The 57671-nt window shown below is 54.8% G+C and carries 51 protein-coding genes and 2 pseudogenes (2 of these 53 only partly in view); 31 read left to right on the top strand and 22 right to left on the bottom strand.

What is annotated here, in order from left to right; translation table 11 throughout:
• Positions 1–182, top strand: partial view of a cysteine hydrolase family protein gene (locus BKX96_RS25045; protein ID WP_179092176.1) — the end only. The gene continues 610 nt to the left of window position 1, outside the view; 182 of the gene's 792 nt are visible here — the last part of the coding sequence; its start codon lies off the left edge, out of view; it ends in the stop codon at positions 180–182.
• 348 nt (positions 183–530) lie between these two features.
• Here BKX96_RS25045 and BKX96_RS25040 read toward each other — a convergent pair whose 3' ends face one another.
• The gene (locus BKX96_RS25040) at positions 531–1424 is read right to left on the bottom strand and encodes a SphA family protein (protein WP_077185733.1); all 894 of its coding nucleotides are present in this window, start codon (positions 1422–1424) and stop codon (positions 531–533) included.
• A 714-nt stretch (positions 1425–2138) separates the two neighbouring features.
• On the opposite strand from BKX96_RS25040, the gene BKX96_RS25035 reads away from it, so the two are divergent.
• Both BKX96_RS25035 and BKX96_RS25030 read left to right on the top strand, forming a co-directional pair.
• The gene (locus tag BKX96_RS25035) at positions 2139–3257 is read left to right on the top strand and encodes an iron-containing alcohol dehydrogenase (protein ID WP_077185732.1); all 1119 of its coding nucleotides are present in this window, start codon (positions 2139–2141) and stop codon (positions 3255–3257) included.
• Positions 3254–4618, top strand: a complete 1365-nt coding sequence (locus tag BKX96_RS25030) for an amidase (RefSeq protein ID WP_077185731.1) — start codon at positions 3254–3256, stop codon at positions 4616–4618. Before BKX96_RS25035 ends, BKX96_RS25030 begins: the two co-directional genes overlap by 4 nt.
• A 4-nt stretch (positions 4619–4622) precedes the next feature.
• Here BKX96_RS25030 and BKX96_RS25025 read toward each other — a convergent pair whose 3' ends face one another.
• Positions 4623–5585 carry a LysR substrate-binding domain-containing protein gene (locus BKX96_RS25025; RefSeq protein ID WP_256721622.1) on the bottom strand — a complete coding sequence of 321 codons (963 nt, stop codon included), beginning with the start codon at positions 5583–5585 and terminating at the stop codon, positions 4623–4625.
• 279 nt (positions 5586–5864) lie between these two features.
• Between BKX96_RS25025 and BKX96_RS25020 the strand changes: the two genes are divergently transcribed.
• Positions 5865–6758: a tryptophan 2,3-dioxygenase gene (locus BKX96_RS25020; RefSeq protein WP_077185730.1), complete on the top strand. Its 894-nt coding sequence runs from the start codon at positions 5865–5867 to the stop codon at positions 6756–6758.
• 222 nt (positions 6759–6980) lie between these two features.
• On the opposite strand, the gene BKX96_RS25015 is transcribed toward BKX96_RS25020, so the two are convergent.
• A complete protein-coding gene (locus BKX96_RS25015) occupies positions 6981–8009 on the bottom strand; it encodes a glutathione S-transferase family protein (protein WP_218639282.1) in 1029 nt (342 codons plus the stop codon).
• Between the two features lie 209 nt (positions 8010–8218).
• On the opposite strand from BKX96_RS25015, the gene BKX96_RS25010 reads away from it, so the two are divergent.
• Positions 8219–8824 carry a glutathione S-transferase family protein gene (locus BKX96_RS25010; protein ID WP_077185728.1) on the top strand — a complete coding sequence of 202 codons (606 nt, stop codon included), beginning with the start codon at positions 8219–8221 and terminating at the stop codon, positions 8822–8824.
• Positions 8825–8884: 60 nt separating this feature from the next.
• On the opposite strand, the gene wrbA is transcribed toward BKX96_RS25010, so the two are convergent.
• The 3 genes from wrbA to BKX96_RS24995 form a co-directional block, all read right to left on the bottom strand.
• A complete protein-coding gene (gene wrbA, locus BKX96_RS25005) occupies positions 8885–9514 on the bottom strand; it encodes an NAD(P)H:quinone oxidoreductase (RefSeq protein ID WP_077185727.1) in 630 nt (209 codons plus the stop codon).
• Positions 9515–9594: 80 nt separating this feature from the next.
• Positions 9595–10545: a ring-cleaving dioxygenase gene (locus BKX96_RS25000; protein WP_077185726.1), complete on the bottom strand. Its 951-nt coding sequence runs from the start codon at positions 10543–10545 to the stop codon at positions 9595–9597.
• An 80-nt stretch (positions 10546–10625) separates the two neighbouring features.
• Entirely contained in the window at positions 10626–11309 is a 684-nt protein-coding gene (locus tag BKX96_RS24995) for a nitroreductase (RefSeq protein ID WP_077185725.1), read from the bottom strand.
• A 422-nt stretch (positions 11310–11731) separates the two neighbouring features.
• Here BKX96_RS24995 and BKX96_RS24990 point away from each other — a divergent pair.
• Together BKX96_RS24990 and BKX96_RS33295 are read left to right on the top strand one after the other, a co-directional pair.
• Positions 11732–12452 (top strand): annotated as a pseudogene (locus BKX96_RS24990) (SDR family oxidoreductase).
• Between the two features lie 238 nt (positions 12453–12690).
• Complete coding sequence (locus BKX96_RS33295) at positions 12691–12906, top strand: cupin domain-containing protein (RefSeq protein WP_256721621.1); 216 nt, start codon at positions 12691–12693, stop codon at positions 12904–12906.
• Positions 12907–13537: 631 nt separating this feature from the next.
• On the opposite strand, the gene BKX96_RS24980 is transcribed toward BKX96_RS33295, so the two are convergent.
• On the bottom strand, positions 13538–13927 hold the full coding sequence (locus BKX96_RS24980; protein WP_143512468.1) for a response regulator transcription factor: 390 nt from the start codon (positions 13925–13927) through the stop codon (positions 13538–13540).
• Positions 13928–14325: 398 nt separating this feature from the next.
• Between BKX96_RS24980 and BKX96_RS24975 the strand changes: the two genes are divergently transcribed.
• From BKX96_RS24975 to BKX96_RS24965, 3 genes are all read left to right on the top strand, one after another.
• The gene (locus tag BKX96_RS24975; protein ID WP_077185757.1) at positions 14326–15261 is read left to right on the top strand and encodes a LysR family transcriptional regulator; all 936 of its coding nucleotides are present in this window, start codon (positions 14326–14328) and stop codon (positions 15259–15261) included.
• A 322-nt stretch (positions 15262–15583) separates the two neighbouring features.
• On the top strand, positions 15584–16192 hold the full coding sequence (locus tag BKX96_RS24970) for a lecithin retinol acyltransferase family protein (RefSeq protein ID WP_077185724.1): 609 nt from the start codon (positions 15584–15586) through the stop codon (positions 16190–16192).
• Positions 16193–16301: 109 nt separating this feature from the next.
• On the top strand, positions 16302–16946 hold the full coding sequence (locus BKX96_RS24965) for a response regulator transcription factor (RefSeq protein WP_077185723.1): 645 nt from the start codon (positions 16302–16304) through the stop codon (positions 16944–16946).
• A gap of 158 nt (positions 16947–17104) precedes the next feature.
• On the opposite strand, the gene BKX96_RS24960 is transcribed toward BKX96_RS24965, so the two are convergent.
• On the bottom strand, positions 17105–18055 hold the full coding sequence (locus BKX96_RS24960) for an alpha/beta fold hydrolase (RefSeq protein WP_218639281.1): 951 nt from the start codon (positions 18053–18055) through the stop codon (positions 17105–17107).
• A 598-nt stretch (positions 18056–18653) separates the two neighbouring features.
• Between BKX96_RS24960 and BKX96_RS24955 the strand changes: the two genes are divergently transcribed.
• The 6 genes from BKX96_RS24955 (at position 18654) to dctM (ending at position 25643) form a co-directional block, all read left to right on the top strand.
• Complete coding sequence (locus BKX96_RS24955) at positions 18654–19673, top strand: GlxA family transcriptional regulator (protein WP_077185721.1); 1020 nt, start codon at positions 18654–18656, stop codon at positions 19671–19673.
• Between the two features lie 131 nt (positions 19674–19804).
• Positions 19805–21007 (top strand): NAD(P)/FAD-dependent oxidoreductase, encoded by a 1203-nt coding sequence (locus BKX96_RS24950; RefSeq protein ID WP_077185720.1) that lies wholly within the window; start codon positions 19805–19807, stop codon positions 21005–21007.
• 400 nt (positions 21008–21407) lie between these two features.
• Complete coding sequence (locus BKX96_RS24945; protein WP_077185719.1) at positions 21408–21842, top strand: CBS domain-containing protein; 435 nt, start codon at positions 21408–21410, stop codon at positions 21840–21842.
• A gap of 831 nt (positions 21843–22673) precedes the next feature.
• On the top strand, positions 22674–23669 hold the full coding sequence (gene dctP, locus BKX96_RS24940) for a C4-dicarboxylate TRAP substrate-binding protein DctP (RefSeq protein ID WP_077185718.1): 996 nt from the start codon (positions 22674–22676) through the stop codon (positions 23667–23669).
• Positions 23670–23730: 61 nt separating this feature from the next.
• Positions 23731–24363, top strand: a complete 633-nt coding sequence (locus tag BKX96_RS24935) for a TRAP transporter small permease (protein ID WP_077185717.1) — start codon at positions 23731–23733, stop codon at positions 24361–24363.
• The gene (gene dctM / locus BKX96_RS24930) at positions 24360–25643 is read left to right on the top strand and encodes a C4-dicarboxylate TRAP transporter large permease protein DctM (RefSeq protein WP_077185716.1); all 1284 of its coding nucleotides are present in this window, start codon (positions 24360–24362) and stop codon (positions 25641–25643) included. Before BKX96_RS24935 ends, dctM begins: the two co-directional genes overlap by 4 nt.
• Before the next feature lie 285 nt (positions 25644–25928).
• On the opposite strand, the gene BKX96_RS24925 is transcribed toward dctM, so the two are convergent.
• The gene (locus BKX96_RS24925) at positions 25929–27383 is read right to left on the bottom strand and encodes a TrkH family potassium uptake protein (protein ID WP_077185715.1); all 1455 of its coding nucleotides are present in this window, start codon (positions 27381–27383) and stop codon (positions 25929–25931) included.
• A gap of 1101 nt (positions 27384–28484) precedes the next feature.
• On the opposite strand from BKX96_RS24925, the gene BKX96_RS24920 reads away from it, so the two are divergent.
• Entirely contained in the window at positions 28485–31841 is a 3357-nt protein-coding gene (locus BKX96_RS24920; RefSeq protein ID WP_410454548.1) for an Ig-like domain-containing protein, read from the top strand.
• 130 nt (positions 31842–31971) lie between these two features.
• On the opposite strand, the gene nhaA is transcribed toward BKX96_RS24920, so the two are convergent.
• Entirely contained in the window at positions 31972–33309 is a 1338-nt protein-coding gene (gene nhaA / locus BKX96_RS24915) for a Na+/H+ antiporter NhaA (protein WP_077185713.1), read from the bottom strand.
• Between the two features lie 239 nt (positions 33310–33548).
• On the opposite strand from nhaA, the gene BKX96_RS24910 reads away from it, so the two are divergent.
• A complete protein-coding gene (locus BKX96_RS24910; RefSeq protein WP_077185712.1) occupies positions 33549–34826 on the top strand; it encodes a DUF2254 domain-containing protein in 1278 nt (425 codons plus the stop codon).
• Position 34827: 1 nt separating this feature from the next.
• Here BKX96_RS24910 and BKX96_RS24905 read toward each other — a convergent pair whose 3' ends face one another.
• The gene (locus BKX96_RS24905; protein WP_077185711.1) at positions 34828–36147 is read right to left on the bottom strand and encodes a chloride channel protein; all 1320 of its coding nucleotides are present in this window, start codon (positions 36145–36147) and stop codon (positions 34828–34830) included.
• Between the two features lie 224 nt (positions 36148–36371).
• Here BKX96_RS24905 and BKX96_RS24900 point away from each other — a divergent pair, with 224 nt between their 5' ends.
• From BKX96_RS24900 to BKX96_RS24890, 3 genes are all read left to right on the top strand, one after another.
• On the top strand, positions 36372–37325 hold the full coding sequence (locus BKX96_RS24900) for a TAXI family TRAP transporter solute-binding subunit (protein WP_077185710.1): 954 nt from the start codon (positions 36372–36374) through the stop codon (positions 37323–37325).
• Between the two features lie 79 nt (positions 37326–37404).
• Positions 37405–39432: a TRAP transporter permease gene (locus tag BKX96_RS24895; protein ID WP_077185709.1), complete on the top strand. Its 2028-nt coding sequence runs from the start codon at positions 37405–37407 to the stop codon at positions 39430–39432.
• Positions 39429–39815: a DUF1850 domain-containing protein gene (locus BKX96_RS24890; protein WP_077185708.1), complete on the top strand. Its 387-nt coding sequence runs from the start codon at positions 39429–39431 to the stop codon at positions 39813–39815. Before BKX96_RS24895 ends, BKX96_RS24890 begins: the two co-directional genes overlap by 4 nt.
• A gap of 91 nt (positions 39816–39906) precedes the next feature.
• Here BKX96_RS24890 and BKX96_RS24885 read toward each other — a convergent pair whose 3' ends face one another.
• Positions 39907–40110: a hypothetical protein gene (locus BKX96_RS24885; protein ID WP_077185707.1), complete on the bottom strand. Its 204-nt coding sequence runs from the start codon at positions 40108–40110 to the stop codon at positions 39907–39909.
• Positions 40111–40622: 512 nt separating this feature from the next.
• On the opposite strand from BKX96_RS24885, the gene BKX96_RS24880 reads away from it, so the two are divergent.
• From BKX96_RS24880 to BKX96_RS24850, 7 genes are all read left to right on the top strand, one after another.
• Complete coding sequence (locus BKX96_RS24880; RefSeq protein ID WP_077185706.1) at positions 40623–41303, top strand: response regulator transcription factor; 681 nt, start codon at positions 40623–40625, stop codon at positions 41301–41303.
• Complete coding sequence (locus BKX96_RS24875) at positions 41281–42666, top strand: sensor histidine kinase (protein ID WP_077185705.1); 1386 nt, start codon at positions 41281–41283, stop codon at positions 42664–42666. Before BKX96_RS24880 ends, BKX96_RS24875 begins: the two co-directional genes overlap by 23 nt.
• Before the next feature lie 117 nt (positions 42667–42783).
• Complete coding sequence (locus tag BKX96_RS24870) at positions 42784–43977, top strand: D-alanyl-D-alanine carboxypeptidase family protein (RefSeq protein ID WP_077185704.1); 1194 nt, start codon at positions 42784–42786, stop codon at positions 43975–43977.
• A gap of 73 nt (positions 43978–44050) precedes the next feature.
• A complete protein-coding gene (locus BKX96_RS24865) occupies positions 44051–44347 on the top strand; it encodes a DUF6388 family protein (RefSeq protein WP_077185703.1) in 297 nt (98 codons plus the stop codon).
• A gap of 25 nt (positions 44348–44372) precedes the next feature.
• Positions 44373–44903 (top strand): inorganic diphosphatase, encoded by a 531-nt coding sequence (gene ppa, locus BKX96_RS24860; protein WP_077185702.1) that lies wholly within the window; start codon positions 44373–44375, stop codon positions 44901–44903.
• A gap of 415 nt (positions 44904–45318) precedes the next feature.
• A complete protein-coding gene (locus tag BKX96_RS24855; protein WP_179092180.1) occupies positions 45319–46761 on the top strand; it encodes an ATPase domain-containing protein in 1443 nt (480 codons plus the stop codon).
• Positions 46762–46784: 23 nt separating this feature from the next.
• The gene (locus tag BKX96_RS24850) at positions 46785–47147 is read left to right on the top strand and encodes a response regulator (RefSeq protein WP_077185700.1); all 363 of its coding nucleotides are present in this window, start codon (positions 46785–46787) and stop codon (positions 47145–47147) included.
• Between the two features lie 80 nt (positions 47148–47227).
• On the opposite strand, the gene BKX96_RS24845 is transcribed toward BKX96_RS24850, so the two are convergent.
• Positions 47228–47593: a histone-like nucleoid-structuring protein, MvaT/MvaU family gene (locus BKX96_RS24845; RefSeq protein WP_077185699.1), complete on the bottom strand. Its 366-nt coding sequence runs from the start codon at positions 47591–47593 to the stop codon at positions 47228–47230.
• A gap of 452 nt (positions 47594–48045) precedes the next feature.
• Here BKX96_RS24845 and BKX96_RS24840 point away from each other — a divergent pair, with 452 nt between their 5' ends.
• Together BKX96_RS24840 and BKX96_RS24835 are read left to right on the top strand one after the other, a co-directional pair.
• The gene (locus BKX96_RS24840) at positions 48046–48720 is read left to right on the top strand and encodes a hypothetical protein (RefSeq protein WP_143512467.1); all 675 of its coding nucleotides are present in this window, start codon (positions 48046–48048) and stop codon (positions 48718–48720) included.
• 105 nt (positions 48721–48825) lie between these two features.
• Positions 48826–50285: pseudogene (locus BKX96_RS24835) on the top strand (IS1182 family transposase).
• 265 nt (positions 50286–50550) lie between these two features.
• On the opposite strand, the gene BKX96_RS24830 reads toward BKX96_RS24835, so the two are convergent.
• The 3 genes from BKX96_RS24830 to BKX96_RS24820 all read right to left on the bottom strand — a co-directional run bounded on the left by BKX96_RS24830 (position 50551) and on the right by BKX96_RS24820 (position 53043).
• Positions 50551–51408 carry a TauD/TfdA dioxygenase family protein gene (locus tag BKX96_RS24830; protein WP_077185697.1) on the bottom strand — a complete coding sequence of 286 codons (858 nt, stop codon included), beginning with the start codon at positions 51406–51408 and terminating at the stop codon, positions 50551–50553.
• 174 nt (positions 51409–51582) lie between these two features.
• A complete protein-coding gene (locus BKX96_RS24825; RefSeq protein ID WP_077185696.1) occupies positions 51583–51894 on the bottom strand; it encodes a muconolactone Delta-isomerase in 312 nt (103 codons plus the stop codon).
• A gap of 132 nt (positions 51895–52026) precedes the next feature.
• On the bottom strand, positions 52027–53043 hold the full coding sequence (locus BKX96_RS24820) for an NADP-dependent oxidoreductase (protein WP_077185695.1): 1017 nt from the start codon (positions 53041–53043) through the stop codon (positions 52027–52029).
• A gap of 231 nt (positions 53044–53274) precedes the next feature.
• On the opposite strand from BKX96_RS24820, the gene BKX96_RS24815 reads away from it, so the two are divergent.
• Positions 53275–54273, top strand: a complete 999-nt coding sequence (locus tag BKX96_RS24815; protein WP_218639280.1) for an AraC family transcriptional regulator — start codon at positions 53275–53277, stop codon at positions 54271–54273.
• Between the two features lie 346 nt (positions 54274–54619).
• Here BKX96_RS24815 and BKX96_RS33290 read toward each other — a convergent pair whose 3' ends face one another.
• The 6 genes from BKX96_RS33290 to BKX96_RS31930 all read right to left on the bottom strand — a co-directional run.
• The gene (locus tag BKX96_RS33290) at positions 54620–55078 is read right to left on the bottom strand and encodes an efflux RND transporter permease subunit (protein ID WP_410454547.1); all 459 of its coding nucleotides are present in this window, start codon (positions 55076–55078) and stop codon (positions 54620–54622) included.
• Between the two features lie 100 nt (positions 55079–55178).
• The gene (locus BKX96_RS32935; RefSeq protein WP_179092175.1) at positions 55179–55523 is read right to left on the bottom strand and encodes a hypothetical protein; all 345 of its coding nucleotides are present in this window, start codon (positions 55521–55523) and stop codon (positions 55179–55181) included.
• 3 nt (positions 55524–55526) lie between these two features.
• Entirely contained in the window at positions 55527–55688 is a 162-nt protein-coding gene (locus tag BKX96_RS32930) for a hypothetical protein (protein WP_179092174.1), read from the bottom strand.
• 180 nt (positions 55689–55868) lie between these two features.
• Positions 55869–56381 carry a hypothetical protein gene (locus tag BKX96_RS24795; RefSeq protein WP_077185693.1) on the bottom strand — a complete coding sequence of 171 codons (513 nt, stop codon included), beginning with the start codon at positions 56379–56381 and terminating at the stop codon, positions 55869–55871.
• A 207-nt stretch (positions 56382–56588) separates the two neighbouring features.
• Complete coding sequence (locus BKX96_RS24790) at positions 56589–57497, bottom strand: site-specific integrase (RefSeq protein ID WP_077185692.1); 909 nt, start codon at positions 57495–57497, stop codon at positions 56589–56591.
• A 171-nt stretch (positions 57498–57668) separates the two neighbouring features.
• Positions 57669–57671 carry the 3' end of a tyrosine-type recombinase/integrase gene (locus BKX96_RS31930; protein ID WP_082240505.1) on the bottom strand. The gene runs 285 nt beyond the window's last position, so the window shows 3 of its 288 coding nt (coding positions 286–288); its start codon lies beyond the right edge, outside the window — the gene reads right to left on this strand; the stop codon is at positions 57669–57671.

Genomic DNA, 57671 nt, shown 5'->3' with positions numbered 1-57671 from the left:
TGGAATCGCACCTTCGCGAATTTCTGGAGCGCGGTTTCGAGGTGGTCGTCGTACGTGACGCCGTCGCCGGCCCGAAGCTTCCTGACGGTGACGGATACGGTAGCGCACTTGTCAACTTCCGTTACATCGCCAACGGTCTAATGACTACTGACGATGTAGTGAAAAAGCTGGAAGGGCACTGACTGTGGGCAGATCCAACTTCCCAACCAGGCACGGGAGCCATTGTGGCTCCCGTGCTAGCCGACTGACACGGTGTCACGCATGAGCAATGCCAAGACCGTCAGGTCTGCCAGAGCGGATCGGCAAAATTTTCTGGTGCTCGAACACTCACATGTGTAGCGATGGTCTCTTCCCAGTAGGGACACAGGGAGAATATAACCCCGGCAGGGCCAACCTCCGGGGTTTTGCTTTTCTGGCAGCCAGCCCGGTTCAACGCTTTGACCGGCACCTTGTTGAAACTGGTCGGGGCTTCCATCTGTGGTGCATGACCTTTCCCTGCAAACGATTATCGCTATGCGCTCATCCTGCTTTTAGAAAGGTATGCTCAACTTAAGCCAATAAGCGTTACCGTCAGGACGGTTACGCACCTGAGTTTCATCTTGCCATTTCGCCGTCAAGAACCACCCTTTTTTACTGGTATATTTGATCGAAGGGCCGATGGCCAAACTGCGACCTTTATTATCCTCCACGGTTTGGCCATTCTGCCGGTCGTCGGTGGTCTGCCACAGCGCATAACCGCCGACGCCTACCACCCAACCGTTACCCAGCCCCCACCCCACCGCGTAATCCATGTGCAGTTCCTGGCCGGAGAGATAATCGGTGGCGTCGTTTTTGCGGTTGAAGTCGTACATGGTTTTGACATCGACATTCAGTCCTTGGGGGTCTACATAAGACAGCGCAACGACAGGCTCGAACACCCAGTAATTACGACCGGTGTTGGCAAGGTCATTGCGATCGTATCTGCCCGTGGGCGCGATCGTATCGACGGCGAAGACGGCATGCATCTTCTCACTGAAGTGGTAGCCCAATGCTGGAGCAAAGATGATGTCACCTAAACCGCTGTTGCTCTGTGATTGACCATTGAGACTGACCTTCAAATCCACCAACGGCACGATGATATGAAAGCCCAGGTTGCCGCCGAGAATTTGCTGCTCCGTAACCCAAATCAGCCGAGGGGCGATGCAGTCAACGCGTATGTCAAAGTCCATTGGCAACTTCTGACCATGATTACCACGAAACGTATCAGCTTCATAATGGCTGGCGAAAAGCTGGCCATAAACACCCGGAGGCGGCATCGCACCGGCCATGTAGTTTTCGGCGCCCATTGGATAAGACGAACCGCCCTGTTCACTGGCGTGTGTCAGGCCACCACTCAATGCAATAACAGTGAGCCCAGCCAACTTCAAGAACGAGTACTGCTTCATAATCAAGACCTTTTTTATTATTATCAAACAAACACGCGAGCAAACCGCGCGACAGTGTCACGGCGAGCCAGAGCCAGAGCCAGACTCTTGGACAAATACCGATAGCGGGACAAGGCGGAAACTTCGGCAGTTTTATAGAGCCGCTTGATACAAATGTCACGAGCAAAAAAACGACTTTCACCGACTCGGGTGCGATAGCGAGCAATGCCACTACATCTGTTCGGAGCTGCCGACTGAAGACTCTTCTCCCCTGGATGAAGAGTGTTTTCTTTGGCGCCAGGCATATTTTTCGGGGCTTTGCGATGTATCGACCGAATAGATTACCGAGGCGATAGCGGCAGGATTTACCAAGTCATCGGGTGCCAGTGGCACCTTATCGTTCGCAAACATGGAACTGTGCGTACAAACTCCACTGATCAATTAAACAATTGATGCCTATGCATGAGTCCGCCCCCAAAACTGCAATCAAGAACTGCTCTTCATGGTTAATTATCGCCTTGCATAATTCACAGTAGAACGTTTTGCCAGTGATTAGTTTGGATAGCGCCCGTCTTCCAATTGTCCAAAACTTTGGACGCTACTTCCAGCATTAACCCGCTTGTGACTGCATCGCCGGTGCACTCATGCTTTCAGTACGAACTCGTCCGAGGCTCTCACACTGGCGTCAGCGCGATGCCGCCAATCCCTATCCAATACCCGTCTAGGTTGATAAAAATGAATCAATTGAATTGCCTGCCGCAGGATTCAGTCATTTGGGGTGCAAACATCCTCGCAGATACCGTCGCCCGCCTTGGCGACCACGGCATTGCCCATCCGATCACATTCACGGTAGAGGCCCTGGATCACTTGAACAGGACTTATCTGCAACCGCATATCCAGCAAGGGGTGGGTATCTTTACCAATCTGCCTGCGCATGTGCCCGATGTCGCTGTCCAGGAGGGGTTGGCTGCCTGCATTCGCCTCGAAGCCAATTCGATCATCGCGCTTGGCGGTGGCTCGGTGCTCGACGCCGCCAAGGCGGTGTCGTATTTACACTTCCAGCAGACGGGCCGTTACCTTCCGATTGCGGCCTTGCCGACGACACTGTCCGGTTCTGAGTTTTCGCATTATTTCGGCATCACCGAGACTCACGGCCCGGAGAAATTCAAACGCAGCTATGCGATACGCGAAACGGTGCCCAAGGTGGTGGTGATTGACCCCATCCTTTTGCTAGATACGCCACGTCCTCTGTTGCTGTCTTCGGCCATCAAGGGCATGGACCATGCGGTTGAAGGGATGCGCTTGGTCGGTACGGATCATCCACATGCGGTCATGGCGGCAAGCGGATTACAGCGTTTCTTTACCGTGCTCGAGAAGTGGCCGAAAGAAATCGATACGCGTCGCGCCATTGCTAACGGACTGGTCACAACTGACGACCTACTGCAGCTTCAGCTTGCCGCCTGGCAGTGCTATTTCTCGCCAGCGTCGGTAATTTACGGTCTCAGTCACCGGATCGGCCATATTCTAGGCGGCACTTTCGGGCTGCCTCACAGTGCCACGTCGTGCATCACGCTGGCCCCCGTCATTCGTGCGTGCGCTGAGTATTACGGTGCGAAATTCGATGCATTGTTCGAGCCGAAAGGCAACGAATCCGCCGCAGAGCAACTCGCCAGCAGGATTGCCAATCTAGTGACCACCCTTGGTCTGCCGAACCGGATCAGCAGCTTCGACGTGGACAAGTCGCAACTTGCGAAAGTCGCCGGCTTGCTCAAATCGAACTACCCGAAAGAGGTCGATGATCTGGGCAACAATGCGTCTGCCAAGCTCGATATGCTACTGGAGAGTCTCTGGTGAGCGGCCTCTCTTCGGACAACCGGGCGCCGGGATTGCGCGAAGCCCGCGATGCATTGGCGGGCGGGCGCACGAGTGCCTTTAAACTCACACTCCGCGCATTGAGCGTCGCCTATGAGAGTCAGCGTGCGGTTAACGCGTTCGCGACCATTGCGCGGGACAAGGCACTGGTGGCCGCGGTAGAAAGCGATCGCAAGTATGCAGTAGGTTGCGCCCGGCCGCTCGAGGGCTTGGCGATCGGCGTCAAGGACCTCATCGATACCCAGAGCATCGAAACGCGTTATGGCTCAGCGGCCTATATCGGCAATCTACCATCGGCAAATGCCGCTATCGTGAGCAGGCTGGTCGAGCAAGGCGCAATCATCATCGGCAAGACGACGACCCACGAATTCGCTTGGGGTGTCACGACGTCCAGCCGCGAGTTTGGCGACACGCTTAATCCTCTGGATACGCGCTGCATCCCCGGGGGATCCAGTGGCGGTGCGGCGGCGGCGATTGCATACGGTGCCGTCGCGGCGGGCCTGGGCACCGATACCGGCGGCTCGGTGCGCATTCCGGCCGCTCTGTGTGGGGTGGTCGGCTTCAAACCGACCTATGGGACATTTTCCACGCAAGGCATCTTCTCATTGGCGCCCAGTCTGGACCATCCAGGCCTACTTGGCGCGAGCGTCGACGACGTCATGGTGCTGGCGGAAGCGTTGGGCGTTGCACTGCAGGGCGGCGATATTACCGAGTCGCCGCGCTTTGGGGTGATTCACAACATCGAACCAGTCCCCTTGAGTGCTGAAGTGGCAATGTCTTTCGAGCAGGCCATCGACATCGTGGGCCGTAGCTACCCGTGTGATGAGCTCAACGCGGTCGGCTTGTTCGACGGGGTATTCCAGGCATTCGCCGGCATTGTTCTGACCGAAGGTGGTGTTAGCCACTTCGCGCGCAATGACTGGGATTTCATCACCCGCCACTACAGTGCCGAGACGGTTGACCGACTCGACCGCGCCAGTAACGTTACCTTGAGCGACTACGCGAACTGGCAGCAAACACGACGGCAATTCACGGCGAAGCTCAGCCGAGCCATGGCAAACGTCGATTATCTCCTACTGGCTACCTGCCCATGCACCGCGCCACGCGTTGATACATCAACGATGAACATTGGCGTTTGGCAGGGTACGGTCCGCGAAGCGCTGATGACCTACACTGCGCCGTTCAATGTCGCCGGCTTCCCCGCAATCTCCATACCATTGCCCTTACATAAGGGCCACCTTCGCGCAGGGCTCCAGATCGTGGCACGCCCCGGGGACGATGGCGGCCTGCTACAGGTCGCGCTGAAACTGGAACGCCTGCTGGCATCGGGCGCAAAGGTTTAAAGGGCTACTCGCCGTCGAAGGTTGTCGCCTTGGGGATCTCGACGGCGAGGAAATCTATTAGCGCTCGCACTGCAGGCAAAAGTCCGGTCCTATACGGCATTAAAGCGGTCATGCGCGCGTCCGCGACCATCCAACCAGGCAATACGCGCCGCAACGTGCCGGCCTTTAGTTCTGCCTTGCAGATATAACCTGGCAGTGCCGCTATCCCCAAGTTTGCACAGGCTGCCTCCTTAGTTGAAGTCATGTCGTTACTTTGAAACCTGGGGGCAATTGGAACCGTTATTTCCTTGCCGGAGGTTTCATTCAATTGCCATTGCGCAGGACCTCCTCGCACGATCGAAATCGTCACGTGCTGAGCCAGATCTTCGGGGCTTGCGGGCGTGCCCATCTGTTCTAGGTATTGCGAACCAGCAAACAGGCACCACGGGACCTTCGCAATCGCGCGCTGTATCAGGGACGAATCCTGCAACGGCGTGATGTGCCCCCGTATCGCCAGGTCAAAGCCTTCACCGACAATATCGACCAGCCTGTCAGTCAGTATTTCGACAATCTGCACTTTGGGATAGCGGGCAAGGAAGACCGGAAGCAGGTCACGCAGCGCGAACTGGGCGATTTCGACGGCGGTGGTGATGCGGATAACGCCGCTGGGTTCGGACAGCCTTTGCCGCACCGCCTCTTCTGCGACGTCCGAGCTATGCAGCATGGCAATGGCGTGTTGGTAAAATTCGGCGCCAACGTCCGTCATGCTGAATTGACGCGAAGTGCGGTTAATCAGGCGGACGCCGAGATAAGCCTCCAATTCTTGAATGCGGTGGCTGAGCGTTGATTTAGGCATGCGCAGGCTGTTGCCGGCGGCGGTGAAGCCACCACGGTCGACCACTTGAACGAAGTAATAAACGTCCTTTAAATCCAGCATCTGGGTTCTAGCCTGAATAGAATCATGGTCGAGTGTGTCCTGAGCAATCATTTCGAGAAATCAAGGCGCTGAAAGCACAAATTTAGCCGTGCGCCGCCACATGATAACGCACCGCAACTTTCGTGAGCGCGAGAGATCGTTCACTGTTTTGGAACTTATCGTACAAGACCACAAACTTCTAAAGCCCTGCGAACAAACCTAATATTCCTTTATCTCCAAACAATATCCATTGCGCCACGTTTTATTGAAGTCGCGTGCCTGATGTGCTTGCTGACACGTTGCACTGACCCGAGGTCGTTGATGGGCGTGAAAACAACCAGGAGCAAAAAAGTGAACGATACCCTAAACCTTGAACGGCACGAGCCGGTCATCACTCCGACCGGGCAAACACCCTACAGCGCGTGGATTCAGACCGACGCGCTGCACTCCCTCCAACGTACAGTCAGCGATCATCCTGGCGAACATGCCTGGATCGCTCACGTGCAAGTGTCCGAACTGTACTGGATGCTCATCATCAAGGAATTCCAGACCGCGCAAAGGCAATTACGCGCCGATGATTTGCCCCAGGCCTACCGAACGCTGCTGCGCGTGGTTGAACATCAAAAAGTGATTGACGCTGCCTGGGGCTCGATCGCCTGGATGACCCCCAACGACTTGCTGGCCATCCTTTCGCGCGCCGCTGCCACTTATGGCAAGGACACCGCACTGCAAGGGTGGACGTATCGGCATATGGTGTATCTGCTTGGGATCAAGCAAGCCGTGCATCTGCAACATTTCACGCCTCAACCCGAGCGCTGGGCACAACTGGAAAAGGCACTGGCTGAACCAAGCATCTATGACGACGTGCTCGCCTATTTGAGCCGCCGCGGCATGAATGTGCCAAAAGCGGTACTCGAACGTGATCTGAGTGCGCCCTACTCTCCCAGCGAAGAAATAGAGCAGGTTTGGCGTAATATCTACGCAGGCTCTGACACGAACATCGAACTCCAACAGCTCGGTGAATCGCTCGCCGACATCGCCGAGGGATTCAGCAATTGGAAGTATCGCCACTTGATGGCAACACGCCGAACCTTCGGCGCACGGCCTGCTTACTTCGGCACCGAAGGCGTCGCATGGCTGGTGCCCACGATGGATGAAATTCCCTTCCCCGAACTTTGGTCGGCGCGCACCCTAATCGGCGATCCGCCACCATTATGTCCGCACATGGCCAAGCACAGAACCTGACGACCCGCTAACGTGCTCGGCGCGCTCCCCTTCGATTAATCGCAGGGGGGGCGCACCGAGCACGTTTTTTTGTTGGAACGCACGCGAAGGCACGTGTCATAGGGTCTATCCCCGCGTGACCTGTCCCGGACATATAATCTGCGCAATTCGCTCAGATGAGATCAGTGGCGGTAAAGTCCCGAGGGAAATGTGTCGCCACGTCTTGCTTAACTACAAATACTGTTACTCGACAACCTCTGCCCAGATGGACGTTAGGGCATCCAGATAGTCGGAAGGCGGCAGCGAGTAGATCGAAGCCTGGATGGCTTCTTTGCACAGGGAGGGCCGCTTGGTAAGCACATCGACATACCGCGCGACGTTGGGAAGCTCATCCCACATGGATGCCAGCCCTAGATACGCCATGCGAACAAAATTGACGCCCCAGACTACATCGCCGAGCGAGAAGGAATTATCGTCCGGGTAGGGGAATGACTCCGCGGCCAGTGCATGATCGAGCTCCGTCAACAGATTCCCCACATGCTTGCGAGCGGCCCGTTGAAACTCCGCGTCATGGCACACCTGCTTGCCGCCGCTTTCCTTTACGATCTTGGCGCGATAGGCGGCGACCAGTGCAGGCTCGCCAGCATTTGCGGCGGCCAAAGCCTCCAGCGCGATGATTTTGCAGTCGTAAACTGTTTCCATCACCGACTTGAGAATATCTGGCCGCCTGTCGGCATCCGGGTGGAAGCCGTAGAGCAGTGCTCCATTCGGGATCCTGTCGACAATGTCCACCTGGCGCATCACCTCGGCGCGCGCATGCGCCTCATCGCACAACAGCTGAACCGGCTCGCGTGACACTGCATCGAGATAGCAACAGATCCGCTTGGAGTCCGCGATCACCCGACCGGCCTCATAATCAATAAGCAACGGCACAACACAGGGATCAAAGCCTTCCGTTTCGACTGACGTCCGCCCACTGTAACGGGTGACGAAATCCTGATTCAGCTCTCGGCATGCGATCAAACGTAAACGGACATAGGAGGGACTGTAATGTTCCGCCGGGATTACCCCGTCAACTCCCATCGCACACAGAATGATCATGTCATTCGAACGGTAGGATAACCCCTTCTCAAAAAGAACCGTCCGCACTTTCTGCGAGCACAGCGAGCTCGCTGCATGGAACAATTCGAAGCGAGGGTTCGGATCACTACCCACCAAGGTGATGCGAACTGGGTCGACAATGGCAGCGCGAGCGGCGGCCGCCATTTTCATCAATCGGTCATTACTTACCATTACATACGGAACAACATGCACGAATGATACTCCTTTGATCTAAGCAACGTTTTTTATAGAATCTCTGCCTATAAAGTTATTATCTGATAAACACGGTTCTGACGTTAAAAGACGATATGATTACTTCAGGCTCTGGTCCCGAAGAGAGTGTCGGTTATCTGCTGGGACCACGTTTCCCAGGAGTGAACATGTTGCGACTCTATGACAGCCGGTTCTCGGGCAACTCGTGGAAAGTACGCATATTGCTTAATCAGCTGGGGATACCATACGAACGCATCACCCTGGATTTGGCCAAAGGTGAAGCATCAAGTCCGGCGTTCAAGAAGATCAGCCGTTTCGCTCGAGTCCCCGTACTGCAACTTGACGACGGCAGGACCATCGTCGAGTCCGCTGCCATCCTGTTCTACCTGGCGCAGAACAGCCGCTACCTTCCTGATGATCGCTATCTGCGCGCTGAAATAGTCAGCTGGCTGTCATTCGAGCAGGCAGATCTGCAAAAGCCGCTTGCCCTGTGCCGCGTCTACCATCTGAGGGGTGTCGCTGATTCCATGGCGCAGCAGATTCAGAAATTTCATGCCGAGGGTTACCACGCTCTGGAAAAGCTCGATCAATGGCTATCCGGGCATAACTGGTTGGTCGGCGACGCCTATACCGTGGCCGATCTAGGGGTATTTGGCTATGTCTCGCTGGCAACCGAAGGTGGATACAACATGGACAAATTCCCGTCCATTCAACGGTGGATAACACAGATCAAGGACCAGCCTGGGTGGATCGATCTATTTCATGTCGGTTGAAAAGCGAAGCGCCTGCAGTCGCTTCGCTTAACAGAGGGATGAGCTTGGTGGCAGTTTAACTCAGGCCGTCTCAGTGACCCGTTGTGGGCACCGCAATAACCTGGCAACAGAGGCGACTCGCCTACCCTGGAATTGCGCGACTGCCAAATGGTCAGAATCCGGAATCAAGGTGTCTTGATTTGACACATGGGTTGCGCCATACGGAGTACCAGCCTTGAACATTGCCGGATCTGCGTAGCCGAGCGGCACGATGATGAGGCCAAGATGGGCCATCGGACCATAGATAGACAAGAGGGTCGCTTCGTTACCGCCATGTTTGGAGGATGTCGCGCCAAACACTGAACCCACTTTCCCATTGAGCTTGCCTGCAAACCACAAGCCGCCAAGGCCATCGATATACGCCTTCAGCTCAGAGGCTATGGAACCAAACCGCGTTGGTGTACCGAAGATGATGGCGTCGGCCCATTCGGCGTCAGCTTCGGATGGCCTGTCGTACTTCTTATTCATGGCCTCTGCACTATCGAGCCAGCCGGGTGCTTGCAGCATGACTTCGTGGCTAACCAGTTCCCGAGCCCGGCGCAGCCGAACTTCGGCGCCTTCCGCAATGGCGCCTTGGGCAATCGCGTTGGCGAGAATTTCTGTGGAACCTGCACGAGAGTAAAAAACAATCAGGACTTTTGGTTTTGACATGATGGAACCTTTGTTTTACGGGTGTGAACCGCGACGCTGAGCCAACGTCGCGGGCATGTTGGCAGCTGCGTTACCGAGGCCTATACGGAAATCGGCTCTAGCCGGGCGAGTAACTCGTCTTTGCGCTCGCTGAGCCAGGATGGAAGCTGGAACTCGGAACCAAGCTGGTCTTGCGGTTCGTCGATGGCAAAGCCGATGTCGGTGGTAGCCGCCTCGAACATCACCCCGCCCGGCATTTTGAAATACATGGAGCGGAAGTAATTCCGATGCACTGATTCGGAGGTATCGATATGCCCCATCGCCATCAACTTCTCTTTCAACGCCATTTGCTGCTCGATGTTATCCACGGCGAAAGCGACGTGATGGATCGTACCTTCACCGTAGATTGACGAGCCTTGCAGGCGATCGGGTTCATGCAGGAATTCGACGATCGTTCCCGGTGCGCCACTGGCTGTTTCAAAGCGGTGGTAAGGGCCATTTTCAGCTGCATGGCGGAATCCAAGAGCGTCCTTCATAAAAATGATTGATTCAGCCACTTCTCGCAGCGACAGCGTGATGCTGTGCACGCCGCGGATGGCGAACTCTTCTGGAATATCACTGGCGACGCACGCTGGGCGCGTGTCCTGATCAGTGGCCACGAGATCGAACTCGATCCCGCACGGATGCTGAAAACGCTGGCGCGTTTCGCCGAAACGCGACACCACTTCACGGTCGAACGGGACGCCTTTGATGGCGAAGCGAGCCCGCCAGAAATCCAGGGAGTGCCTGGGAACTGAGTAGTTGATGACCCTGATCTGGCCAGAACCCGGGCGAGCTTTCACGCCTCTTTGCTTGAAGGGGAAAGATGTAACAAGCGTACCCACATCCCCTCGGGAGTTGCCGTAATACAAATGGTAGATGGGTTCGTCACCGTCAAGCAGAACCGTCTTCTTGATCAGGCTCTGGCCCAGCAACTTCACGTAGAAGTCAACATCCTCCTGCGCTCCGGCGACGCCGACAGTCAGATGGTGAAAGCCTTTTATGGTTGACATATAGTTCTCCAGTTTTTTTGGGCCGAGCAAAGCCACCACGGCTGTCAGCGCGGCTGGCGATTACCTGGTAATTGCTGAAACTATTCGTGGACGAAGGTGGTGAACTCTTCCAGTTCCACCTTGGAAATACTCATCTGGTTCTCTGCCAGGCTATTGTCGGCCCAGCCCAGCGACATCCCCGCTACCACCATTTGATCATCAGGAAGGTTGAGTTCAGTGCGCAGCACCGGGTGCTGCAGGGACCATATTTGTTGAGGGCAAGTATCGAGACCACGACCCTTGGCTGCCAGCATGATGTTCTGGAGAAAGCAGCCATAGCAAATGAAACTGGCCCATTCCAGACGGCGATCCATCGTGAAAATGAGGCCTACCGGCGCGTCGAAAAAACGGAACTGGCGCTCGACGTCTCGACGCCGCCCGGTTATATCACTTCGGCAGCATCCTTGAGCGTCGCCCAGTTGTCCGCGAAACGAATTGAAACGGGTCGCATAGGGTTCATGCAGTGGTTGAGGAAAGAATGAATACTCCGGCTTCAGGCCTTCGGGTGCTCCGCGGTACGCCTCCACCGCGGCCGTAGTAACGCGCTCGCGCGCCTCACCAGTTATAACATAACAGCGCCACGGCTGGCTGTTACTCGAACTAGGCGCATACTTTGCCGCTGAAAGGATGTCCTTCACCATTTCCATCGACACTGGCTGATCCAGAAAACCACGCTTCGTGCGACGGTCGCGTATCAGATCATCAATGAACGGGCTGGTCGGCATCGTTTTCGTCTCCTTATTATTAGATGGGTGTCTAAGCTGTTTCGGTTTTATTTGCGTCTAAAATCTTCCCGTTTCTGTTGACTTCCCTGGACGTGGCTCAAGCATATGAGCCTTCAAGCTGGCTGAGAAGGCGCTGGGCTTGTACGTAGGGTTCCGAATTTTGAAACGATAAATCCCGCTGTCTTCTCTCTGATCGGCGCACTCCGTAATACGGCCTTAATCCCACGCTCTATGTCCTTGACTGAATTAAACCTCGAGTTCTGACTAGATCCTCAATGCGAATCACTGGCGTTGCGGCAATACCCAACATGCCCCATGACGAACGTTGTGATTGTCGCCAGCCAATCAACGCGAGTGCCAGGTTGAGATGCCGTGCGCTCGCCACACGCCGACAGATGCACCCTCATACTGGAGGCATTCCCATTAAAATTATCGTTATTGGCGGAACTGGCCAGATTGGGACTCAGCTCTGCAACAACCTTCGCCAGCAAGGCCATGATTTCCTGGCAGGCGCACCAAGCACCGGCGTCAATGCAGTTAATGGAGAGGGCCTTCAGGCGGCGCTGACGGGTGCCGAGGTAGTGGTCGATGTCGATAACTCGCCGCGTTCGAGGACGCCTGCGCTGGAATTTTTCAAGAAATCCGGGCGTAACCTGTTCTCTGCGGAGAAGGCTGCCGGAGTGATACACCATGTCGCCCTGTCCGTGGTGGGCACCGTGCGGATGCTCGACAGTGGCTACTTCCGGGCCAAGATGGCCTAGGAGAAGCTGATCAAGGACTCGGGCATGCCCAACTCCATCCTGTGGGCTACGAAGTTCTTCTAGTTCATCGGCGCAATTGCCGAATCCGGTGTGCAGGGAAGCAACCGTATTCGCCTGTCCGCCGCCGCCTTTCAGCCGGTCTCCTCGGCCGATGTCGCGGCGGCACTGGCGAAGATTGCCGTGCAATCACCCCGTAATCAGATGGCAGAGGTAACCGGGCTTACCTGGAACACAAGGATGACCCGCGAGAAGTAATCGCAGACACTGCGGCCACTTACTTCGGCGCGCCGATCGATGACCAGTCACTGACCCCCGGTGCCAATCCTATCTCGGTGCGAACCACTGCGAGACATGGCTCAAGCGCTCTGCCGCAACGCCCTAGCCAACAGGCTGGTATCAGCTGTGTTCCAGACATTTCAGATGAGGAGAGCCACATGCAAATCCATCATCTCTTCGCCCTGCTCCCCCTGCTTTTCAGCGGGCTAGTCATGGCCCAGGACAAGGCCGCCACCGCTGGGTCAATACGGTGATGACCCAGGTGCTACCCGTATACACTGGCAAGGAAGTGCTTATGCTTACCGTGGATTATCCACCCGGCGGTGCCGACCCGGTACATCGTCATGACGCCCATGGGCTTCATCTATGTGCTCGAAGGCACCATCGTCATGAGCGTGGCCGGAGGTAAGGAGGTCACGCTGACGCCTGGGCAAACCTTCCACGAAGGACCGAAGGACGTGCACACGGTTGGAAGCAATGCCAGCCAGGACGGGCACGCCAAGTTTGTGGTCTTTCTTCTGAAGGATGCAAACAAGCCCGCTTTGATCCCAGTCAAGTGACTGGAATTACCAAAAAACATCATACCGAGAGCCGACGACACCCTGCTAGTTAAAGAAAGGTCCGCCAGCATGTAGTGCTTTTGGGCCGCCGGGTGAAACCTGAGAGGTTGCGCGCACCCGGTACAGAGGGTTCGAAACGCTGCAGTTCGCTTGTGCATCTTGAGGCGCCTTTGCGTTTGCAGGCGTGACATGTAGCTGATTTTGGTAGAAGTTCGCCCCAGATCGATCACCAGATCCAGGTGGGCCAAGCACCCGGCAGGTTATCGAGATGTGGGCACTAAGGCTGTAGGCCAGCAGGGACCCGATTACCAGCATCGCCATTGCGCATATAACTAAGTGGCTGGCCAGTTTCTGGACGCGTTGGGGTGATTCAAAGAAGGCGAACATAGATAGCTCACTCAAAAAGTCGCGGCGTCGCTATGCGGGAGTCCGCCATGCTGTCACGGCCCCCTCGTTCAGGTTCGATTGTCAGATCACGGGAATCTTTGCAGCGAGTCGTCCGCTGTGAGTACATATTATCAATGGATTCTCCAAAGCACACTGCTACTTCGGCTCAGCGAAACCATACATCAGTGGCAGGGACCTATACCAAGGTGTATATCGGGTGCAGCGAGAAACTTCCAGAGTTCTCTCAATGCCGGTGGCCAACGGCGGTTTCGATGCAGCTCAGCAGCCTGTTGGCGTCAAATGGTTTTTGCAGGCAGGCAACCAAAGTCGGAGCATCGGCGCTAAGGCTTGGTGCCATTCCAAGATATCCGGTGATAAATATAGTGGGGATTTGGAAGCCCATCGCAACGAGCTGCTCATGCATCTCTACACCGCTCATTCCCGGCATCTGGATATCGGAAATCAGGCAGTGTATTTCAGCGGGACTGTTACCGTTGAGAAACTCCAGAGCACTGCAATATGTTCGAGTTTTATAACCGCTGGACCGCAATAGGCCTTCCAGCGCTGTCCGAATGGAATCGTCATCATCAACAATTGCAATAATCGTCGTATTGAGTATCTGAGTGCCTTGCATTATCTTGGTCGTTCGTGACTGCACAGTACTTACAACATACGCGATCTTATCACATGTAAAAGTATACCTATGTATAGGTCGCTAAGATTAAAGTATTGATACAAGCCGCACCAATTCGATGAAATTGCCTGAGGTCATTTTCCTGCTCCATCACCGCCCGCTCTCAAGTGCCGTCGATATCATGTGCCATTCGATTCCGCGTCCTTTAATAGGGCATACCCACGTACAAGGGCACGCAACCAAGGGATACTTCGGCTGAACCCAGGTACAAGTGACGTCTCGCCCCGGCTTGCATAAGCTGAAGCTGTATCGTTGGCATCCGATGACATTGGAAGCGCAGCGAGTTGTTGCTCAATATCCACTTTCCCGGGCGGTCTTACGCCTAGGCGGCGAACATGATGAACAGAAATGAACTGCGACATACCGACTTCAATCTGCTGGTTGTCTTCGAAACTGTGATGCGTGAGCGCAACGTTACACGGGCCGGAGAGCGGCTGTTCGTTTGCCAGACCACTATCAGCAGCGCCCTCGGGCGACTGCGTTCAATGTTCAATGATCCGCTGTTCATCCGCACTGGCGGCATGATGGAGCCGACTGCGCGAGCAGAGGAGATCCACGCGCGGCTGGCGCCGGCCCTGGATAGCATCGCCATCGCCTTGAGCTGTACCCAGACGTTCAATCCGCTTACCAGTGACCAGTCATTCCACGTCGGACTCTCTGACGATGTCGAGTACGCGCTGCTTCCACGCTTGATGAAGCACTTACGGGATGAGGCGCCGAACATCATCCTAGTGGTACACAGAGTGGACCAACGGCAATTGCCCCAACTGCTCGCCTCCGGTGAAATTTCCGTGGGTATCAGTCTTGCCCGGGAGTTGCCGGCTAGTGCCCATTGCAAGAGCCTGCGACCGATGCATCCAGTGCTACTACGAGCCGATGCGGTCCCCGGCCCCTTGGCGTTGGATGATTTCTGCAAACGGCCTCATGTTGTAGTGTCCTCGATGGGGAATGTCATCGACGATGCCGACCATGCGCTGGGTCTGGTCGGGCGGCAACGCAAGGTGGTGCTGGCGGTACCACAGTTCAGCGCCTTGCCTTCTTTGCTCGCTGGAAGCGACATGGTTGCCATCGTACCGGACTACGTCGCCCAGGCCATGGTGCGGCTAGAAGGAATACGCGCCGAGTTTGCTCCATTGGAACTGCCGACACCGGACCTGTCCATGGCCTGGCGCGGCGCAGTTCACAATGACCCAGGTGAAAGTTGGTTACGCTCGTGCTTCTGTCGTTATCTCGGCCAGCAACAGGAGCAGCCCATGGCTCTGGCCGCGGCCTGACCACAACGTGAAACAGATGATCAAATCATCGTCGCCAACGGATTGATGCAGGAAATGTAGGTCTGAAAAACCTATGGGCCAGGGTTCGCTTGGGCAAGCTCCGACCAGATTTTTGCCGCCCCTTTAATTCACTCTCCCCGTTGCGTAAAACCACGGTCATTACTGGCTCCGGCATGCCCTTTTTCCTGATGTTCGGAAGTTCGCTTAATACTTAGGTTTAGATGAAGCATATTAAGTAGTCAATTAAAGTAATCGTGTGTACAAATGAAATTCCGCAACCCATGCAATATATTAGATATTAAGGGTTGCGGAGAATTTTATCATGAGCACTATAACAACCAGAGTGACAGACGGCTTTGCATCACTCCACTCAACAATATCTATCTGCATTATCCTAATAATCGCAGGAATTTCCAGCCACTTGCATGCCCTGATGATTGAGAACCCCCTATCCGCCGCGCTCCGCAACAGCAGCAAACCGCCAAAAAATTTATTTAGCTCTTCATTAAAGCTAGTAAGTATCGAACAGGCAGCGGACAACTTGCCTGTCGGCGCACATTTGATTAGCTCTCGCAAGTTCTATATACATCACGGAATTCATCTTGGCGACGGAGACGTTGCTCACTACTCTGGATTCAGCAGTTCACTCAAGTCCGGCCCCATCGAAGTAACTGATCTTGAAAGCTTCGCCAACGGCAAGTCAGTCTGGATGTTTCAAGAACAATGCGAATATTCCAGCGATGAAATCGCCAATCGTGCGCGCTCAAGAATCGGCGAGAGCCAATACAAAATCCTATCGAATAACTGCGAGCATTTTTGCAGCTGGTGCATCAGTGGAAAAAGTTACAGCGCTCAAGTCAATGCCTACCTACATTGCCCACGTTATCTTTTCTCTATGATTTCAACTCTGGAACCACTCTTTACTGCCTAATACCTGCCAAGCCTCCCAGGCAGTTACAGCCGTTCATGCGTGCTTCTCAACACGACCAAGGCGCTGTGCTATACTTTTTTTACTCCAAATTTACCAAAGAGGATCGTGCATGAATGGCAATCCCCCATCCAATGAGCCGGGCAGTAAAGGTTCGATGGTGTTCGTGGTGGATGACGATGCCTCCATACGCGACGCATTAAGTAGTCTTTTGCGGTCTGCCGGGATACGAGTTGAGACGTTCGCGTCCAGTGCGGAATTTCTTCAGCAACCGAAGACAGATGGCGCCAGCTGTTTAGTACTTGATGTACGACTTCAAGGTAATAGCGGTCTGGACTTCCAACGTCAGTTGGTTGAATCAAACGTAAATATTCCGATTATTTTCATCACCGGCCACGGGGACATCGAGATGTCCGTTAAGGCAATGAAAGCTGGTGCCGTGGATTTTCTGGCAAAACCGTTCCGTGAACAGGATCTATTGGACGCGGTGTCAGCCGCACTTCAGGACGATGTCAGACGCCGGGAAGTCGAACACCAGCTTTCAGACTTGCATTCGAACTACCAATCGCTGACAGCGCGTGAAAAAGAGGTAATGGCCCTTGCAGCCAAAGGTCTGATGAATAAGCAAATTGCCGGCCAGATGAACCTGAGCGAGATCACCGTGAAAATTCACCGCGCACATGCAATGAAAAAAATGCACGCAAAGTCGTTTGCTGACCTGGTTCGAATGGCAGAGTCATTAGGGATTTCTAGATAGTGTGGCCTTATAAAAAAGCTGCGGGTGACGACGAGAGGCTTCAAATCGATGTGTTCTTCCAGACCATCGTACCTTACGCATTCATCCACCTTTGGTAGGATGAACCAAGCGTCACCGCAGCTTGAGGCGGGAACCGATAAGAGTGTTGATGCGGCAGATCAGCTACGCAAGAAGGCCAGCAAATCCTGGTTGCATTGGTCTTTATGGGTTTCGGTCAGACCGTGCGGCGCACCCGGATACACTTTCAACAGCGCGTGCGGCACCAGTTTCTTCGAAGCACGGCCCGCCGCGTCGATTGGTACGATTTGGTCGTCATCGCCATGGATGATCAGGGTCGGCTTGTCGAATTTTTTCAGGTCCTGGGTGAAGTCGGATTCGGAAAACGCTTTCACCGAGTCGAAGGTGTTTTTGAAGCCACCGGTCATTCCCTGCCGCCACCAGGAATCGATCATGCCTTGGGAAACCTTGGCGCCCGTACGGTTGAAGCCGTAGAACGGCCCGCTCGGGATGTCTTTGAAGGTTTGCGAACGATCGGCCAGCATGCCGGCGCGAATGCCATCGAACACTTCTATGGGCAAACCGCCCGGGTTGGCAGGGGTCTTGAGCATCAGGGGGGGCACGGCCGAGATCAGACCGATTTTCGCGACGCGGGTGGTGCCGTGGCGACCGATATAGCGCGCCACTTCACCACCCCCGGTGGAAAAGCCGATAGCGGTCACGTTGCGCAGGTCCAGGGTGTTGATGACCGTGGCCAGGTCGTCGGCATAGTGGTCCATGTCGTTACCCTCCCATGGCTGGCTCGAGCGGCCGTGGCCGCGACGGTCATGGGCAATCACGCGGAAACCTTGGGAAGCCAGGAAGTAGGCCTGGTAGTCCCAGCTGTCGGCGTTCAACGGCCAGCCGTGGCTCAAGGTAACGACCGGGCCATCCTTCGGGCCCCAGTCCTTATAGTACAGTTCGACACCCTCTTCGGTAATGATTGTGCCCATGCTCTGCTTTCCTTTAACGTTGGACGAAGCGGTTTTGGCGGAAGTCTGCGCTGACGCAGAGGTCGGCAGGGCCGCCGCGGCCGCAATAGCCAAGCCGCCCAGCAAAAGGTTTCGACGCATAGACTCGTCAACTGAAAGTGAAGAATTGTCAGCCACGTAGAGGCTCCTGATAGATCGAAATACAGCCATTTAAGGTGAGTAATTACTATGGGTTATTTTTATGTAACAGCATATAATATGCTTACTATCTGGTTAATATAAAAAACACACACTCCAGCACTCCCTTCTAAACTTTCACTCCAAGTATTCACCCACCGATAACTACGCCCGCCTTCATTGATGAAGCGTAAACAATATGCTCACGGTGCGACTACGAATGTTGCATATCACGTCGCCAAACAGCAATTTACCCGCTAGTCCGGCGTAAGTTTTATAAAGATTGAGTACCCGCAACAGATCAAAATTCAGCGTTCAGTGCTTTTGTATCGCGAACAAGACTATGACGCCCTGAAAGTGCCTGCCATGACATATGACCCTGATTTTCAGCCACATATCGATTGCATCGGTCATAGGTCACTTCACGCCTACCACCTACCATCTATAGCCATTCCCTTGACAAGCCTGCGTGCAGAGCTTATTCCGGCACTCCGTTTGAACAGGCATGGTACAAATAGCAATGACTGGTCCCCGACAAGAGCAAACGTCAAACACACGATCGATGTTTGAAGTGGTCCACGCCCCTCCCCCCTTTCCCTTGGAGCTACCTCGGCAGGTAGTATTCGTCGCCTATCAAAAAGTCGGACTGCTTGATTTGACCGGAGCCCAGACGGTGTTCTGGACCGCCTCCAAAGCGATGCTTGAGCGCGGCTTGCCAGGCTACCAGTTACATACCGCTAGCTTGGATGGCGGCCTGATCCAGACGGCCGAAGGCTTAACCATGGAAACCTCACGGCTGGATCAGTTGACCGAGTTGACGATCGACACATTCATCGTCCCTGGCGCTCCTGATATTTTCCAAACCCTGGACGACTATGAAGACCTTGTAAATTGGCTGCGCACCACCTCGCACCAAGCCAAACGTACTGCCTCGGTGTGCAGCGGTGCTTTCCTGCTGGCCAAGGCTGGATTGCTTGAAGGCCTGCGCGCAGCCACTCACTGGGCAATGTGCGACACGCTCAAGCAACGCTTCCCGTCGATCGACGTCGATGCCGACGCGATTTTTATCCAACAGGGTTCAGTTTGGACCTCGGCTGGGGTGAGCGCCGGTATCGATCTGGCTCTGGCGCTTGTGGAAGCCGACTGCGGTCGCGAAGTGGCCATGCAAGTGGCTAGGGAACTGGTGGTGTATCTCAAACGCCCCGGCGGCCAGGCACAGTACAGCCAGTTGCTGCAATCTCAGTCCAAAGACGGTGCAGTCTTCGAGCACCTGCACCTGTGGCTTGAACAGAACCTGGGCGACGAAACACTCACTGTCGAGCGCCTGGCCGAGCGAGCGCGAATGAGCCAGCGCAACTTCGCCCGGGTCTACAAGCTCAGAACTGGCCGCACTCCGGCCAAGTCCATCGAACTGTTTCGTCTGGAGGCCGCAAGACGGATGCTGGAGAACTCCCCGCGCAACATTGATCAGATCGCACGCCTGTGTGGCTTTGGCGACGAAGAAAGGATGCGCAGCACCTTCCATCGCAATCTTTCCATCTCCCCCCGGGACTATCGCAGCCGTTTCACGAAGTCTGACTGACCAGTCATCGATCCCGTACGGGAATGCCTAGACATTCGAAGCTGGCCGAAACTCAGGGTTTTATGGCCTATAGGATAGGCAGCGCTACATTAAGATGAGCTTCCTATCGGTATGTCTACGGGATCAAGTTCATGAAACAACATATTGTGGTTATTGGCGCAGGATTCGGAGGAGTCTGGAGCGCATTGAGCGCTGCTCGGCAGTTAAACATACATGATCGTCATGATGTGCAAATTACTGTACTCGCTCCCCAGGCCGAACTGCGGATTCGTCCGCGCTTTTATGAAGCCGATGTCCATAAGATGTTCGCGCCACTGGATGAACTGTTCGAGGCGGTGGGAGTGCGCTTCATTAAGGGCTCGGCCAATAGCATCAATGAGCAGGAAAAAACCGTCGGCTACTGCAGCGAGTTTGGCAACCCGGGCGTATTGCGTTACAACCGACTGGTGCTGGCAACAGGCAGCCAACTCTTTCGTCCTGAAGTAGGTGGCATACACGAGTACGCCTTCGATGTGGATCAGATCGAAGAGGCAGCCTACCTGGAGAAGCACCTCAACACCCTCAAGAACCAATCCTATAGCGTCGCTCGGAACACAGTCGTTGTTGCCGGTGGCGGCTTCACGGGTATTGAAACCGCAACTGAGATGCCCGCGCGCCTGCGCGCCGCATTGGGCGACAATACTGATGTGCGGGTGATAGTCGTGGACAGGGCTCCTCAGATTGCGGCTGCCATGGGCGAAAGCATTCGGCCTGTGATTGCCGAGGCATCCGAGCATCTGGGCGTCGAGTGGGTTCTGAACGCCACCGTTTCGTCGGTCGATGCGCACGGCATAACCCTCGCCAATGGCCAGCGGATCGAAGCCAGGACTGTGATCTGGACCGTGGGCTTTCGCGCCAGCCCACTGGCCGAGCAACTGACAGGTGCGCGTAACGCCCAGGGGCGGCTCCATGTCGATCAAAACCTGAAGGTGTTGGGCCAAGAGGATATATTTGCCGCCGGCGACGTTGCATATGCCGCCACTGACGATATTGGTAACTTCTCGGCGATGTCCTGTCAGCATGCGATTGCCCTAGGCCGACATGCTGGAAACAATGCCGCCGCCGATCTGTTGGGTGTAATTCCGACCACTTACCGTCAGCCCAAGTACGTGACCTGTGTGGATCTGGGCGCGTGGGGGGCAGTGTTCACTGAAGGTTGGGACCACCAGCTAAAACTGATTAAGCAGGACGCCAAAGAACTCAAGACCCAGATCAACACGCAGTGGATCTACCCGCCGGCGGCTGATCGTGCCACAGCCTTGGCTGCGGCCGATCCACTGATCCCTGTGGTATGAGATTCGGCCACCTTTTATCCCGGTTACCTCGGCAGACGGGGGCGAACGAGGCGCAGTATTTAGCACCGTATCTTGGCCAACATGAAAGATGTCGTCTCGATCGGTATCCGGATTGACCCCAGCCCTTGGTCTACTTTATCCAGACGGTCTCATCGGCGCAAATTTCAACGCACGAGTGGTGGCGTTTTTGAACGCTGATCGAGGGTAATGAGGTGCGATATGGTGGAGTTAATCGAGGAAAGATATCTTCGTACTTGCATCATTTGGTAACTATGCAATTGCTTACTCCAGACTAAGTTCTCAGACTCCGCGTGGGGTTTCTTCTCCGCGAAAACCAAAATATACCAACTCAAATTGGACGCTTGCTTCCAGCCAACAATAAGCGAAGATGGAGATCTCGATGAAAACCGTAGCACAGTTACTCACCTCCAAACAGAAGCACAACATCTATACTATTGCGCCTCATACAACCATTGATAATGCATTGAGCATGATGGCTTTGCGTAACATCGGCGCCTTGCCTGTGATCGAGAACGGGCGATTGGTTGGTATCGTCAGCGAGCGTGATTATGTGCGCAAGGTCCATCGCCATGGGCACCCATCAACTGAAACTCAAGTGGCTAGCATCATGAGTTCACCAGTGCTGACCGTCGAACCGAATCAAACAATCCGCGAATGCATGTCGCTACTCACCGACCGCTATCTTCGACACTTGCCAGTCGTACACGAAAATCAGCTGATTGGTCTGTTATCCATTGGCGATATCGTCAAAGCAATGATTGCAGAACAGGACCAATTGATCGAGCAACTGGAACAGTACATACGCGGGCACTGACTATCGCGCGTCAGAATAATTTCCAAGTTGGATCGCTTACCCTCCCCTTTTTTTGGGGCGTGTACTCGTCGCGGCAAATTGCCGCACTGTTCCTGTTTTGAGAGATCTTCGGCGCTGGGCGTCGAAATTCATTAGAAATAAAACCGAATTCATTAAAAATGAAACCAGCCAACCAATGCCAGCCGTGTCGCTAACCTAAAACGGCACCATCGGCGCCTAATCTGAAAGGCCTACGTCGTGAGTCGGGCCATTGATAGACGAGTTCCCGCGGTGCCTTAACAAACCCACTCGCAAGCACACCTCACGCCTAGCGTCACTCTTGGCCTCAGTTGGTAACGCTCAAGCATCAAGCAATCTTGGGGAAGCTGCACAAAGCACTCGATACGCCTGAAGGTTTCCAAACGTGGCACTATAAACTTTTGGTTTACACAGCATATTGAAATTACTACCTACCTTTCCTTCAGTGATCATTAGAAAATAAAATGAAGTCATTAGTTTATAAAACGGGCAAGCATCCCCCCTCCTATTCGTGACAGACCTCTGCTGAAAGTAAAGATTTCAATCTCGGACGTGTACTTTTCAGTGCGGAAACCATGGCCAACTTTTTCAACAGAATCGGCCAAAAGCAGTCATCCATTCAGGCATCCAATCAGCAGCAAAAAATCCATAAAGTCAGGTTTGGAAATCTGGCCATCTACCAGCAGTTTGCTGCCTTTCTGGTTATTACCCTCCACCTGATGGTTTTCTGCCTAGACTTCCTCCTGTCCCGACACACGAATGTGCTCAAGGCATCAAGCCATTCGAAAAACAAAAACAAGAGGAATCCCACCGATGTTCAAATCTCTATGTACAGCACTCGCCTGCGCTCTTGCGTTAAGCACAATGAACGCGGCCATGGCGGCAGATCCGATAATTATCAAATTTTCGCATGTGGTCGCTGAACAGACGCCCAAGGGCCAAGGCGCCTTGCTTTTCAAGAAACTGGTAGAGGAACGCCTGCCCGGCAAGGTCAAGGTCGAGGTCTATCCCAACTCTTCACTATTTGGTGACGGCAAGGAGATGGAAGCGTTGTTACTGGGGGATGTGCAGATGATTGCGCCTTCTCTAGCCAAGTTCGAACAGTACACAAAGACTCTCCAACTATTCGATCTGCCCTTCCTCTTTAATGACATCGCTGCCGTCAACCGCTTCCAGTTGAGCCCGCAGGGCCAAGGGCTGCTCAAGTCCATGGAGAGCAAGAACATCACCGGCCTGGCCTACTGGCACAACGGGATGAAGCAACTGTCGGCCAATAAGCCACTGCGTGTCCCCGCCGATGCCCGTGGCCTGAAGTTCCGGGTGCAAGCATCTGCCGTGCTTGAAGAGCAGTTCAAGGCTGTGCGCGCCAATCCGCGCAAGATGAGTTTTGCCGAGGTTTATCAGGGCCTGCAGACTGGTGTTGTCAACGGCGCGGAGAACCCCTACTCGAATATCTACAGCCAGAAAATGTATGAAGTGCAGAAGTACATCACTGAATCCAACCACGGCGTACTGGACTACATGCTGATCACCAACACCAAATTCTGGAACGGCTTGCCGCCAGACGTTCGCAGCGAACTGGACAAGATCGTTGTGGAAGTCACAGCGCAGGTTAACAAGGAAGCGGAGCAACTAAACGAAGGCGACAAGCAACGCATACTCGCGGCCAAAACCACTGAAATCATTACTCTGACACCCGAAGAGCGCGAGCAATGGCGTATAGCGATGAAGCCGGTATGGAAGAAGTTCGAAGGCGATATCGGCCCTGAACTGATCTCCGCAGCCGAAACCGCCAATAAGGCTCAGTAATCGCAAGGCAGGTGCCGCCGTGGCGGCGCCTGCCAGTCGTCACTCGACGTGGGATGCCACCATGAAAGCGCTTCGGCGAATCTGGGAACACTTCGAGGAGGGCTTTATCGTCTTCCTTCTGGCCGCCATGACTCTGGTCACTTTCGTTTATGTGATCCTTAATAATTTCTACAGCCTTTTTTACTGGCTTGCCGATCGCTGGCCAGGTGCAAGCGCCCCGCTGTTCGCCATTGGCGACGAAATCATGGGAATGGCTCAGGCGATGACCTGGAGCACAGCACTGACCAAGGCCCTGTTTGGCTGGCTGATCTTTTTCGGTCTGGCCTATGGCGTGCGCACGGCCGGGCATATCGGTGTTGACGCACTCGTCAGGCTGACCAGCCGATCGGTGCAAAAGTACATAGGTATCGTGGCCTGCCTGTGCTGCCTGTTCTATGCAGGGCTGCTCAGCGTCGCCAGCTTCGAATGGATTCAAACGTTGATGATTGCAGGCATCGGCGCCGAGGATCTGGGCCATTTTGGCATCATGCAATGGCATATCGGGTTGATCGTTCCTTTGGGTTTCGCCCTGGTTTTCATCCGTTTCGCTGAAATTTTCGTGCGCATCCTTCAGAACCGCCAAACCGGCCTGGGCTTGGCCGACGAAGCCGCTGATGCGTTGAAACTCGCCGAGCACGAGGATGACAAGTCATGACTATTGCTTTCTTGTTCGTGGCCCTCTTCGTCCTGATGTTCATCGGCGTTCCCATCGCCATTTCCCTCGGTCTCGCCGGCTCCTTGACCATCATTTTCTTTAGCCCCGATTCAGTGCGCTCGCTGGCGATCAAGCTGTTCGAGACCTCGGAGCATTACACGCTGTTGGCCATTCCGTTTTTCCTGCTCGCTGGTGCCTTCATGACCACCGGTGGCGTGGCACGCCGGTTGATCGATTTTGCCAACGCCTGTGTCGGGCATATTCGCGGTGGACTGGCGATTGCCGCCGTATTGGCCTGCATGCTGTTTGCCGCTCTTTCCGGCTCGAGTCCTGCGACGGTGGCGGCCGTGGGTTCGATTGCCATCGCCGGCATGGTCCGCTCCGGATATCCGCAGGCCTTTGGCGCGGGGATCATCTGCAACGCCGGGACCCTAGGCATCCTGATTCCGCCCTCGATCGTGATGGTGGTCTATGCCGCCGCGACCGAGACCTCCGTCGGTAAGCTGTTCATGGCTGGTGTGGTGCCAGGTTTGTTGTTGGGTACTGCGCTGATGGTGGCAATCTATATTGTCGCCGTTAAGAAAAACCTGCCCGCGCTGCCCCGCGCGACATTGCGTGAATTGCTCGGCACCGCACGCAAGGCGATTTGGGGTCTGCTGCTTATGCTGATCATCCTGGGCGGCATCTACTCAGGGATGTTTACGCCGACCGAGGCGGCGGCGGTGGCGGCGGTTTACTCAGCCTTTATCGCCTTGTTCGTTTACAAGGACCTGACGTTTCGTGAAACCCCGAAAGTCCTGCTGGACTCTGCCAAGTTGAGCATCATGCTGATGTTCATCATCGCCAACGCCATGCTCTTCGCCCATGTGCTGACCACTGAACAGCTACCCCAACAGATTACCGCCTGGGTGATCGAGGCTGGCCTGACGCCCGTCATGTTTCTGCTGGTGGTGAACATCGTGCTACTAATTGCGGGCGCCTTTATGGAACCGTCGGCCATCATTCTTATTCTGGCGCCGATCCTCTTTCCCATAGCCATCAAACTGGGTATCGATCCAATTCATCTGGGCATTATTATGGTGGTCAATCTTGAGATTGGCCTGATCACACCGCCGGTGGGCTTGAACCTGTTCGTCACCTCAGCGGTGACCGGTATGACACTGCCTGCCACCGTAAGGGCCGCCATGCCCTGGTTGATGATCCTGCTGCTGTTTCTGATTCTGATTACCTACGTACCCTGGATTTCCCTTGTGCTGCCAAACTGGTTGGACATGAGTTAACTTTCCACTTTAGCTTCCCAGTTCATGAAGGTTACTGCATCGGGCTTAACAGATGTTCAGACGGCAAAAAGCCCACACTTGGCGGGCTTTTTGTCAAAGGGGAACCAATTCCTTTGGTCTTTGTCCAGTTTGCCTAGCATCAATCAGTGAATCAAGGCCAACCATCTGGACGATTGCAGAATCCGAGTATTGAGGCAAAGCAGTATGTTTCCTTAAAGCAAACGGTACATTTCCAGCCGGGCACCGACGGCTTGATAAATGTCCCGCTGGCTCAAAAAAAATCGATCAGTACCTCCAAAAGACTGGCGTCACGATCACCAGCACCGTCAGTATTTCCAGCCTTCCGAGGAGCATACCATCGGTCAGCAACCACTTCGCCACATCCGGTAGCGAAGCAAAATTGCCTGCCGGTCCAATGATCGTTCCCAGTCCAGGGCCAACATTGCACACTGCTGTAGCGGCCCCACTCAGCGCCGTCGTCCAGTCAAGACCGATCATTGCCAGCCCCAAGGCCAGAATTGCGATGGTGATGGTGAAGAAAAATGAGAAGGTCAAAACCGAGCGAAAAATCTCCTCATCAATGGGGTGTCCGTTGTACTTTTTTTGAATGACTGCTCGGGGATGGATCAGTTGCTTCAAGCTACTCACGAGCAACGCGGCAGCCACCTGAAAGCGGAAGATTTTAAGCCCACCCGCCGTAGAGCCTGAGCACCCACCGACGAAGGTCAGGTAGAAAAAGAGCAAAACGGCAAAGCTGCCCCACAGAGTGTAATCACCCACCGCAACTCCCGTGGTCGTGACGACCGAGGTCACATTGATCGCCACGATACGAAATGCATCCCACCATTTGTAATCGCTGTGAAAACACAACCACGTACCCACTGCCAACCAAGTAACGATCAGGAAGCAAACAAATCCTCGTACCTGGTGATCCTTGAGTAGCGCACGGCGGTGGCCGCGCAATGTTGCGACATATAACGTAAAGGGTAGGCTACCCAGAATCATGATAATTACCGCCACCCAGTGAATCGCGGGCTGCGTCCAATGCCCAAGTGAGGCGTCCGAAGTCGAGAATCCCCCAGTGGAGATCAAGGACATTGCATGATTGATTGCTTCAAATGGCGTCATGCCGGTGATCCAGAGGGCGAGAGTCCCGGCTCCAGTGAGTCCCAGATAAAGCAAAAGGATGTACTTGGCTGCAATATGGGAGCGCGGTGTCACCTTCTCTGACCAGTCCGAGGACTCTGTTTGGAAGAGACGCATGCCACCTACTCGAAGCAGGGGAAGGATCGCCACAGCCATACCGATGAAGCCGATACCGCCTAGCCAGTGAAGCATTGATCGCCACATCAACAACCCTGGTGAAGCAGTATCCAAGCCGCTCAGGATGGTTGAGCCAGTGGTCGTTATACCGGACATTGTTTCAAAGAAGGCGTCGGTGTAACTGATGTGGCTGATAAGCACCATTGGCAACGCTGCAAAAATACACACCACCACCCAGCTAGCGGTAGTCAGAAGGTACATGTCCCTCGGACGAAGCTGAGCAGTTTCTGGGCGCCCTCGCACGATCAACAAGAGACCGCAGATGAAGGTAATCAAACTCGACCAAAGAAAGGCCGATAGGTCGTCGCTGCGCTCATAGGCCACCAGTGTGATCATGGGGATGACCATGCTTACGGCAAGCGTAATCAGAAAAACGCCTAAGATGAAGCCAATGAGCCTCATTGCTGCGAAGGACATAAAATTAACCTGCCAAATTTGCACCGCGCATTATCGAAGGCTCAATCTCAACAACCCGCAAATTTTTCGTAAAATTTCTACAGGCAGATAGCAGTATTGAATACGTCCTGTCATTTCGAAATCGGTACCCATTGGCGCAGCTTGAGTCGCGACTTTGAATTATCAATTCGGAGCAAGCCTGTACAAGTGGCACTTGGCATTGTCGTGTCATGAGTGCGAACTCAATCGGTCGATGCAACAGATCGGCTAAATCTCGTGGCTAGCGTTCGCAGGTGGTTCTTTGGGGACTTTCCGGTACCACTACTGACTTCATCACGTGTTGACCCAAACATCAGGTCGGCCTAGGGGGGGAGAGGGCCACCACCAGAGTCGGTTACTCGCCTGTTGCTCTAAGCATTACCATTGTCCTCTTAACAGACAAAGTCTATGGCTTGGTACCTCACTGCCCCATAGGAGGAGCGGCTCTTAGCTGAGCGAGTAGGGTTCCTACGAATAAAAAACCCGGCACAGGGCCGGGCTTACCTGTATTCCCTACTGCACAGTTCCCAAATGAGAGGGATGGAGAACTGACTGAGGAACACAGGTCGCCGATATTGCCAAAGCACGTTTTGCAAATCAATCCATCCATGAAAAAAGCTGTTACACCTGGCTGTCATCTTCAGCGCGCAATGAGCCGGACTAAAAAATCGCGAATTCATTTCGCCAATAAATCACAGCTCCAATTGAGCTTGTAGTCCTAGCGTCGGGACAATTCAAGGAGAGTTCCTCCGATCGCTGTGTAGGCCGATCATTTTTTCCAAAAATGGGGCACTACCCCCAAATGGTTGAAGAAGCCCCACCAATTCAGTGGAATATGCCCCATCATTTTCTGTAAACGCGCAGAAACACTCTGAAACAACTTACTAATTCATTAGCACTTTTTCTTCTCTGCCAGATGATGGCCTAACAGTTGCACTTTCCCCACTACCGCAGCAGCTGTCGTTCCCAAACGGGATGGCGGGTTTCGCCGATTAGGCATGACGCGAGGGGAATCAAATGAAACGTGCAACACCACAGATCCACTCAATGAGCTGTTTACGCAGGGCAGGCCTGACTTCCGCGATGCTCGTAACCTTGGCAACGGCCAACGCCACACCGCTCGACGATGTCAGTGAGCCGCCACCGACAGACCCCTCGGCGTATTACCCTCTGCCCGCCGATCCGGTGGCAGCCGCAGCCGCGTTGGAAGCCTTGAAAAGCCTGTCCGAAGCCAACCAGGGCGCTATCGCCTATCCCAACGGCGTGTACGGCGACCGAAACACACCGCGCGCCGAAAACGTGTTGCCGCCGAGCGTTCAGACCTCGTTCAATTTCCCTACCAACGGCAAGCCCAGCCCGTTGTTCGGCGCCCAGCCTTATACCCAGCAATTGCTGCTGTTCGAAGAGTTCGGTACGGAAAAACTCGACCCGACCCTGCCTGCACCACCACTGACCTTCCCGGTACCCACCGTCGGCCCATTGCCGCAGCAAGACCCGGACAGTGTCGCCCGCAGCGGCCCTTCGAGTTCGGCATTGGAAGCCTTCATGCGCCAGCCCGGGCTGTATCCGTTTCCATCGCAGTTCTCCAACGTGCTGGACCGCAACCCGTGGAAGGCGCAAATCGAAAGCTTCCTCAACCGCCATCCGGTGGGTTCTCCGGCCGAGGGCCGACCACCGGGAAAAGGCTGGTCGCATCAACGTTGGAACGAGTTCTACCCGCAGGTCGCCTTCAAAACCGTGCAAGCGGGAGCCAAGCTCAATGGCGGCATGCGTGACCGCCGGCAATTGCACAACTACGCCGTTGGTGAGTTCGGGCCAGGCGGGCTCTACTACCAGACCTCGGACATTCCGACCACAACGGGCACTACCAAAGGCATCGACACCAAGTTCCACCCCAGCATGCCAGTTCAGAATCACAATGCACTGTGGACCTTCGACGGCACCTTTCCACCAAAACTCCTGATGGTGCGGTATGGCCAGCCGGTATTGATGCGGCACTACAACGCCTTGCCGATCGATCCGTCGGCCAACATGGGTTTCGGCCTGCACACCATCAGCACCCACGAACACAACGGTCACTCCCCGGCCGAAAGCGACGGCTACACCAATGCGTTTTTCTTTCCAGGGCAGTACTACGACTATCGCTGGCCGTTGCAACTGGCCGGTTACGACACCATCAACACCACGGCGCAGGACCCACGCGCGGCGTTCCCTTGCGCGCCGGGTGAGAAGCTGTTTGTCAACGACGCCAGCCCCGGCCTCAAGACTTGCGAAAACGGCACGATCAAGATCCGTGGCGACTGGCGCGAAACCATGAGCACCCACTGGTTCCACGACCACATGCTCGATTTCACCGCGCAGAACGTCTACAAGGGCAACGCGGTGATGATGAACTACTACAGCGCCCTGGATCGCGGCAACGAAGCCATCGAAGACGGTGTCAACCTGCGCCTACCCAGCGGTTCGGCCCTGCCCTGGGGCAACCGCGACTACGACGTCAACCTGGTGGTCGCCGACAAGGCCTGGGACGCCAACGGCCAGTTGTGGTTCAACCCGTTCAACACCGACGGCTTTCTCGGCGACCAGATCCTGGTCAACTGGCAGTACGAGCCGCGTCTGAAAGTGCGCGCCCGCAGCTATCGCTTCCGCATTCTCAACGGCTCGGTCTCGCGCTACTTCAGGATTGCCCTGGTGCGTGAAATCGCCGGCAACGGCGGCGAGTTCCCCGGGCCGTCCGGCTCCGGGGTGTCCTACAGCCGGGTGCCGTTCCACATGATCGGCAACGACGGCAACCTCATGGAACACGCCGTGCCCTTTGACGGCAGCATGGACCTGGACGGTGATGGCGACAAACAGAACCACAACGCCATCCTGCCGACCCAAGGCATCGCCGAGCGCTTCGACATCATCGTCAACTTCGCGAAAAACGGGATCAAGACCGGCGACAAGCTGTACTTCGTCAACCTGATGGAACACAAGACCGGCAAGGGGCCGGAGAAGAACGCCTTGGGTCTGGCCGACGTGCTGTCCGAGAAGTACAAGGCGGTGATCAAACAGGGCAGCAAAGGACCGGAGTGGGACAAAGGCGACCCGGTGGTGGGCAAATTCATGCAAATGATCGTACAGCCTTACACCGGCACGGACGTGAGCATGAACCCGGCGGACTATGAACCGGCCAAACCCGGCAAAGCCGCCGGTAAAGTCATGATCCCACTGACCCTCGATCGCGACGATCCCATCGTCCAAACCAAACTAAAGGCGGCCCGGCATCGCGAGTTCATTTTCGGCCGCTCCGACGGCACCGACGAAGCGCCGTGGACCATCAAGACCGACGGCGGCTTCGGCTACAGCATGGACCCTCGGCGGGTCAACGCGGCGGCGCAATTGTCCACCGGACCAACCGATGGCGGCTACAGCGGCGACGGTACGCTGGAGGTGTGGAAAATCAAGAACGGCGGCAACGGCTGGAACCACCCGGTGCATGTGCATTTCGAAGAAGGCATCGTCCTCAGCCGCGACGGCAAGGCGCCACCGGAATGGGAAAAATGGGCGCGCAAGGACGTGTATCGCATCGGCGAAGGCATCGACAGTTCGGTGGATGTGGAAATGGCTATCCACTTCCGCGAGTTCGCCGGGACCTACATGGAGCACTGCCACAATACCCAGCACGAGGACACCTCTATGCTGCTTCGCTGGGACATCGAGCATCCGGGGCAGTTCCAGTTGATGCCGACGCCACTGCCCGGTTGGGACGGCGTCACCTACGTCAACTCGGCCGCCCTACCGACCTTTCGCAATGGTGGTGGCAACGGTAATGATGATGACGACGATGAGGACAACGAAGGCCAGAACCAAAAACCGATTGCCAACCCCGATAGTGCGGCCAGCAGCAACGGGCAACCGGTGAGCATCAACGTCCTGGCCAATGACACCGACCCGGACGGTAACCTGCCGCTCAAAGTGGTGGGCCTGAGCCAGCCGGACTCCGGCCAGGGCGTGGTCAGCACCGACGGTGTGCGCGTGATCTACACGCCACCGGCCAGCGTCACCGCCCCCTTCACCGCGGCCTTCACCTACCAGGCCAGCGATGCCAAAAACGCGGTCTCGGAACCGGCAACGGTATCGGTGGCGGTCACCCCGGCAGCGGTCAACGAAGACTTGGTGGTCACCAGCGCCTCCGTCACGTCTCGCAGCAACAGTCGTTACACCTGGGAGCTCGCAGGGACCACATCACGCGGCACCGGCAACACCCTCATGGCAACCGCGACCACTACCGCCGGCCCGCTCAACCTCGGCAACGCGATTCTCACGCCGATCGGCACTGGGGCGCGTTGGCGGATATCGGTGACTACCACCGGCAGTGGCCCATCATCCAATCCCACCGTGACCATCAGTTCGGCGTTCGGGAGGAGCATCACGGTCCCGATTAGCAGTCGGTAAAGCTTTTTTTCTGAGCTACTGGAGAATGAGTAGGAAGTTGAGCGAACTGTAAATCAACACGGCGCACGGGCCATTCAGCCTGTGCGCCGTTGATGTTCACCCAATCGGATGTTGATCCGAGAGCATACCGTCAGAACTTTATTTTCCCCCAGATCAATCCAGTAATTGCGGCCGCTGCTGAAGCCGCTAGAACACTGAGTTTTGCCGAAGAAAGTAACGCAGGATCAGAAAACGCCAACGATGAGATAAAGATGGACATCGTAAATCCGATGCCGGCCAGCAACCCCACCAGTCCGATTCCACTCCATGTCACACCCTCAGGCAGCTTGCAGATGTTGAGCTTGACGAGGGCGACGCTCGCAAGAACGATGCCGAGCGGCTTGCCGAGCACAAGCGCTGATATGACACCCATGAAGATATTCCGAGAGACATCATCGTCCAGATTGATGCCTTCAAGACCTACACCCGCATTGGCCAAAGCGAAGAGCGGCATGACACCAAACGCTACCCATGGGTGCAGCCCCACCTGGACGCGTTGCACCGGAGGCAATATTTCCCTCTGTGCTTGCTGAAGTTGCTTCAGCGGCTTGGTGACCTCCTGCGGACTGTTGGAGGAATGGGAGAAACGATCCATCAGCTCATGGAAAGTCCGCCCGATTGTATCCAGTGGTTGTTCCGTTGCGGGCTTGGAGTTTACCGGTGTCATCAGACCGAGAATGACGCCCGCCAGTGTGGGATGAACTCCGGTTTTTAGGAGACCAAACCATACAATTGCGCCAGGCAGTATGTACAAATAGGCCTTGCCAATGCCCATTTTCTGAAAAAGCAGCACCAGAGCCAATCCGCTTAACGCAACCACTAACCCCAGATAATCCAGGCTCGCGGTATAAAAAACGGCAATGATCAAGATGGCGACGATGTCATCGATGATGGCCAGTGCCAGCAACAACACGCGAATACCACCCGGAATCGACTTCCCTAACAGTGCGAGTACCCCAACAGCAAACGCGATGTCGGTGGCGGTGGGTACTGCCCACCCTGTACTGGCTTCGGTACCCTGGTTGAACGCCATGTAAATAATCGCCGGCATCATGACACCCCCTAACGCAGCACCCAGGGGTAGCGTTGCCAACTTGAGATTCGCAAGCGCACCGTCATTGATTTCCTGGCGTATCTCGGCTCCAACCACGAGAAAGAAGATAGCCATCAGCCCATCATTGACCAAAAAATGCAGCGAACACGAGACCGTGAACTCACCTAGACCCAAGGTGAGTGGGGTGTTCCAGAAGTGCTCATAAGAATCAGCAAGCGGGCTGTTGGCCCAGATGAGTGCAACCATCGCAGCGAATAGCAAAACGATTCCGCTAACCGCTTCGATATGCGAAAACCGTTCTATTGCGGCCAATGCACGAGTGGTCAAAACCTGAGGACGGGGAATAGTTGAGGACGCCGAATTTTTATCAGACACATTGACTCTCCGCTGGCGGCCCGACCAACGTTTGAGCTTTAACCTGCGCTGTGCCGCATGCAGCAACGCACCCAGCCGGATGATAAGGAGCTAACAAGCACGAAGTAAATGGCCAAACCAAACTACTGAATGAACCTTCGGCTGCCAGGAATACTCAACCAAGGGTCATCACCTCTTCCTCCTTTGCTGACGCAAAACCGTAACTACTGACCGATCACGTCACTATCAAGGATATTAAAATGATCGCTCGTTGGCGCTGGGTGTTACACCAACTGACCAAACGGCTGTGGTTCAGAGCGAGTCTGTTTTCTTTGCTGGGAATAGCAACTGCGTTACTCGCCGTTGCCTTCAAGGACTACATTCCTGAATCATTGCCCACCCGAATCGGCGCCGACGCCGTCGACAAAATCTTGGGCATTATCGCTTCGAGCATGCTCGCAGTGACCACTTTTTCCCTAAGTACAATGGTGACTGCCTACGGTGCGGCCAGCAGTGGCGTAACGCCTCGTGCTACCACGCTGGTGATGGAGGACACCACGACTCAAAATGCACTCGCTACCTTCATCGGATCATTTCTGTTCAGCCTGGTAGGCATTATTGCTTTGAGTACCGGGGCATACGGCACGCAAGGAAGGGTCCTGCTATTTGCGGTGACCATTGCCGTCGTGATTCTGATTGTTTACACCCTTTTGCGCTGGATCGATCACCTGTCCAAGCTCGGTCGGGTGGGCGAAACCATTGATCGTGTCGAACAGGCAACCATCGACGCCATAAAAAACAGAGTCCAATGGCCTCATTTGGGCGGTGCTGCTTACCCATCAGAGTGGATGATTCCACCCACGGCGCAAAAAATCTCAAGTCATCAAACTGGGTATGTCCAGCACATTGATATGCATGCGTTAGGCGCCATCGCAAAGACCTGCGAAATAAAAATCTTCCTGGACGTCCTTCCGGGAAGCTTTGTACATCTGGACATGTCAATCGCTCGAATTGTGAGTTTGAACAAGGAGCACGCAGATGCGTTCGCTTCGAACAGCGAAAAAATCCTCGCAGCACTGACTATCGGCGTGCGTCGAACGTTTGAGCATGATCCACGGTTTGGGCTGTCGGTGCTTTCGGAGATTGCCTCACGCGCATTATCGCCAGCAGTTAACGACCCTGGAACAGCAATCGACGTCATTGGGCGCGGGCTCAGAAGCCTAACCTGTTGGAGCGTACCCCAAGATCCTACGGCAAAAATCGATAAAGATTGCGAGCAGGTTTACTTGCGCAGCCTGAGGGTCGATGACCTGTTCGATGACTTTTTCGCGCCCATAGCTCGGGACGGCGCGGGCTTGCTCGAAGTGGACCTTCGTTTGATGAAGGCCCTTGTCAGTCTCGCGCACATACACCCTGATTTGTTTGGCGGTGCCTGTACCCGGCATGCAGATCTACTTCTCAAGCGCGCGAACCTTGCCCTGACATTGGAGGAGGACAAACAGACGCTCGGTGCAACGGCTCGACAACTGGTGCGCTAGATCAACCTGACTTCCGCGAAGTTGCATCACTGTCCTGGGCCTGCAGAAACCCGCGGGCCAACTGCTGATACAACTCGGGCCCCATCCTTGCACTGACCGCTTTGGCAATGAGCGCGACAGCCATGAGACTGATCACCATCCCGTGGCTGTCGATCATTTCCATCACGATGATTGCGGACGTGATGGGCGACTGCGTGACCGCCGCCAGAAAACCGGCCATGCACAAGGCAATGACCGGTTGAGCAGCCAGGCCGAAAAATTCGGCGGCATTTGCCCCAACAGCAGCGCCTACTGCCAAAGACGGGGCAAAAATGCCACCGGGGATCCCGGAAAAGTAAGTCACCACGGTCGCCAGAAAACGCGTGATCGGCGCATGCCATGGCAGGCTGATATCGGACACGATGACCTGGGAGGTGATGCCATAACCGCTGCCAAATGACATCCCTGCGCTAAGCCAACCGAGAATGGCCACGATCAATCCGCAAGCGCCAGCGAACCAGACGGGGTGCGTACGTCGCCATTGCCAGACAACAAATCGATGATGGCGCTGGGGCCACAGCAACATCCGGCTGAACAACCCTCCCAGGAGACCGCAGCCAATACCGGTGACCAGCACAGGGGCAATAATGTCGAGATGAATGTCTTGAACGCCAAAATGACCGAAATAGTGATAGTTACCTTGCAAGGCTATCGCGACCATCCCCGACAGAATGATCGTACTGAGCAAGACACCACTGGTGCGTGTTTCCAACTTGCGGCCCAATTCTTCGACCGCAAAGGCAACGCCGGCCAGCGGTGTGTTGAACGCGGCAGCAATGCCCGCAGCGCCGCCGGCGAGAATGAGATCTTCGCTGCGGATGATTCGGGCATTGGGCAAATAGCGGTGAAAGAAATGCATGATCGAGGCCGCGACTTGCACCGAAGGGCCTTCGCGCCCGGCCGAAAAGCCTCCGGTCAGCGCCAGAGTGCCAAGGCCAATCTTGGCGAAGGCGATCCGCAGCGACACCAGTTTATCGACTGGCTTCCCTTGGTGAGCCAGGCGGGTAGCGGCGATCACTTGAGGGATCCCGCTGCCTTGGGAGCCCACAAAAAATCGGGTGGTCATCCACACCACCAGCATGCCTATTAGCGGTGTGTAGACGAAGGGCAGCCAAGGCCGCTCGGCTGCCTGTTGGGCAAATTGCGTGAGAGCCAGATCGGCCAGGCGGGCGAACATCACCACCAACAGACCCGCGAGCGTAGCGGCTGCCCAAAGCGTCACCCGTGTACGCCACCGGATCGAGGCAAAGCGACGGCGTATCAAAAGTAGTGGCTTGATCACTCGAGTGGATTCCAGTTGAAGATTTCGTCACCGAAGTGAGCCAAGACTAACCGGATTAGTTTTGCGCTCCTACCGGAGCCGGGCAAATGATTACAAAACAATTCAAGCGCCCCCTAAATCGGTCGCCGATTTCCCGGCCAGTGATGGACTGCCCACTCGCTGCGTAACTATCGACTACAGTTGGAACACTCTGCATAAAGCCATAACAAGACGGAGAGTTTCCGATGCGAGTAAAAAGCCGCTTTGCCCTCCTGGTCGCTGCCACAACCTTGGCTATCGCCACCACTACACAGGCCGCGCCAGTGTTCATCAATATATTGACTGGGGGAACCAGCGGGGTTTACTACCCGATTGGTGTCGGTCTGTCGCAGATTTACAGTGACGGAATACCAGGGGTGAAAACGTCGGTGCAAGCCACCAAAGCCTCGGTTGAGAATTTGAACCTGCTGCAGGCCGGTCGAGGTGAGCTGGCGTTGGCGCTGGGGGACTCAGTGGCCGACGCAAAAAACGGTGTTGCAGATGCAGGCTTCAACGCGCCACTGACCAAGTTGCGTGCGATTGCCGGTGCTTATCCCAACTACATTCAAATCGTGGCCAGCAAGGAATCGGGAATCAAGTCGCTGGCCGACCTCAAAGGCAAGACCATCTCGGTAGGGGCACCGAAATCGGGCACTGAGCTCAACGCACGGGCGATTTTCAAAGCCGCGGGTTTGACTTACGAAGATATGGCTAAAGTGCAATACCTGCCATTCGCCGAATCGGTCGAGCTGATCAAGAATCGACAACTGGACGCCACGCTGCAGTCTTCCGGATTGGGCATGGCGGCCATTCGTGACCTGTCCTCTGTCATGCCGCTGAACTATGTCTCAATCCCAACTGAGGTGGTCGCGAAAATCGGCAACCCGGCCTATCAGGGCGCAATGATTCCCGCCAATACCTATGACGGGCAACCTGATGCGGTACCGACGGTGGCGATCACAAATATCCTGGTCACCCGTGCAGACGTGACGGATGAAGTGGCTTACCAAATGACCAAGTTGTTGTTCGAAAACCTGACACGCCTGGGCAACTCTCATTCGGCAGCCAAGGACATCAAATTGGAAACCGCTGCCAAGAACCTGCCAATTGCGCTCCATCCGGGCGCGGAACGTTATTACAAGGAAAAAGGCGCGCTGTAAGGCGCCAGGCGTGTCGGCCAGGATTATCACTGCGTCGACTGTTCGCCCACCTTCCATGCAGTCATGAGGCAGGCAGCACATGAGTGAAGATCATCACGGCATCTCCGCGAATCCGCGAGACTGGCCAAAAGCCCTATTTTGCGTGGCATTGTTGTTCTCGATTTTTCAGATCTTCACCGCTGCGTTTTCGCCGATCTCAAGCCAGGTTCTGCGTGCCGTACACGTGGGATTTTTACTATGGGTAGTATTTCTGAGCTACCCGGCTTACGGCAGGAAGCGTCCTTGGCAACCTCTGGCCTGGGTGCTCAGTTTAGCGGCCATCGCCACAGCCATGTACCAGTGGGTATTCGAGGCTGATCTAATCCAGCGGTCAGGCGATCTGACATTGGCAGACACTGTGCTGGGTCTTTTGCTGATTGCACTGGTGTTCGAAGCTGCACGGCGAGTGATGGGCATTGCTCTGCCCATCATTTGCGGTCTATTCCTGGCTTATGGCTTGTTAGGCGAATATCTACCCGGCGACCTGGCCCACCGCGGTTACGGCTTCGATCAAATCATCAACCAATTATCATTTGGTACCGAAGGGCTGTACGGAACACCCACCTATGTATCGGCTACTTACATTTTTCTTTTCATTCTATTCGGTGCGTTTCTTGAACAAGCCGGCATGATCAAGCTGTTTACCGATTTTGCCATGGGCCTGTTCGGCCACAAGTTGGGCGGACCAGCCAAAGTTGCAGTCGCCTCATCGGCGTTGATGGGTACTATCACCGGCTCCGGGATTGCCAACGTCGTTACCACGGGGCAATTCACCATCCCACTCATGAAACGCTTTGGCTACCGAGCTGCGTTTGCCGGTGGGGTGGAAGCCACCTCCAGCATGGGCAGCCAATTGATGCCGCCGGTGATGGGGGCCGTCGCTTTCATCATGGCTGAAACCATCAACGTTCCCTTCGTAGAGATCGCCAAAGCGGCGTTGATTCCCGCCATCCTGTATTTCGGCTCGGTGTTCTGGATGGTTCATCTGGAGGCCAAGCGCTCGAATCTCAAAGGCCTTCCCAAGGACCAATGCCCCAGTGCATTGGGTGCGGTCAAGGAGAACTGGTATCTACTGATTCCACTGCTGGTATTGGTCTACTTACTGTTTTCCGGGCGCACACCCCTGTTCTCCGGCATGGTCGGTCTGGCACTGACAGCCATCGTAATTCTCGGCTCGGCGATCATTCTCAGAGTGCAAAGTTTCGGCTTACGCTGCACCTTTTGGATAGCGCTCGGCATCTTGTGTACCGGTTTTTTCCAGCTCGGCATCGGTGTGATCTTTGCGGTCATCGCCGTACTGGTGGTCACCTGCTGGTTCATCAAGGGTGGTCACGAAACACTGACCATCTGCCTGCATGCCCTGGTCGAAGGCGCGCGCCACGCGGTACCGGTAGGGATTGCCTGCGCACTGGTGGGCATCATTATCGGTGTGGTGTCACTGACCGGCGTGGCCTCCACCTTTGCGGGTTACATTTTGGCTATTGGCCGGGACAACCTGCTGCTTTCGCTGATCTTGACGATGATCACTTGCCTGGTGCTGGGCATGGGCATCCCGACCATTCCCAATTACATCATCACCAGCTCGATCGCAGCCCCTGCCCTGCTGGAGTTGGGTGTGCCTCTGATCGTGTCGCACATGTTCGTATTCTATTTCGGCATCCTCGCCGATCTCACTCCTCCGGTCGCTCTCGCCTGCTTTGCGGCCGCACCGATCGCCAAGGAGAGTGGATTCAAGATCAGCCTGTGGGCGGTTCGAATCGCATTGGCGGGTTTCGTCATTCCGTTCATGGCGGTCTACAACCCGGCGCTGATGCTGCAAGGCGACAATCTGTGGATAACCGCCTACATGTTGATCAAGACGACGTTGGCGGTCGGGCTCTGGGGGATGGCGTCCACCGGCTACCTTCAGTGCAAGATGCCTATCTGGGAGCGTTTGTTGTGCGTGGCCGCAGGCGCCTTGCTGGTTGTGGCGTTGCCACTGACTGATGAGCTGGGCTTCGCCCTTGGGACATTGATGATACTTCAACACGTTTGGCGGTCCCGTCAGTCAGGAATCGCCAACGCATGATCGGATTATGCCTGGGCCTCACAGGCGCCGTGTGGGCTCAACTGTCGATTTCGCACTTCACGCTGGCGTGGAATCACACCATTGAAAAGATTCGCTGGGAGGAGGACTACCGCATCACCGAGCAGGGCCTGGTATTGGAAGAAGCTCGTGTGCGTGGCAATGGCGCGGGGATGGAGATTCCACAAGATGCTCGACTGGAAAAAGGCAGTTGGCACTACCGGCGAACATTGCCAGCTATGCAACCACTGAGTCTGGGACGAACGCCCGAGGCTGGCGATTATCAGCTGTGTTTTGACGACCAATGTCATTCCATGAGCAAGTGGATTGGAGCACCGTCTCATAGTCAACCTTCTATGCAGATGTGGGCATGCGAGGCAGACTGAAAGTGATCGTCACTTGCAAGGAGGAGTGGAGAAAAGAATAGATTTCCGATCCAACAAAAATTTCTAAAACGCGCTACTGCAAACCATTGAATCAGTTGTTAGCTCGAAGGTCGCCGTACCCTCGAGGCAATTCCATCCAGGAGTCAAGCGCTGCGAGCTGCCTCGCGACAGCAGCATCCCACTCAGGACCCACGGTAATGTTTTTACTCATCATGGCGTGGATGATAGCTGTAGCCTGTTGGTACTCATGGTGTACTTCCAGCGCTTTTGCTAAAAAATGTTCTTGCCGAGTCATAGGATTCTCCAAGAGCAAAACCGCACGATGATCCCGATTGCCCACGAAGGGATGACCCTCCCACATTGCTTGCTGGAGTGACAGGTGGCACTGCCTGCGTCGACTGGCGACCTCTCATTCCTAAATACCAGGGGCGCATCCAGACACTAGCGATTATGTTTCGCTCAACCAGGGAAACGGCACAAGTCTGCGCTCTGCGCTTCGCTCGTAGCGTCAGCACGTACGAGCCGGTAGAGCTATGCCGGTTTGCTTGTCTCAGCCATCAATTCGCGTACGTACACACCATGCCGAACACTAGCAAAAAGAAAGCCAAATAAGGGGTCACATTTTTCCACCTCTTGGTACGTTTGAGCATCCGCTATGGCAAATATATCCGTGCGTTGGAGGGCATCAAGGTTAAGGTGGATTAAGAAATATTTAATTTTCGGCCGCAGCGTTGGTCATTAGGGTAAGCCGTATCGGCATTAGGCAATACGTAGGGAGAATGAAACCAGATTCATCAGGAGGACGTTATGAGTTACGCGTTGGTTATAGAGGATGACGAGGTGACGGCAGAAGTCATCATTGCCGCGCTCCAACGCAACGGTTTCAGCTCCAAATGGGCCAAAACCGGAAGAGACGGACTGGCCTTGGCGATTGCTGGAGGCTATGACGCTATTACTCTGGATCGAATGCTCCCCGATTTTGATGGGCTAACGATTGTCAGTACTTTAAGGGGCCTTGGCATCCAGACACCGGTCCTGATGATCAGTGCACTTTCAGACGTAGATGAACGTGTTAAGGGACTTCGGGCGGGCGGCGATGACTATTTGACCAAACCATTTTCGCCCATCGAGATGCTTGCGCGTCTGGACGCGCTGCTTCGGCGCACCGGTGCCGATTCTAGCCATCCACATCTCAGTTGTGGAAATCTGCGACTGGATCTAGTTGAGCACAAATTGACTCGAAATGACGAACACATCCTGCTGCTTCCGACCGAGTTCAAACTGCTCAATTACCTAATGCGCAGTGCAGGCCAACTGGTCACACGCACCATGCTATTCGAAGAGGTCTGGGGTTATCACTTCGATCCGGGAACGAACATCATAGATGTTCACATTGGCAGACTGCGCAAAAAGCTCGAAGGCGATAAAGACTCTCCCGTCATCCATACGATACGTGGTGCTGGCTATGTCCTTGCTACCAAAGACTGAGGAATGGCGCTCTTCCGGTAGTCGATTGATCGGGTTCTACGCCATATTTTTTGTGGTTTGGGGAGCACTCTTCACCGGGGTATTGTACTGGCAAATCTCCCAAGTCCTGGGAACCGTTGCAGAGCGAACATTATTGCAGCGTGCGCACTACTATCAAAAAGTCGATGATAATAAATTGGTAAAAGAACTGGCTGCCAGTGAAGCCTATTCGACGCCCGGAATCGACGCGTACGGATTATTCACAGCCGATGGCCAGCACATCGCAGGAGACCTGCTCAAACTGCGTTCCAGTTTGCCCGATGATGGGAAGGTCCATTACCTTGAGCGCGGATTGAGTATTGCGTTACCCGATGAAGAAACCAGAAGCAGCTATGCCCTATTAACTCGGCGCCGCGATGGACACATTCTTATTTTGGCGCGGGACGGTGGTTCGATTTCAGCGGTTGGGGGAATTATTGAGCAGGCATTGATGTGGGGATTCTCATTAACACTTATCCCCGGATTGATTGGCTGGTATTTACTACGGCGCCTACCGTTACGCCGAGTCAAACGGTTGCAGCTTTGTACGGAGAGTATTGTTTCAGGCAATTTGTCGGAGCGCTTACCTCTATCAGCCCGCCGCGACGAGTTGGATATGCTGGCGAACGCCGTCAATACGATGCTCGACCATATCGAGCAACTGATGCATGAGGTTAAAAGCGTCTGCGATGGTGTCGCGCATGATCTGCGTACGCCGCTGACACGGTTGCGTGCACGGCTTTATCAGCTCCAGCAACTGCCTTTGGATAGTGAACACGAGCAAACATTAAATCAGGCTCTTGAGGAAAGCGAATCGATCATGGTGCGTTTCCAGGGATTGCTTCGGGTTGCCGAGCTCGAGGACATTCGCCGCCGCTCAGCATTTGCACCTTTCCACATCATGGCGTTGTTACAACAAGCGCATGAATTTTACGAACCCTTGGCACTCGATCGCTCTCAGACGCTTTCTCTGGAAATCACCACTGACCTACCACAACTGTATGGCGACGCTTCGTTGCTGTTTGAGGCCTTGGTCAACTTGCTCGATAACGCGATCAAATTTACGCCAGAGGGTGGGCATATCACACTGCAGGGAAGTATCAAGGATTCAACGGTTCTCATTGAAGTCGCCGACGATGGTGCCGGCATACCCGAGACGGATCGTACACACGTCATTCGTCGACTCTATCGAGGAGATGCAAGCAGAATGCAGCCCGGGCATGGGCTCGGATTATCGTTGGTCGCAGCCATCGTAAAATTGCACGGCTACTCGCTGGATATTCAACCTGCGGCTACGAACAGCGGTACCCGTGTATTGATCCAATGCCCGATGGTTTCCGACTGATCGTGGTATTCCTCACTGGCCGAAAATTAAATTTAAGTTAATTGAGTTTAATTTGAGCACCTCAGTGCTGTGGACTAGGTTTTCAGTACTTCTTGCTAAACCCAAGGCTTCCTGCTTGTGAAATATCTGTTGTTCCGGCTTGTATTGACCGTGTTTTGCGTAGCCGCGCCTCTTCCCTGTGTTAACCATGCGCGGGCTGAAACGAGCACGCAAGGGGCGATGATCCCCGCGGCACCAAAGCTCGGGGCCAAAGCCTGGATACTAATTGACGCGGCGACGGGTAGCGTGATCACCGGTCACAACAGCGACCTACGTCTACCTCCAGCAAGCCTGACAAAAATGATGACCGCGTTTATCACTACACGTGAAATCAAGGCCGGACGCATGAAAGAAAATGACACAGCCACGGTCAGCGAAAACGCTTGGCGTACGGGTGGCTCTCGAATGTTCCTTGACCCTGGCAGCATAGTCTCGGTTCATGATTTGCTGAACGGTGTAGTCATCGTCTCCGGTAATGATGCAAGCGTTGCACTGGCTGAACATGTAGCTGGAAGCGAAGGCACCTTCGTCGGGATGATGAATGCTACCGCTAATACGTTAGGAATGAGCAATACACACTTTATGAATGCTACCGGGCTGCCTGAGCCAGAGCATTATTCATCCGCTCGCGACATGGCTACATTGGCGGCGGCAATCATTGGCAAAGGAACTGGTTCCTATTTGCTTTACGCCAAGAAACACTTCACTTGGAACGGAATTCGACAGGCTAATCGAAACCTCCTTTTATGGCGCGACCCCAGTTTCGATGGATTGAAAACCGGCTTTACCGAAGCAGCCGGGTATTGCATGGAGGCTTCGTCGCACCGAGCCGGGCGACGCTTGATTAGCGTGATCCTTGGCGCAAGCAGTGCATATAAGCGCACAGCAGAAACGGAAAAGCTGATGGGCTACGGATTTCGCTTCTACGACACCAAGACCTATGAAAAAGGCGGGAAGAAACTCATTGAGTCGGAGCTCTGGAAAGGCAAGCAGCGGTCGATCGCGCTGGGATTGCTGGATGATCTGACTCTCACCCTGCCCAAAAATATAAATCGAAAAATAGAGAGGCGTTTTGAAATTTTTGGACCGCTGGAAGCTCCTCTTCCCGCCGGCACCATCGTTGGAAAACTAGAACTGTACGATGATGGCCAAAAGTTGGGGAGTCGACCATTAGTTACCCTTGAAGATGGAGAATCCGGCGCTAGGTGGAAACGTTGGTGGGACACAATGCATTTGTTTTTTTATCAAAACGATTCGTGGTTGGTTTACTGACACCAAGATCGCCTAGCCATGGACAGTTTCCGAGCAAAAAATACCGAGACGGATCCCCGTACTGGAGAAGCTGATGAACTCGAATGACTTACGAAGAGAATTAGCACTCTCGAAGTTTTTCAACGGCAACTCATCACTCAATGAAGACGTCAACGGGCTAAATCTAGTGGAAAAAAAACTATGCATTGAGTCTGCTTTTGAACAAGAGGCGACGCGACTAGGGATCGAGGTATGGGAGCTTACACTCATAATGATTTCAGAGTCTTCTAAAGATTTGAAATACCTGACGCTTGAGTTCCATCGAGAAGTGGCAGAAATGGTAGAAATGGACTGGGAGGAGTATTGCAAACTGAACAAGATTAGCGAGTAATCTTTTTAAACGTTGAGGTACGAACATGAGTTTTGAGGGCATTACAGCAGGCAACGAGATCCCCGACGATTTTTTTACAGTTATCGAGTCCCCTGCCAACCATTCGCCAGTTAATTACGAGGCGGATAAACTAAGTGGGCAGATTTTCGTTGACCGATTTCTCTGTGCATCGACTCTCTATCCGGCCTACTACGGATTTATTCCAAATACCCTATGTAAAGATGACGCCACTTTGGACGTACTTTTAATTTGCCCTTATCCAGTACCATCTGGCGTTTTAGTTCGCAGCCGTCCCGTTGGTTTGATGCACACAAACGACGAAACTGGCCCGGGAGCCAAAGTAATCGCGGTACCTCACGAAAACCTTAGCCCTATGTACGGCAACGTAAAGGAGTGGGAGGACCTTCCTGTACTGTTGCTCGCCCAGATCCTACATTATTTCGAATATTACAAGGCTTTAGAGCCGGGCAAGTGGGTGGAGATAGGCCGTTGGGGGTGCGCAGATGAAGCGAGGGAAGTAATTCGAAAGTCGGTCGTTGCGTATGCCCAGAAATAGTAGTTCGGATTAGGGCTGAGCCCCCCTGGTACATGGAGTTATTGGACGTCATCGACAGCGGCATCGGCTTCGAACAGGACAATTTACATTAGGTCTTCGGCCTATCAGCAAGCGTAAATTAGTATACGACCCGTGAGCACTAGCGCCTGGGCATCGGTCTGTCGCTGGTGCGGCAACTAATCGAAGCCCACGACAAATTGGTGGATGCGCGCTCCGAAGATTTTGATCGTGGCTACACCCTTACCATTTGAATCCGGCTGCGATCCCCATCAGCAGTCGGACGATCAAACACAAGTATCCGCTGAATCGAGGCGCCTACCCAACCATGCTTCAGGTGTGAATGGCCCTAGAGTTGAAATGGCGTTAGCATTCAATTCACTCGGCTTAAACAGCCTGTTTTTCAGATCAGGGTCGCATTGTGGAAAAGCTAAAACGCCTTCAAAGCGGAATAGAGGGGCTCGACGCTCTGCTCAAGGGAGGGCTGGTCGCAGGCGCTTCATACATAATCCAAGGGCGCCCAGGGTCTGGCAAAACGATCCTTGCCAACCAGCTTGGGTTCCACCATGCGAACAATGGAGGCCGGGTTCTGGTCGCCACGCTGCTGGCCGAGTCACACGACCGTCTTTTTCAGTTTCTCTCTACCCTATGCTTTTTCGACTCCTCCAAAGTCGGCGCCGAAATTCAGTTTGTCAGCGCATTTGATACCCTGCAGAACGAAGGTCTGGATGAAGTAGTGAAACTGCTTCGGCGCGAGATAAGCCGTCAAAAAGCCACGGTGATGGTGGTGGACGGCTTGCTCAATGCGCGCTCGAAAGCCGATTCGCCCATCGACACCAAGAAATTCATTTCAGAGCTGCAAGGCCACGCCGCTTTCGCTGGTTGTACCGTGCTGTTTCTTACCAGCTCCCGGCTTGACGACGGCAGCCCGGAGCACACCATGGTTGATGGTGTGATCGAGATGGGCGAAGAGTTATATGGCACTCGCTCAGTGCGGCGTATTCAACTGCGTAAAACTCGCGGCAGCGGAGCAATGACCGGTCTTCATGAGTGTGAAATTACCGACAAGGGCTTGGTGGTTTACCCGCGACTCGAAAGTCTCTACAGCCACCCTTCTTCACCCGACAGTGCCGACATGACACGTATTGCCAGCGGAACTGGTTCATTGGACGGCATATTGGGCGGTGGCCTCCACAGCTCCAGTGTGTCTCTGGTCATGGGCCCATCCGGAATTGGTAAAACGACGCTGGGTCTCAAGTTTTTGGCCGAGTCGACGGTGGATGCTCCGGGCCTGCATTTTGGCTTCTATGAAAGTCCACAGCGGTTACGCCTGAAAGGGCTGTCACTGGGCATCGATATCAAAGGCATGGAAGAAAGCGGCGCGTTGAGCATTGCCTGGCAGCCCACTACCGAGGGCCTGCTGGATGGACTGGGCGCACGACTGCTGAATATCGTTGAAGAAAAGGGCATCAAGCGCCTATTCATCGATAGTTTGAGCGGCATGACGAGGGTCTCCACCAATCCCGCGCGGATTACTGACTTCTACAGTGCCCTGATGAACGAGCTGCGATCCAGGGGCGTTACCGTATTCGCGTCTTGGGAAATGCGCGATCTGTTCGGCTCCGAGGTGAGCTCTCCGAATTCTGACCTATCCAGTATCGTCGACAACCTTATGCTCATGCGGTTTTTCGAGAATCACTCTGAACTAAGCAGGACGCTGTCCATTCTTAAAGTACGAGATAGCTCTTACGACCCATCGCGATATGAGGTTGTGATCCGCGACCAAGAAGTTTTCCTGAATAAGGCTTCAAAAAATGAACCGTCAGTCCCCACTGATTCATTCCCTGGTTCAATATCATAAGTCTTTGAGGGGATTGAATTGACATGACCACCATTCTGGTCGTCGACGACGAGTACTTGATCGCTGACATTCTCAGCTTCGCGCTGGAGGATGAGGGGTTCATGGTCGTGAAGGCCAGCAACGGTCAAAAAGGTCTCGAAGTGCTGGACAGAGAGCGTCCAGCCTTGATCATTACCGATTTCATGATGCCGGTCATGGACGGTCTGGAGTTTGCCACAGCTGTCCGCGCCCTTCCTTCAGCCAATCATTTACCGATCATTTTGATGAGCGGCGCTCAGGCGCACATCGGTATGCAGAGATCGGATTTATTTGACGCTGTAGTGGCTAAGCCATTCAACATCGACTTGATCACTTCCGAAGTTAGAAGACTCTTGGTTACTGAGTGACATGCAATTCTTTAAGATAATGGAAATCCGTCAAATCGAAAAAGGGCCCTTGACGGGCCCTTATTTGTACTCAAACCAAATCACTTAGTAAGCCAAGACTCGACGGTCGCGGAGCCATGCTCAGCTTTCCATTCCTTCAGAATTTTGTGGTTACCACCCTTGGTTTCGACGACTTCACCGGTGTGAGGATTTTTATAGACCTTTACTTGGCGAGGCTTGCGAGTACCGGTTTTGGACTCACTAGCTGGAGCATGACGGGCAGACTGCGGGTCAAGCAGATTAATCACATCTTTCAGGCTGTAGCTGTACTCGCCCAACAAAGCACGTAATTTAGTCTCGAATTCGATTTCTTTTTTGAGGCCAACATCGCCTTTCAGAGTTTCGAGGGCTTGAAGCTGTTCGGCGAGGTGTTTTTCGAGTTGGCGGAATTCCGCGAGTTTGGACATGAGAGATCTCTTTTCGGTAGTTACCTATCAGTATATTGCAAATCTGTCATCGCAATAGGTCTGCTTGCGACACTGAGGCTGGAACGGCGATGCCAAAAACTAAGGCGCATCCATAATGTGGAATAATCCACGGTTTGCCGTTTCCTCGAATGTCTTTCTCGCTTAAGTAGGTCGTATCACTTGCAGTAAACCGTCCCAAGCTGATTGACCCGTGGAATGAGGCTCTCGCTCATAGTCAAAGGCGCCCACCTGATCCGGATCATTGACAAACGCTCCAACTCCTCCCAAGTCAAACGCCAGTGATAAAACAGTCATTTCTTTGCAATATGCAGCTATCGGCCATTTCCGGACGTACGGCCATGGAGCGAAATCGCGAAGACTCGGGCGTCGCACTACATTAACGAGAGACGTTGCCCGCCGGCGACGGAAATATGACCGCCGCCGGAGGGACGATGACCGCCTACCCACAGAAGACGACCATCCGCGGCCGGCTATTGCGCTACGGGACACGGGTCGCAAGAGCCGCTCTCCCTGTCGCGGTGCTCACGCTCGGCCCATTGCTCAATGCGGCTCCGGTCTACGCGGCCGACACGCCGACCGCGCACGCAACCATGATGGTCGGCGGCAATTACTTCCGACGCAATCTCCCAGACAGCAAGTACACGATCCTGGCCATTTTCACCGATCAGGGCGACGAAAATGCACCTGAAAGCGGCGACGTGCCGGCGGGTGGCGTGGCGGTATTCGGCTGGTTCGAGTCGGGCGAGGTGCAATTGCTGCACACGGTCGAGTACCTGCCTTCGATGACGCAGATGGTGGCTCGGCGCCTCGTGAAGCCCGCGAAGTTCCCATTGGAACCCAAAGCCACGCCGGTCTACACAATGGTGTGCGGCTGGCCGCTCGACGACCAGCGCACGCCTGGCAAGATCAGCGTCGCCTATTCCGAACGCGACGACGCCAATACGCAGGTCAAGGAGTCCTCGGTGGGCACTCTGCTCAATGTGCGTTGGGTACCGGTGCCCGCCTCGCGCGCCGCGAAGAACTTCCAGTCCAAGGACTACTGCGACGAAGTCGCCAAGACAAAGAAATCGTCAGCCCCGCTCTGGCTCATCACAACCACTGAGTAATCGGCCCTGTCAAACGACGAGCACAAGCAACAATCGGCCCAGGCTGTGTGAAAACTCCCGCAATTGTCTAATCTTCTGATCGTCGAGATCGTAGCGGGGGCGATCATGAAGCGATTTATTGAAGGTGAGGCTCGGACGCAAGTTACCTTGCTGCCGGAGTGTCTGGACGATACGTGGCCGAAGAAAATCCAGTGCGCGTGGTCGATGTTTTCGTCGATGAACGCGCCCTGGGCGCACTTGGTTTTGAGGGCATCGATCCTGCCGCAACTGGTCGTCCGGCCTATCACCCAGCGGTGTTGCTGAAGATCTATATTTACGGCTATCTCAATCGGATTCAGTCCAGCCGCCGACTTGAACGTGAGGCCGGGCGCAACGTCGAGTTGATGTGGCTAACGGGGCGTTTGGCTCCGGACTTCAAAACCATTGCCGACTTTCGCAAAGACAACGGCAAAGCCATTCGCAGCGTATGCCGCCAGTTCGTAGTTCTTTGTCGCAACCTCAATCTCTTCTCCCAATCGATCATCGCCATCGACGGCAGCAAATTCAAAGCCGTGAACAACCGCGTCCGTAACTTCACCCAGGGCAAAGTGAAGGCACGCATGCAGCAGATCGAGCAGAGCATTGATCGATATCTGGCGGCGATGGATTCGGCGGATCGGGCAACGCCCGAAGTGGCCGAAGCCAAAACCGAGCGGCTTAAAGAAAAGATAGAAACACTGAAAAAGCAGATGCAGAAACTCAAGGACATCGAGGCGCAGTTCCACGAAAGTCCAGACCAGCAGATCTCCCTCACAGACCCAGATGCACGCTCAATGGCCACAAGCGGCCGAGGCACCGGAACGGTTGGCTACAACGTACAAATAGCTGTCGACGACAAACACCATCTGATCATCGCCCATGAGGTGACCAACGTTGGTAATGACCCGGCGCAACTCAGCAATATGGCGAACCAAGCGCGTGAAGAGATAGGCGCTGAGTCGCTGACAGTGGTAGCCGACCGAGGCTATTACAAGGGTCTGGAAATCCTTGCCTGCGAGCAGGCGGGCATGACCACCTTCGTACCGAAACCCCTGACATCAGGCAGCAAAGCCGAAGGCAGATTCGGTAAGCAGGACTTCATCTACATTGCTGCATCGGACGAGTATCGATGCCCCGCGGGACAGTTACTGACCCGGCGGTATTCGTCGGTGGAAGACGGCATGTTATTGCATTGTTACTACTTCTCGGGCTGCCAGTCTTGCTCAATGCAAAAGCAATGCACCACGGGTAAAGAGCGCCGGGTAAAGCGCTGGGAACATGAAGCCGTAGTCGATGCAATGCAGGCTCGGCTGGATCATGATCCAACGATGATGAGGCGTCGCCGCCAGACCGTTGAACATCCTTTTGGAACGCTCAAATACTGGATGGGAAGTACCCACTTCCTGACCAAAACCCTGCCGAGGGTAAGCACCGAGATGAGCCTTCATGTGCTCGCCTACAACCTCAAGCGAATGATGAGCATCTTCGGCATCTCAGGACTGCTTGAAGTGATCAGGGCGTGGATCCAGCCGCTTGATCGTCCGTGAGTGGTTGTTTGGGCCGCTGACGCGGCCCAAACAGCATTTACGAACGCCTATGTCGCTGACTAGGGCAATTCGCGCTTCCGTCTGCTGGTTTCGCAAGCAACGCCCGTAGCTCTCAGCCTTCGACGTATTCAGTGCGTTTTCACACAGCCTGGGTCGATCACAGCCTTATGTGACAGACAACAATCTGCCAGAGGCAGCAGGTTGCTTCAGACAAAACGAAAGGAGACGCTCGGAAGCGCCTCTGGGAACTGGGCCGTTTTACTTGTTAGTAGGGTTTGTCGCCGGTGATGGTCGCACGCTCCATCTTGCGATGGCAGGGTGGATAGTCCATCACTGCATAGTGCTGAGTGCAGCGGTTATCCCATATTGCCACGCTGTGTTTCTTCCAGCGCCAACGAACTTGGTACTCGGGGTTGTAGGCCTGACTAATCAGGTATTTCAGCAGGTCGACACCTTTTTGGTTGAGGTCCTGGCCTACACGGACACGTCCTTGGGCATGGTAATTCACGAAATGCGTAGCGTAGGCATTGACGAATAGCACCTTCTCGCCAGTTTCGGGATGGGTACGTACTACCGGATGTTCGGCATCAGGGTATTGCGCCTTCATCGCCAGGCGCTTTTCCTTTGGCATGGCCGCGGCGAAGGAAGAGTTGAAGCTGTGATTGGCGATCAAGCTATCAATTTCCTGCTTCACATCCACAGGCAGTTTGTCATAAGCCATCACCATGTTGGCCCACATGGTATCGCCACCAGTTGGCGGGCATTCGATGCAACGCAGAACAGAACCCATCGGAGGCGCTTCGCGCCACGTGGCATCACAATGCCAGGAGTTCTCATAGCGATCTGGCGGATTTTCCGGAGACTTGTAGATTTGCAGGAGACCCGGCGCCTCCGGGTGGCTAGGGAGCATTGGATGAGTTTCGAGCTGTCCCAGACGCTTGGCAAATGCTTCATGGTCGCGACGTGAGAACTTGTCCAAGTCCTGATCGCGCAGGAAAAGCACTTTGTACTTTAATAGCGCTGCGTTAATTTCGTTGAACAGGCCATCATCGCGCACGGCGTCGCCTAGATTCACTTCGAGCAGTTCCGCGCCGATGGCACAGGTCAGTTGTTCGATTCGCATTTCGTCTTCCTGTAATTATTATTGTGGGTCACACCGCAACGCTCGTGGTTGACGTTAACGTTTAACTATGCCGAACAATAAAATCGCGGTTTGGCAAGGCTTGGGGCATCTCTGACAAGCGCGAAGTCGTTGATAAAATACAAAGCGCTCCTGCCCGAATGTCAGGTCGCCACCTCAAAACGCTGGCATAGGCCCGTGCGCTTTTTCCCACGCTGCGGCGGCGGGATGTTCAACCAGGGGGGTAATGGACAATTTCATATACGGATACAGCGGAAGAGACCGTACCGCGGCATGAAGCTCCTCAAGACTGTCAGCCTCCCAAAGGCAGCAGGTGTCAGCCGTGCCTACTGGGCGCCAGATGCGGCGCAGTTTGCCCGTTTTAATAAACTCAAAAACGCGAGCATGTTCGCCCAGACGTAATTGTTCTTTCAGTTCCTCCGAAGTATCGGCAGGAACGGTTACTTCGAAGTGGATTAGAAAAAGCATCGTGGCTCCGTGACGGTGGGGGTTAAAAACGGCGCTGATTTGTCCGTTAATGCAAGAGACTGCGCGTAGAAGGGCAAATCCAACCAGCGGATAGTGGGTGCAGGAGGAGGTTTCGCCAGCCATCGCCCGGCTTTAGACGAGTTTGACGAGCTGCTTGCCGAAGTTTTTGCCTTTGAATAGGTCGGACAAGCCTTCAGGCGCGCTCTCCAAACCTTGAGATACCGTCTCTCGATACTTGAGCTTACCGGCAGCCACCAGCGTGCCGAGCTCCTTTAATGCATCGGGCCACACTTCCATGTGCTCGCTGATTACGAAGGCCTCGAGCCGCATGCGGTTCATCAGGATGTGTTGGGTTTGGGTAATTGGAATGGGTTGGCCGTAGCGCGAGATCATGCCGCACAGTGCGACGCGCGCGAACGAGTTCGAGTGCAGCAGCACGGCGTCGAGGATCATGCCGCCGACATTCTCGAAGTGACCGTCGATGCCATCGGGACAGGCCTCCTTCAATGCCTGCGAAAGTGATTCCAGGTCCTGGTGCTGCTTGTAGTCGATGCAGGCGTCGAAGCCGAGCTCTTGCGTCACGTACCGGCATTTGTCGGGACCACCGGCGAGGCCGACTGCCCGCGCACCGCGGACCTTGGCGAGCTGGCCGACCGTGCCGCCTACCGCACCGCTCGCTGCACTCACCACTACAGTCTGGCCTGCCTTGGGTTCGATGATCCTGTTGAGGCCATACCATGCAGTCACGCCCGGCATGCCGACCGCGCCGAGATAGGCGGACAAGGGAACGCAGCTCGTGTCCACTTTGCGCAAGCCACCGAGCTCCGCGACGGTCACGCGTTGGTACAGCTGCCAGCTGCCCATGCCCACCACCGGGTCCCCGACCGCGAAAGCCGGGTTCTTCGACGCCGCGACCTCGCCTACGGTGCCGCCGATCATGACTTCGTTGAGCGGCTGTAGAGTTGCGTAGTTCTTCGCATCCGTCATGCGCCCACGCATGTACGGATCGAGGCTCAGGTAGTGGTGGCGCACCAGGACCTCACCATCCTGCAGGTCGGGCAGTTCGCGTTCGACGAGCTTGAAGTGCTCGGGCGTGGGTTCGCCAGTGGTGTGGGAAATGAGCAGCCACTGCTTGTTGTTCAAGGACATCTGGAGATCTCCTGTCAATTCACTTGGGAGAAAAAGAGAGCCCTAGAAAGAGGTGTGGTCTGTTCCGGAGTGGGCCGTCGTGGTTCGTGAGACGGGAGGCTAAGCTTTCTTCTCGTCTAGGATCAGTTTGTCGAGCTGGACGTATCCTTGATGTATATATTGGGACATTTAATATCTAATCGGGGACACACGTTGCCATACTTCGTTCCGCTACTTCGAAGCGCCAGCCTCGTGGGATTTGACGATCTTGCACGAGAAGGAGGACTTAACCCTGACGCTATGCTGCGCCAGTCGGGCTTGAATCCTCGGCACTTGGTCGATCCAGATACGCCAATCAGCGCGTTGGCAGTGCGCCAATTGCTCGAGAGCTCCGCCGCTGCATCGGGAATCGAGGACTTCGGGCTGCGGTTAGCAAGGACAAGAAGACTCTCCAACCTCGGCCCGCTCAGTGTCCTGATGCGTGAAGCCCAGACTGCACGAGAGGCAATCGATAACCTTTGTCGCTATATGCGGCTTGTAAACGCGTCTTTACTAACAACCGTCGAGGAGCACGACGATTGGTCAGTTGTTCGGTTGGAGGTGGTGTTAACAGAAGCGCACGGATCTGTTCGGCAGGTGACCGAGTTGTCTATGGGCGTGCTCTACCGCAGTATTGCCGAACTGTTAGGACCCCGTTGGAAGCCTAGAAGTGTTTGTCTTGAGCACCGTCCACCGCATGGTCCTACTATCCACAAAACGATGTTCGGAGGATCGGTGGAGTTCAATGCAGATTTCAACGGCATCGTCTGCGCCACGCATCAGTTGAGCTCACCGCTGCCCCCCTCGGACTCTCGCATGGCGCTCTATGCGCGCCGTATCCTGGATAACGCTCTTTCCTCCGCCGGCGAGGGTTCGGCGCATAACGCTCGGCGAACCATCATCGCGTTCCTGCCAACTGGCCGTTGCACGGCGGACCAAGTGGCGAAGACGCTGGGCATGGATAGACGTACGCTCCATCGGCATCTGCTCGCTGAAGGAACGAATTTCTCGTTGCTACTGCGGACGGTTCGATCAGAGTTTGCCTCTCGACATCTAATCGATAGTGACCGTTCACTGGCGGAAGTTGCCGACCTGCTCGGGTTCTCAACTCCGAGCGCGTTCGGCTTCTGGTTCAGGAAAAACTTCGGCATGACGGCATCGATGTGGAAGCAAGGCCAAGGGCGTGGTGCGCCAAGAGTTGGACCGGAGTGACCAGTGGTCACAGCTACAATCTGTGGTCGTTGGCTCGCAGTACTGGACGACCAGTTTGGCCTCTACGCTACGAAACTCCATTTGGGTCGCGAGTTGTAATCCACGACCGTACTCCCTGGCAGGTGCTGACAGACCGCGAGGGGTCGCAAGTAGCAACATTAGAGTGTCCGCTTTTGGCCGATTGTGTTGAAAAAGTCGGTACTTCCAGACTGCACGCGTACTGACTGATGAAAATGCCTTTTTTGCGCGCAGCTACGCGAAATCTGAGCCCGGAATCCTCTGCACAAAGTAAAGATTTCAATCTCAAGCGCTTACTTTCCTGCCGTGGAAACCATGGCCGACTTTTTCAACAGAATCGGCCGAAAGTGGACGTTACCGCGTTTATCCTTTTTTTGAATGGCCCCTGGTAAGGGAAAAGCCGAAGCCCTTGAGCGATGATTTCGGCAGCACGGTTGACCTGTGCCCGCATGGCGATGGGCGAAATATCCGCCGCCTCTTCGGCCACACCCTGAATCAAACCGTTGTCCTGTTGCGGGAAGAAGCCCTTGGGGATACCGACGTACAGCACCGCCGTCGCCGCCAGCGTGGCGATGGCCACGGCCAGGGTGATGCATTGATGGTCGAGCACCCAATCCAGGCTGCACCGATATCCGTTGTGCAGACCATCGAAAACCCGCTCGCAGGCCCGGGCAAAGCGCCCTTCCTCCTGGTCGGAATGGGGTTTGAACAGCCAAGTGCAGTGTAATTTCGCAGTCGTGGCCGAACACGGCTCGCAGGTAAGATCACAGCCTGAAGTGTCGACCAAAAATAGATATCGAGGGTAATCCTGAATCTTGTAACCCTCATTTTTGCACTGTAAACCTCGGTAGTTTACAAGCCATCAAAGTGGTATACACGAAGCAGTATCACCACCACGAAGACCTTGGGGAAGCTGGTTTTGCGGCGTGAAGAAGCGGTTGGGCCTCACTGGCCGAGCGTACACACCTCAGAACAACCAGCTCTGGACGTGCATTTATTCCTTCAGGGGTCTTGTTGCCTTCTTGCCTCGATGAAGGCTTCACGAACTTACCCTTGGCGATTTTTTCAATTGCCATCTCAAGCAACAAAGTTCCACCTGAAAAAGCCATGAAGCGGTCCATGATAAAGGCGTACAACTCATTGAGTTTCACAGACCACGATGAAGCATGTTCTTTTGAATACCTATAATAATCGAAAAAACCCGCCGAAGAGCGGATCTTGGTTGGGGGCAATTTTCATTGCTTCGCGGTGGGATCCAGTGGCGTCTGACCTTCTGCCTCCTCCACCCGGCGAAACTCAGCCTTGATCGCTCTGACCGCCCCAATCAACGGTACAAAGTAGAGTCGCGGGGCTTCTTTTGCAGTGCGAATGAATTCTGAAAAAAATGTCGTTTTCACCACCGTAACTCCTCGCGACTTGAAACCGAAAACCCCTTGACCTTTAGCGACCCCGTTCGTCAGCGGCAAGCGCAACCGGAGGGTCCAGCCGTCCCACACTGATCGCGTCAACGTCGCACCTGGCTGAGTGGCCGGCATGACGACCTTCGCATATTGCGCACAATCCAGTCAGTCCACCGTTCATTTGCCACGGTCAAGCTTGTCTCTGATTTTATTGAAGCGGTAACGCTCAGCCATTCGAGCGTTTACAGTTGTTTTGTTAATCTTTTTGATGGCTTGCTCGTCGAAGGACGCCAAACTAATCGCCCCGCCAAGCGGCCAGGTATTTTCGATAAAATCATCGACCGTCCGGCATTTGTACGCATAATACCAATGGCTATAACCCAATGCATGGGCCAACATTTCATACATCGCTCGGCATCTAATTGTGGCGCCCGATGCATTGGCGATTCTCCGTAATTTTTTATTGGTGATTCTGCACCGATACAAAGGAAGCCCAGGGCTCAGTGCAATCAAGACAAATCGATCGGCCAATCGATCGTCGCGAAAAACGTAATCGGCGTCCGGGTACCAGCCATGCAGATTGTTGGCAGCCAGAAAGGCTTCAAAATGCTCCCCCAGGTGCTCGACAGCCGCACGCGCGGTGAGTTGGTGGGGAACGTCTTGAGGCGGTAACTCAATAATCGTTGCCATCGCTTTTCACCTCCTACGAGTTGGATTCAAAACAGTTCATCCGCGAGCGCCGCGGTCTCCCCAATGGCCCACCCTCCTCAGCTCACCCCGTGCGGCCGCTGGTCACTGGAGGACGGGCAAAGGATGGCCAGCAAACTGTGCCTGGAACCTTGGCAGGGCCATGCCTCTCCCGCCGTCCAACCGATCGGAGCAGCGCCGGCGGATCGCTCAACGGGCCCACTCGCCAAACGGCACATCCGCCTCGATGTAGCGCAGCGCCGACTGCACATCGCGCCAACCGACATACTCCATCAACGCCTTGCTGCTCCACTGGTTGCGACTGGCCCAGGTGGCAAAGCCGCGGCGCAGCGAATGCGTGGTGTACCCCTCGCCAGCTTCACCGCTGCGCACAAAGGCCAGACGCAAAATGCGCGAGAGGCTGTTCGGGTTGACCGGGTCCTTTGCGACATGCCCCCAACGGTCGATGGCACGAAACACCGGCCCGTGGTGGAGGCCACTGACTGCCAGCCAGTGCTGGTAGGCGTCCACGGGACAGAGTCGCTTCAGGGACGGCAGCACCAGGGTGCGCCCGCGATGGTCGCGATCGGTCTTGCTGCTGGCGAGGAAAATCTCCAGCGCTTGCCCTGTTCGCACCTGGATATGCTCGATACGCAGCCGGCACAATTCGTCGCCGCGCAACGCCCGCCAAAAGCCCATCAGGAGCAACGCCTGGTCCCGCGCCGCACGCAGCCGCACCGCCCGTTGTTCAGAGCTCAACTGCAGGGCCAAGCCTTCAATGCACGCCTCCAATTGCTGTAACTGCAGCGCTTCGGCCTGCTTGGTCGGCTGCGGATGCAGCGCCTGAATCCCGCGCAGCACATCGCGCACCCGCGACGCTTTGGTTGGGTCATCGAAGCCGTACTGCTGGTGCCATTGGGCCAGGGCCGCCAGGTGCGTGCGCAAGGTGTTGCTGGACAACTGCGGGCCATAGGCCGCCAGGTAACGCACGATGTTTTCACTGGAGGCCGGCAGCACCCCGCCCCACTCGACTTCAAAGTGTTCAATGGCCTGGGCATAACGCCGCTGGGTGCTGTCGCGGCGCGCCGCCTGCAGGTAGCGCTCGACTGAATCGCTCATCGCACCTCCCGCATACCGCCTTTCCGGGGCCTGGCCTCGAAAAAAGCTGATCACGTTCAAGAATCTTGCTTTCTCACACCTGTTGAATCGCCCAGTTCAAGGGCGATTTGGCTTGGTGGTACGGCTGTAATAACGTAGGCCGTAGCGCAGTACGAAATCGTCGCGACGCAGTCA

It is taken from the genome of Pseudomonas putida, assembly GCF_001976065.1.
In the GTDB taxonomy this organism is placed as follows: domain Bacteria; phylum Pseudomonadota; class Gammaproteobacteria; order Pseudomonadales; family Pseudomonadaceae; genus Aquipseudomonas; species Aquipseudomonas serbica.
Note: the sequence above shows the minus strand (reverse complement) of the source record. Positions and strands in the feature narration are given on the sequence as shown.

Bases quoted from the DNA above. Each gene is read 5' to 3' on its own strand.
- BKX96_RS25040 (WP_077185733.1), bottom strand. From the start codon at position 1,424: ATGAAGCAGTACTCGTTCTTGAAGTTGGCTGGGCTCACTGTTATTGCA.
- BKX96_RS25035 (WP_077185732.1), top strand. From the start codon at position 2,139: ATGAATCAATTGAATTGCCTGCCGCAGGATTCAGTCATTTGGGGTGCA.
- BKX96_RS25025 (WP_256721622.1), bottom strand. From the start codon at position 5,585: ATGATTGCTCAGGACACACTCGACCATGATTCTATTCAGGCTAGAACC.
- BKX96_RS25015 (WP_218639282.1), bottom strand. From the start codon at position 8,009: ATGAAAATGGCGGCCGCCGCTCGCGCTGCCATTGTCGACCCAGTTCGC.
- BKX96_RS25010 (WP_077185728.1), top strand. From the start codon at position 8,219: ATGTTGCGACTCTATGACAGCCGGTTCTCGGGCAACTCGTGGAAAGTA.
- wrbA (WP_077185727.1), bottom strand. From the start codon at position 9,514: ATGTCAAAACCAAAAGTCCTGATTGTTTTTTACTCTCGTGCAGGTTCC.
- BKX96_RS25000 (WP_077185726.1), bottom strand. From the start codon at position 10,545: ATGTCAACCATAAAAGGCTTTCACCATCTGACTGTCGGCGTCGCCGGA.
- BKX96_RS24995 (WP_077185725.1), bottom strand. From the start codon at position 11,309: ATGCCGACCAGCCCGTTCATTGATGATCTGATACGCGACCGTCGCACG.
- BKX96_RS33295 (WP_256721621.1), top strand. From the start codon at position 12,691: ATGACGCCCATGGGCTTCATCTATGTGCTCGAAGGCACCATCGTCATG.
- BKX96_RS24980 (WP_143512468.1), bottom strand. From the start codon at position 13,927: ATGCAAGGCACTCAGATACTCAATACGACGATTATTGCAATTGTTGAT.
- BKX96_RS24975 (WP_077185757.1), top strand. From the start codon at position 14,326: ATGAACAGAAATGAACTGCGACATACCGACTTCAATCTGCTGGTTGTC.
- BKX96_RS24970 (WP_077185724.1), top strand. From the start codon at position 15,584: ATGAGCACTATAACAACCAGAGTGACAGACGGCTTTGCATCACTCCAC.
- BKX96_RS24965 (WP_077185723.1), top strand. From the start codon at position 16,302: ATGAATGGCAATCCCCCATCCAATGAGCCGGGCAGTAAAGGTTCGATG.
- BKX96_RS24960 (WP_218639281.1), bottom strand. From the start codon at position 18,055: ATGCGTCGAAACCTTTTGCTGGGCGGCTTGGCTATTGCGGCCGCGGCG.
- BKX96_RS24955 (WP_077185721.1), top strand. From the start codon at position 18,654: ATGTTTGAAGTGGTCCACGCCCCTCCCCCCTTTCCCTTGGAGCTACCT.
- BKX96_RS24950 (WP_077185720.1), top strand. From the start codon at position 19,805: ATGAAACAACATATTGTGGTTATTGGCGCAGGATTCGGAGGAGTCTGG.
- BKX96_RS24945 (WP_077185719.1), top strand. From the start codon at position 21,408: ATGAAAACCGTAGCACAGTTACTCACCTCCAAACAGAAGCACAACATC.
- dctP (WP_077185718.1), top strand. From the start codon at position 22,674: ATGTTCAAATCTCTATGTACAGCACTCGCCTGCGCTCTTGCGTTAAGC.
- BKX96_RS24935 (WP_077185717.1), top strand. From the start codon at position 23,731: ATGAAAGCGCTTCGGCGAATCTGGGAACACTTCGAGGAGGGCTTTATC.
- dctM (WP_077185716.1), top strand. From the start codon at position 24,360: ATGACTATTGCTTTCTTGTTCGTGGCCCTCTTCGTCCTGATGTTCATC.
- BKX96_RS24925 (WP_077185715.1), bottom strand. From the start codon at position 27,383: ATGTCCTTCGCAGCAATGAGGCTCATTGGCTTCATCTTAGGCGTTTTT.
- BKX96_RS24920 (WP_410454548.1), top strand. From the start codon at position 28,485: ATGCTCGTAACCTTGGCAACGGCCAACGCCACACCGCTCGACGATGTC.
- BKX96_RS24910 (WP_077185712.1), top strand. From the start codon at position 33,549: ATGATCGCTCGTTGGCGCTGGGTGTTACACCAACTGACCAAACGGCTG.
- BKX96_RS24900 (WP_077185710.1), top strand. From the start codon at position 36,372: ATGCGAGTAAAAAGCCGCTTTGCCCTCCTGGTCGCTGCCACAACCTTG.
- BKX96_RS24895 (WP_077185709.1), top strand. From the start codon at position 37,405: ATGAGTGAAGATCATCACGGCATCTCCGCGAATCCGCGAGACTGGCCA.
- BKX96_RS24890 (WP_077185708.1), top strand. From the start codon at position 39,429: ATGATCGGATTATGCCTGGGCCTCACAGGCGCCGTGTGGGCTCAACTG.
- BKX96_RS24885 (WP_077185707.1), bottom strand. From the start codon at position 40,110: ATGACTCGGCAAGAACATTTTTTAGCAAAAGCGCTGGAAGTACACCAT.
- BKX96_RS24880 (WP_077185706.1), top strand. From the start codon at position 40,623: ATGAGTTACGCGTTGGTTATAGAGGATGACGAGGTGACGGCAGAAGTC.
- BKX96_RS24875 (WP_077185705.1), top strand. From the start codon at position 41,281: ATGTCCTTGCTACCAAAGACTGAGGAATGGCGCTCTTCCGGTAGTCGA.
- BKX96_RS24865 (WP_077185703.1), top strand. From the start codon at position 44,051: ATGAACTCGAATGACTTACGAAGAGAATTAGCACTCTCGAAGTTTTTC.
- ppa (WP_077185702.1), top strand. From the start codon at position 44,373: ATGAGTTTTGAGGGCATTACAGCAGGCAACGAGATCCCCGACGATTTT.
- BKX96_RS24850 (WP_077185700.1), top strand. From the start codon at position 46,785: ATGACCACCATTCTGGTCGTCGACGACGAGTACTTGATCGCTGACATT.
- BKX96_RS24845 (WP_077185699.1), bottom strand. From the start codon at position 47,593: ATGTCCAAACTCGCGGAATTCCGCCAACTCGAAAAACACCTCGCCGAA.
- BKX96_RS24840 (WP_143512467.1), top strand. From the start codon at position 48,046: ATGACCGCCTACCCACAGAAGACGACCATCCGCGGCCGGCTATTGCGC.
- BKX96_RS24830 (WP_077185697.1), bottom strand. From the start codon at position 51,408: ATGCGAATCGAACAACTGACCTGTGCCATCGGCGCGGAACTGCTCGAA.
- BKX96_RS24825 (WP_077185696.1), bottom strand. From the start codon at position 51,894: ATGCTTTTTCTAATCCACTTCGAAGTAACCGTTCCTGCCGATACTTCG.
- BKX96_RS24820 (WP_077185695.1), bottom strand. From the start codon at position 53,043: ATGTCCTTGAACAACAAGCAGTGGCTGCTCATTTCCCACACCACTGGC.
- BKX96_RS24795 (WP_077185693.1), bottom strand. From the start codon at position 56,381: ATGGCAACGATTATTGAGTTACCGCCTCAAGACGTTCCCCACCAACTC.
- BKX96_RS24790 (WP_077185692.1), bottom strand. From the start codon at position 57,497: ATGAGCGATTCAGTCGAGCGCTACCTGCAGGCGGCGCGCCGCGACAGC.